This is a genomic window from Microvirga sp. BSC39, assembly GCF_000739015.1.
Lineage (GTDB): Bacteria > Pseudomonadota > Alphaproteobacteria > Rhizobiales > Beijerinckiaceae > Microvirga.
On record NZ_JPUG01000031.1, the window covers coordinates 1 to 55442 of the forward strand.

The window sequence follows — 55442 nt, forward strand, 5'->3', positions numbered from 1 at the left end:
GTCTAACCGCGATCCGTTATCCGGGTCCGGGACAGCGCATGGTAGGCAGTTTGACTGGGGCGGTCGCCTCCCAAAGAGTAACGGAGGCGCGCGAAGGTGGGCTCAGAGCGGTCGGAAATCGCTCGCTGAGTGCAATGGCATAAGCCCGCTTGACTGCGAGACTGACACGTCGAGCAGAGTCGAAAGACGGCCATAGTGATCCGGTGGTCCCGCGTGGGTGGGCCATCGCTCAACGGATAAAAGGTACGCCGGGGATAACAGGCTGATCTCCCCCAAGAGTCCATATCGACGGGGAGGTTTGGCACCTCGATGTCGGCTCATCACATCCTGGGGCTGGAGAAGGTCCCAAGGGTTCGGCTGTTCGCCGATTAAAGTGGTACGTGAGCTGGGTTCAGAACGTCGTGAGACAGTTCGGTCCCTATCTGCCGTGGGTGTAGGAGTATTGAGAGGATCTGTCCCTAGTACGAGAGGACCGGGATGGACGTACCTCTGGTGGAGCTGTTGTGGCGCCAGCCGCAGTGCAGCATAGCTATGTACGGACGGGATAACCGCTGAAGGCATCTAAGCGGGAAACCCACCTCGAAACGAGTGCTCCCTATCAGAGCCGTGGAAGACGACCACGTTGATAGGCCAGATGTGTAAGCGCGGTGACGCGTTGAGCTGACTGGTACTAATCGCTCGATTGGCTTGATTGCTCTCATGATCCATGTTCGCTGAAAGCGAATGGATCATGATCTTTAAGTTGGCCTCAGACGCCGGCGGGAACGTCCGTTCCCTTGGCTGTTCCATGCACGAGCATGGGCGGCCGGTCGGCCTTGCGGACCCTGACGGGTCCGGGGCGCCAACTTTGACGAGAAAGACTTTGACCTTGGAGCTGCGAAGTTCGAAGGTGGAGCCCTGAGGCTCCCTTGCCTGCTGTTTGTCCTTCGCCGGTCCGGTGATTTGAGCGAGGAGCTAAAGAACCCGATCCCATCTCGAACTCGGCCGTTAAACTCCTCAGCGCCGATGGTACTGTGTCTCAAGACCCGGGAGAGTAGGTCATTGCCGGGCCTGCCAAGGACAAACACAACGCCTCTTTACAGTCTCTGACAACACAAGCGCGGTCGTTCCAGCAGAACGCCGCGCTTTTGCGTATCTCCCCTTCGCCTTCAAAGCCCTGCTTTGAAGGCCATGAGTGGCGCGGGGTGGAGCAGCCCGGTAGCTCGTCAGGCTCATAACCTGAAGGTCACAGGTTCAAATCCTGTCCCCGCAACCAACACACAAGCCCTCGTGCGCAAAACGCCACGGGGGCTTTTTGCCGTTCAGAGCACAGAGACAGCATGCCACGACGCAAAACCACCAGCGCAGGGCCCAAGGCCGCCACGAGCGCCCGCCCTCAGCTCCGGCAAAATCGCTGGAGAAGTCCAGGGACGGCCAAACCAGATACCGCCGCAGAATATAAATAGCACCGACCGCACGAAGTAGCTGCCTATGCCGTCAGCTTCACTCGCTCCCGCGTCGCACCCGCCATAGACGAAGACAGAATTCCCGTTAGAGTGGAGCGGAACCGTATTGGAAGCGGTCGATCCTTCACGAGGGGAGTACATGTCCATGACGATGACACGCCGCGACTTGGCCAAACTAGGCCTTGGACTGGGTGCCGCAGCAGCTCTGGGTCGAAGCGCTTTTGCGCAGGCGCCAGCATTCTTCCGCATTGGCACTGGCGGAACCGCCGGTACCTATTACCCGATCGGCGGCTTGATCGCGAATGCCGTGTCAAATCCGCCCCAGCTCGTGCTGACGGCTCAGGCCTCCAATGGATCTGTTGCCAACGTCAACTCCATCGCGTCGGGCGCTCTCGAATCCGGCTTCAGCCAGGCAGACGTTGCCTATTGGGCCCACACTGGAACGGGCCTCTTCGAGGGCAAGGGCAAGATTGAGGATCTGCGTCTTCTGGCCAATCTCTATCCTGAGAGCATTCACCTCGTTGCGGCGAAGTCCGCCAACATCAAATCCGTGGCCGATCTCAAGGGCAAGCGCGTATCCCTCGATGAGCCCGGCTCCGGCACACTGGTCGACGCCAGGATCATCCTCACCGGGTGGGGGCTTAAGGAAGCGGACGTGAAAGCCGACTTCCTGAAGCCAAACCAGGCGGCCGAGCGCATGCGCGACGGCGGTCTGGATGCCTTCTTCTTCGTCGGGGGCTATCCCACAAGCGCCATTACGGAGCTTGCCGCCACGGGCGGCGGCATCGATATCGTTCCGCTGGCCGGACCAGAGGCCGACGCGATCCGCAAGCAGTACAGCTTCTTCGCCGCCGACGAGATCCCGGCCGGCACCTACAAGGATGTGGCTGCCGTGAAGACGCTCGCGGTCGGCGCCCAATGGGTGACCTCGGCCAAGGTGCCGGAGGCGGTCGTCTACGAGGTCGTGAAGGGCCTCTGGAGCGACAAGACCCGCGCGGCGCTGGATGCCGGCCATGCCAAGGGCAAGCTGATCCGCAAGGACACGGCGCTCGCCGGTGCGGGCATCCCGGTCCATCCGGGTGCTGAGCGCTTCTACAAGGAGGCCGGCCTCCTCAAGGGCTGATCCTCGTCTACCTCCTGATTCAGCCTCCCGCGACAAGCGTCGCGGGAGGCGCTTTTCTTCCAGCCCGAGAACACGCCATGACCGCCACTGCTGATGCCCAGACGTTGATTGAAGACCGCAGCCTCGAGGAGAAGTTCGATCCCGAGCTGCGCTTCCGGCCCCTGCCGACAGGGACCGCATGGCTGGTGGCGGGCCTCCTGCTGGCGCTCTCGTTCTTCCACTACTACACGGCGGGCTTCGGATTGCTGCGGGAGGCGACCCACCGCGGCATTCACATGGCCTTCGTTCTCGGCCTGATCTTCCTCGTCTTCTCGGCGTCCAAAAGAGGCTACGACCGGATCGCCCCGTCGAACTGGTGGCGCCCGGGCAGCATCTCGCTTGTCGACTGGGCCCTGGCCATCGCGGCTGCGGCCGCCAGCCTTTACGTGCCGTGGATCTTCAACGAACTGGCCTTCCGCGTCGGCAATCCTTCCACGACCGACGTGGTCATGGGAACCATCCTGATCCTCGTCCTGCTGGAGGCAACCCGCCGCTCGGTGGGATGGCCGCTGCCGGTGATCTCGATCTTCGTGATGCTCTATGCCTATTTCGGCCCCTCCATGCCGGGCATTCTCCAGCATCCCGGCGCGTCGTGGTCCAACATCGTCAATCATCTCTATCTCACCAGCCAGGGCATTTATGGCATCGCCCTGGGAGTTGTTGCCACTTACGTCTTCCACTACGTGCTCTTCGGTGTGCTGGCGACGCGGGTGGGGCTCGGCAAGCTCTTTATCGATCTGGCCACTTGCCTGGCCGGTCGCTTCGCAGGTGGACCGGCAAAGGTCTCGATCTTCGGCTCCGCCCTGTTCGGCATGATCTCCGGCTCCTCCATCGCCAACACGGTGACGGTCGGGTCCCTGACGATCCCGGCCATGATCCGGGTGGGCTACCAGCGCCACTTCGCGGCGGCGGTTGAGTCAGCGGCTTCCACCGGCGGTCAGATCACCCCGCCGATCATGGGCGCCGCCGCCTTCCTGATGGTCGAATTCCTGAACATGTCCTACCAGACGATCATCCTGGCGGCGCTCGTGCCGGCGTGCATGCACTTCTTCGGCGTGTTCATGCAGGTCCATCTCGAGGCCAAGCGATCGGGCCTGAAGGGGCTGCCCGCGGAGGAGCTGCCGAGAGCCGCCAAGGTCATTCGCGAGGGATGGCAGACCATCATGCCGCTCGCAGTGCTGCTGATCGTGCTGTTCTCCGGCTTCACCCCCTATCTGGCGGCCTTCTGGGGCATCACCGCCTGCCTCGTCGTCGGCGCAACGCGGGTGCCTCTCATCAATATCGGCTTCCTGGTCGCCGTCATCGCAGCCGTCGCTGCGGGCCTGCTCACGCAGCTCGTTTTCGTGGGGCCGGTGCTCGTCTTCGTGCTGGCGCTCCTGATCTATACCTATCTCAGGAGCGATGCCGGCAAGGCGGTGGTGTTCGACCTCATCGATGCCTTCGTGGTGGGGGCGAAATATGCCATCGGCGTTGGCGCGGCCGCTGCCACGGTCGGCATCATCGTGGGCATCGTCACGCTCACGGGCGTGGGCTTCAAGATCTCTTTCATCGTCACGTCCTTCGCGGCCCAGTTGGCGCAGGCCTTCACGGACTTCCTGCCGGTGGCGCTGAGCGACATAAAGGGCATGACGCTGTTCTTCACCCTGCTGATGACCGCCATCGTGTGCATCCTGCTGGGCTGCGGCGTGCCGACCACGGCGAACTACATCATCATGGTCACGGTGGCGGCGCCGGCCCTCGGGCTCCTGGGGGTGCAGCCGCTCGTGGCGCACTTCTTCGTGTTCTATTACGGGGTGCTTGCCGACATCACGCCGCCCGTGGCGCTGGCGGCCTATGCGGGGGCCAGCATGGCGGGTGCCGACCCGTTCAAGACCGGCAACACGGCGTTCCGCCTCGGGCTCGGCAAGGTGCTGGTGCCGTTCGTCTTCGTTTACGGCCCGGCCATGCTCATCGTCACGCCCGAGTTCACGTGGCCCGGTTTCTTCTTCGTGGTCGGCGGTGCCCTCACGGGCATCATGTTCCTGTCTGCGGCCTTCGCGGGCTACGGGCTGACGGCGATGCGGGCCTGGGAGCGCTGGCTTATCGGCTTGGCGGCCCTGCCCATCATCGCCCCCAATCCGCAGACAACCCTGATCGGACTCGCCATGGCAGCTCCGGTCGCCGTGTCCCAGGTTCTCAAGGCCCGGACGGCCATGGTGCCCAAACCCGCCTGAAGGTGAGGGCGTTGCTGCATGGTCGCTCCTTCAGAACCTGAACCATTCGGCGGCGCTCCCGTTGTTCTTGGCTTGGTGCAAAGACGACAGGAGAGCCGAATGGTCGATTACCGGAAGCTGTTGGATGCGTTCATAGGAGCCATCGGACGTCCCGATCAGCAGAGTTCGGGCCAGACGGCTCAAGGAGGCGTGCGGCAGCAGGTCGAGAGGAGCGTGACCCAGGTCACAGGCCAGTCGCCCGATCAGCTCCTGCAGAAGGCCAAGGATTTCGCCACGCAGCACCCCGGCCTGACGCAGACGGCTCTTGTCGGCTTGGCCGGCCTCCTGTTCAGAGGGCGCAAGAAGGGCAAGCTGACCGGCAATCTGGTCAAGCTCGGCGGTCTCGCGGTCATCGGTGGGCTGGCCTACAAGGCCTATCAGAACCAGCAATCGGCCAAAGGCACCGCCGGTGGGGCCAGTGCGACGGGTGTCCCGACCATGGACGGGGTCCAGGCCGCCGCGGCCGGAACTCCCGCTCCTCAGCCGGACGAGGCGGTCGCGCAGTCCGCCCTCAGCGTGCCTGAGACTTCGCGCTTCCATCCGGTCTCTCAGACCGAGGACGATGCGCTCCTCTTCCTGCGCACCATGGTGGCGGCGGCCGCCGCCGACGGGCATATCGACGACGGGGAGCGGTCGCGAATCATCAAGGGCCTGACCGAAGCAGGCATCGACCCGGATGCCACCCGCTGGCTCGACACCGAGATGGCCTCTCCGGCCGATGTGGAGGAGCTTGCCGCCAATGTGAACGATCCGGAGAAGGCCGCTCAGGTCTATTCGGCCGCCCGCATCGCCATCGATCCCGACACGATCCAGGAGCGCGAGTTTCTGAATCAGCTGGCCGAGGCGCTCGATCTCGAACCGGCCGTGCGCTCCCAGATCGACGACACTGCAGGGGCGATGACCTGACGCGCCTCAGAGAGGCGAGGTTTTGCCTAAGAGCCTGATGCTCTGGTACTTCATGGTGGTCTGCGCCCCGCCTCTTTCCTCGTAGCGCTTGGCCAGGATGAAGCCGAGTTCGGGCGAGTACAGATCCGTGTGCTCGAACGTGGCCTTGCCTGTCGCGTTCAGAAAGCGATTGCGAACGATCAGGACGTCGTAGGAGCAGGTGCCGAGCTGCATCTGCTCCTGACCCGTCACCGTCAGTTCGAGCGAAATCAGGGCTCCCACCTTGTCGGGCTGGGCCGGCGCATAGGTGAGGGCGCGGCGGGCTTTCGGCTCCAGCGGGAAGACGGTGCGCAGGTCTGACACGGGAATGTTGATGCTGCGGGCCGTATCGTCGAAGCGGCTGATGGGGAAGAATCCCCGATAATAGATCACATTCTGCGTCTTCCCGCCGGGATAGGAATTCACCACGTGAACGAAGTTGTCCGAGGAGGGCCGAACCTCCGCCTTCGTTCCCTGCCGCTCCAGGATGAAACCGAGCTTCGCCGTCTGGGCATTGGGGCAGTCGTCGGCATAAGCCGGAACAGCGAGCGTGGCTGAGATGGCAAGGAGAAGCGCAGATCGAAGCATCGTCGTTTCGCAGAGCGAGAGGGAGACTTCATCGGCGAAGTCATTTTACTGAAATAACATAACGAACAAGCGTCCGCCAGCAGGGGCGAGGCCCCTCCTTGGAAGCTTTGCAGGATATTTCTCCTCAGGTGACGACGACTTTCGTCAAACGGATGGTTGATCTCGGCTGCCGCTCCAGATCAAATACCCGCCAGTTCGGTCACCGATGTCTAATAAGGAAATGAAGAATGGCTGAGAGGCCTCACCGTCGCACTCCCGATCAGCTTCGCTCACGGCTCTGGTTCGACAACCCGGATAATCCGGGCATGACGGCGCTCTATCTCGAGCGCTATCTGAACTTCGGCCTCACGGGCAAGGAGCTGCAGGGCAAGAAGCCGATCATCGGCATCGCGCAGACCGGGTCCGATCTGTCTCCCTGCAACCGGCACCATCTGGAGCTTGCCAAGCGCGTGCGCGACGGCATCACGGCGGCCGGCGGCGTGGCCTTCGAGTTTCCCTGCCACCCGATCCAGGAGACCGGCAAGCGCCCCACTGCCTGCCTCGACCGCAACCTCGCCTATCTCTCCCTCGTGGAGGTTCTCTACGGCTATCCGCTCGACGGCGTCGTGCTGCTTACCGGCTGCGACAAGACCATGCCGGCCTGCCTGATGGCGGCGGCAACCGTGAACATCCCGGCGATCTCGCTCAATGTCGGCCCCATGCTGAACGGCTGGCACCAGGGCGAGCGCACGGGTTCCGGCACCATCGTGTGGAAGGCGCGCGAGCGCCATGCGGCCGGCGATATCGACTACCAGCAGTTCATCGACATTGTCGGCTCGTCGGCTCCGTCCGTCGGCCATTGCAACACCATGGGCACGGCCTCGACGATGAACGCTCTCGCCGAGGCTCTCGGCATGGCGCTGCCGGGTTCGGCGGCGGTGCCCGCGCCTTACCGCGAGCGCGGGCAGATGGCCTACGAGACGGGCCGTCGCATCGTCGACATGGTGTGGGAAGACCTGAAGCCCTCCGACATCATGACCCGCGAGGCGTTCGAGAACGTGATCGTGGCCAATGCGGCCATCGGCGGCTCCACCAATGCCCCGATCCACATCAACGCGATCGCCAAGCACATCGGCGTTCCGCTCGATTGCGACGACTGGGAGCGGATCGGTTTCGAGATCCCGCTGCTCGTGAACGTGCAGCCCGCGGGCGAATACCTCGGCGAGGAGTATTTCCGCGCCGGCGGCTTGCCGGCTGTGCTGGCGGAACTGATCGGCGCCGGCAAGATCCACGAGGATGCGATCACCTGCACGGGCACCACCATCGGCGAGAACTGCCGCGGCAAGCATACCTGGGACCACGACGTCATCCGCTCCTACGACAATCCGTTGAAGGAGAAGGCAGGCTTCCTCAATCTGAAGGGTACGCTGTTCGACTCGGCGATCATGAAGACGAGCGTGATCAGCCCCGAATTCCAGGAGCGCTATCTCAACAACCCGGATGATCCGAATGCCTTCGAAGGACGCGTGGTCGTGTTCGACGGGCCGGAGGATTACCATCACCGCATCGACGATCCGTCGCTCAACATCGATGAGCACACGATCCTCATCATGCGCGGCGCCGGACCGGTCGGTTACCCCGGTGCGGCGGAGGTGGTGAACATGCAGCCGCCCGGCTCGCTGATCAAACGCGGCGTTCTCTCGCTGCCGTGCATCGGCGACGGCCGTCAGTCCGGCACGTCCGGCACGCCGTCGATCCTCAATGCATCGCCGGAGGCGGCCGTCGGCGGCGGGCTGGCGCTTCTGCAGTCGGGCGACCGCATCCGCATCGACCTCAACAAGCGCAGTGCCGACATTCTCCTCTCGCCAGAGGAGTTGGAGAAGCGCCGGGCCGATCTCGAGGCGCGGGGTGGCTATGCCTATCCGGCGAGCCAGACGCCCTGGCAGGAGATCCAGCGCTCCATGGTCGATCAGCTCTCGGAGGGCATGACCTTGAAGCCCGCCGTGAAGTACCAGAAGGTCGCGCAGACCTTCGGCGTGCCGCGCGACAATCACTAGCCAGCAGCGAGGGCAGTCATGAACAGGCTTCAAGGAAAGACCGCCCTCGTGACGGCGGCAGGGCAGGGGATCGGACGCGCCATTGCGGAGGCTTTCCTCCGCGAGGGCGCGACGGTCTGGGCGACGGATCTCGACGTGGCGAAGCTGGAAGGCCTGGAGGGCGCGCAGAAGCGCAGGCTCGATGTGCTCTCCAATGGAGGTGTCGAGCAACTCGTCGCTGAGGCAGGAGGCTTCGACATCCTCGTCAATGCGGCGGGATACGTGCATCACGGCACGATCCTCGAATGCTCGGACAAGGACTGGGATTTCTCCTTCGACCTGAACGTGAGGTCCATGCACCGCACGATCAGGGCGGTGCTGCCGGGCATGCTGGAGAAGGGCCGCGGATCGATCGTCAACATCGCGTCCGGCGCCTCCTCCGTGCGCGGCATTCCCAACCGCTATGTCTACGGCACGACCAAGGCGGCGGTGATCGGCCTCACCAAGGCAGTCGCGGCCGATTTCATCAAGCGCGGCGTCCGGGCCAATGCCATCTGCCCCGGCACGATCCAGTCGCCGTCCCTCGATGAGCGGATCGCTGCCCAGGCCGAGAGCTCCGGCCAGAGCCTGGAGACGGTGCGCCAAGCCTTCGTCGACCGCCAGCCCATGGGCCGGCTCGGCACGGCCGAAGAGGTGGCGGCGCTTGCCGTGTATCTCGCGTCCGACGAGGCGAGCTACACGACCGGGCACATTCACTTAGTCGATGGTGGGTTTGCGCTGTAATTTTGCTTAGTGTCGCTCTTAAGGCGATCACCTCCATTGTCATTCCGGGGCGCACCTTTGGTGCGAGCCCGGAATCCATAAACGCGACCTCTCCAGAAGAGGCGAGCATCGTTCCACTTCATTCTGAACTGCTAGCGGTTATGGATTCCGGGCTCCGCTGCGCGGCCCCGGAATGACAGCGGGATCCATTGGGGCAAGCCGTGCATTTGCGCAGCGGGCTTAAACCTGCCGCCCCTTGTAAGGCGTCTCAGGCACCGGCGTCAGCGGTCCCTTGCCTTCGAACCATGCAATCAGGTTATCCGCCACGAGCTTGCCCATGGCGTTGCGGGTGTGGACTGAGGCGGAGGCGATGTGGGGCAGGAGCACCACGTGCTCCATGTCGATCAGTTCCTGCGGCACGTGCGGCTCGTCCTCGTAGACATCGAGGCCGGCGCTGAGAATGGTCCCTGTCTTCAGAGCCTCGATCAGCGCCTGCTCGTCCACCACGGTGCCGCGCGCCACGTTGATCAGCACGCCGTTGGGGCCCAAGGCCTTCAGCACATCCGCATTGATCAGATGGCGGGTCGCAGAGCCCCCCGGCGTGATGACGATCAGCACGTCGCAGGCTTCCGCGAGGCCGGTGACCGTCGGATGATAGGGATAGGCGACATCGTCCTGCTGCGTGCGCCCATGATAGGCGATGCTCACATCGAAGCCCGCGAGGCGTCGTGCGATGGTCTTGCCGATGCGCCCGAGCCCGACGATGCCGACCTTACGCTCGCGCAGGGTGGTCGAGAGCGGGAAGGAGGCTTTCAGCCATTGCCCCTCGCGTAAGTAACGATCGGCCTGCGGGATCTTGCGCAGGGTCGCCAGCAGCAGGCCGATGGTCAGGTCGGCGACCTCATCGTCGAGCACGCCGGGCGTGTTGGTGACGACGATGCCGCGCCGGGCTCCTTCCGCCGCATCCACGTTGTCGTAGCCGACGCCGAAGCTCGAGATGATCTCGGCGTTCGGCAGCCGGTCGAGGAGCGAGGCCTCCAGACGGCCGTAGAGGGTGCTGGTGGCGACGCCGCGGATGCGCGGCCCGACTTCCTTCAGGAAGGCTTCCTGGTCCGTCTGCTCCCACAGGCGGTGCAGCGTGCAGGCTTTCTCCAGCGTTTCGATGACGATCGGCATCATCGGCGCGGTCATCAGGATGTCGGTCTGGCTCATGGGATTTCCTGTTGCTGTCTGAAATCAGGGGATGGCGCAGCGTGCGGCGGTACCGCGGCGCAGGGCCTCGTCGATGGTTTTGGCCTGTTGCTGGAGCGCGGCCTTCACATCCTGGGGCAGGTCGAGCCAATGGCAACCGCGCAGGGCCGCCTCCAGGGCGTAGAGGGCATTGAGGTTGACCTGGCGGGGCACCATGAACTTGAGGCGGCGATAGGCTTCGACGCCCCCGATGGTGCGAAGCTCGCCCTCTGTCCGGATGCCGGCCTCCTTCAGCCAGCCCTGCGTGACGGGCCCGATCCCGGGCAGGGTCTCGACGGGGGCATCGCTCATGAGGACGTCTCCGGTTGTGTCTGTTTCGCGCGTTCGCGGGAGAGCAAGTAGAGCCCCGATGCGATCACGATGCCAGCCCCGACGAAGGTCCAAGAATCGGGCCAGTCGCCGAACAGGATATAGCCCAGCGCGAGCATCCAGACGATCTGGCTGTAGATGAAGGGCGCCAGGATCGCCGCCGGAGCCCGGGCATGGGCGAGAACGAGCAGCCAATGGCCGAAGGCCCCATAGAAGCCGGTCGTGGCGAGGAGAAACCAGACGAGCGGCGAGGACGGAGTGGACCAGATCCAGGGCAGCACCGGCGTCACGAGAACGATGCCGGCAACGCTCGAATACAGGGTCGTGGTCGCAATCGAATCGCTCGAGGCGAGCATCCGGGTCACGATGTTGTAGAAGGCATAAGCCACGGAGCCGGCCAGGGAGAGCAGGGCCGCGGGGTGCATGGTGCCGAGACCCGGCCGGGTGATGACGAGAATGCCGATGAAGCCCACGGCGATGGCGGTCAGTCGCTGCCAGCCGATGCGCTCCCCCAGGATGGGAGCGGCCAGCAGCGCCACCAGCAGGGGCGTCGCGAAGATGATCGACTGCGTCTCGACCAGCTGCAGGTATTTCAGGGCGAGGAAATTGCACAGGGTGGAGGCGAGGAGCAGGAAGGAGCGGAGGAGCTGGAGGGGAAGGCGGCGCGTCCTGAGCGCTCCCGGCTGGGTGCGCGGGTTGATCACCATGAATGTGAGCAGGGCTGCCGACATGTAGCGGGCCCAGACCGTCACCATGGGGTCGACGGAAAGGTTCACCCATTTGGCCGTCGCATCGAGGCAGGAGAAGCAGAACAGGGCCGCGCACATGAGGGCAATGCCGATCAGGCGGTTCTGCTGCTGCGACACTGGCTTGGAGCGGGACGTGGAGACGGTATCGGCCATCACGGAATGCTAGCCGCAGAACGATCCCGACGCGAATACCTGCAGCGCACGTCCCTCGTGCGCCGCAGACAGGGGTGGTGGGCGAATCTCTCACTTATGAGAGAGCATCGGATGGATCCCAAAAATGCAGATCCACTTTTGGGCCCGATGCTTCAGGCCGTTGCGGCGAGCTCCGGTTCGCCGGCTTCCAGCACGTCGACCTCGTCGTCGGTCTCAAATCCGGTTTGATCGGCGCCGGTGAAGCCGGCGAGGTTCTTGGCGGCGCGACGGAGGAGCTTGCGCAGGCGCTTGCGGTCTTTGTTGTCGAAGCCCTGGAGCAACTCGCCTTCGACCTCTTCCCAGAGGCTCTCGATGGCGGCAGCCTTGCGTTTGCCTTCCTTGGTGAGCTTCACGCGCACGACCCGGGCATCACCGGGCTCCGTGTGACGCTCCACCAGCTTGAGGGCGGACAGGCGCGAGACGGTCTTTGAGGCGGTCGGCGGGCGCACTCGCAGGATGGTGGCCAGTTCACCCATGGTCATGGGACCGGAATTGCCCAGCGCCTGGAGCACCTGCTCCTGGCCGGCGAAGAGGCCGAGTTCGGAGAGCTTGTCGCCGGTACGGCTACGATGCAGGCGCGATGCTTGAACCAGAGCCCATCCGACGCTCTTGATGCCCGGATGCTTGTTGTCGGTATCCATGGTTCCTCGCTGCTCGAAGCGTTGCCTTCTGTACCATGGACCGGACTCATGACGGTACGATGACAAGCCGGCTCATTATTCACAGGCTAAGCAAGGGAGGCCTCATCTCTCCTGCGTGAGAGCACTTTCATGCCAGCGGCGGAGCAGCCGATGGCTGATGCCGGCGAGAAGGAGATAAAGTGCGATTCCGGTCAGGGCCAGGAGGACAAGGGCCGCGAAGAGGCGGGGGATGTTGAGGCGGTACTGGCTCTCGATGATGCGATAGGCGAGCCCCGAGCCTGCGCCGGCGGAACCGGCCGCCATTTCGGCCACCACGGCGCCGATGAGCGAGAGGCCGCCGGCGATCCGCAGGCCCGCCAGAAAGGCCGGCAGGGCGGCCGGGCGGCGCAGATACCAAAGGGCCTTGAGCCGGGACCGGAGACGCGCAAGCGGCTTGCGGGATGCAGGCGCGCCATAGAGCGCGAACAGTTCCATCAGGTTGCGGTCGACCGATTGCAGCCCGAGCATCGTGTTCGAGAGAACCGGAAAGAAGGCGACGAGCCAGGCGCAGGTGAGAACCGCCGCATCCTGCGGCATGTAGATCAGGAGAAGCGGCGCGATGGCGATGACCGGCGTGACCTGCAGCACCACGGCGAAGGGGTAGAGCGAGTATTCGACGATCCGCGACAGGCTCAAGAGGACGGCCAGAGAGACGCCGCCGAGCACGGCCAGGGCGAGGCCGAGAAGCGTCGTCTTCAGGGTCGTCAGCAGCGAAGCCTGAAGGAGCGGCCAGTCGGCCACCATGGTCGTACCGATCAGGCTTGGGGTCGGAAGGATGTAGGGCGGGATGCCGTGCAGGCGCACGATGGCCTCCCACAATCCGATCGCCGCCGCAAAGATCATCACCGGCAGGAGAACCCTCAGGGGATTGGAGGATGCGGGCATCATGCGCGCTCCTCCGCGTTCTGCTCCAGCAGGATCTGCGAGATCTCTCCGCACAGGGCCGCATAGCGGGGGCTGCTGCGAAAGGCCTTCTCCCGCGGCCCCGCGATTTCGCCGGCGACTTCCGCAACGATGCGGCCGGGACGCGGGGACATGACCGCGATGCGGCTCGACAGATAGGCGCTCTCATAGATGGAGTGCGTCACGAACACGATCGTGCAACGCAGATCGTGCTGCAGCTTGAGGAGGTCGTCGTTCAGCTTGAACCGCGTGATCTCGTCGAGGGCCGCAAAGGGCTCGTCCATCAGCAGCAGCCGAGGCTGCAAGGAGAGCGCCCGCGCAATGGAAACGCGCATCTTCATGCCGCCTGAAAGCTCGCGCGGATAAGCCTTGGCAAAATCCTGCAGGCCGACGAGGGCGAGGCTCTCGGCGATGCGCGCTTGCGCGTCGCGCCGCGATAGGCCACGCAGGCGCAGCGGCAGCCAGACATTGCTTGCCACATCGGCCCACGGCATGAGCGTCGGCTCCTGAAACACGAAGCCGATCTCGCTGCGGTGATCCTCGTGAGCCGAGCCCGGCCACGTCAAGCGCCCGGCGGTCGGCTCAGTCAGTCCGGCGATGAGGCGCAGCACCGTCGACTTGCCGCAACCGGACGGGCCGAGGAGCGACACGAACTCGCCCGTGCGAATGTCGAGATCGAATCCGGACAGCGCCGTCACGCTGTTAGTGAAGACCTTGGTGACGCCATGCAGGGAAACGAGCGTGGATGCGGGCGCGTTCATGGGATGCGGCGGCGCCGTGTGAGCCGGCACCGCACTCCTCTACTTTCTCAAGTTCATGCCCACGCCCTTGTTCACGAACTGGAGCGTGTAGGCCTTCCGGTAATCGAGATCCGGCTTGAAGAGACCGGCCTTCACCATCTTGTCGAAGAAGTCCTTCATGCGCGCATCCGTCATGGCGCCGATGCCGAGCGTTTGCGTGTCGCCGGAATCGACGATGCCGTATTCCTTCATCTTGGCATGGGAATAGGCCAGCAGCTCGTCGGTCATCTCCGGGTTGTCGCGCTTGATGAGCTCCTTGGCCTTCGTGTTGTCGCCATGGAGATAATTGTACCATCCGATGGTCGAGGCATCGATGAAGCGCTGCACGAGATCGGGATTTTTCTCAACCACCTCGCGGCGCGTCTCGACCGTGGTGGAATAGGTGCTGAAGCCATGATCGGCGAGTAGGAACACGTTGGGCTTGAAGCCTGCGGCTTTCTCGATGGTGAGAGGCTCCGACGTGACATAGCCCTGCTGCACGGCGCGTTTGTTGGCGATGAAGGGCGCCGGGTTGAAGCCGAAGGGCTTTACCTGCTCGTCCCTGAAGCCGTGCTCGGCCTTCATCCACTGGAAGAAGGTGGCGGCCGCATCCTTGGACAGCAGTATGTCGTTGGATGTTTTCAGATCCGCGAAGGTGTCGAGCCCCTGGCCGGGATGGCTCATGAGCACCTGCGGCTCCTTCTGGAAATGGGCCGCCACCACGATGGTGGGAATGTCCTTCTCCACCGCCGAGAAGGCCTGGATCATGCTGCCGCCCATGTAGAAGTCGAGCTTGCCGACGGTCATGAGCATGCGGTTGCTGGCGCGCGGGCCGCCCGGCACGATGGTGACCTTGAGGCCGTGTTTCTCGTAAGTGCCGTCGGCGAGAGCCTGGTAGTAGCCGCCGTGCTCGCCTTGCGCGAGCCAGTTGGTGCCGAAGGTCACTTCCGTCAGCGGCTGCGCCAGGGCGTTCCCGCCCCAGCAGGCTGCAAGCGCTCCCATGATCCAGGCGTTCAGCTTCATCGGCACTCACCTTCCGCTGGGTTAGGTCAACAGCCAGCTTTCCGAGGCACAGCTTCTGCGCGGTTCAGCTGTGCTTGGCAAGCGTGGTCGTCATCCCCGGCGGCCGGCGGCCGGGAAGGGGATCCACCGGCACGCTCGGCGCTATGGATTCTCTTCCCCTCCGCTACGCTCCGGCCGGGAATGACACCGACGGGATCACTCCACGAACCAGGGATACGTCCAGGTCTCCGTCAGGGCCCGGTTGCCGGCGCGCAGGAAGGCGCGCAGGTCCGTGGACTGGCCCGGCTCCAGCCGCACGTCGATGGCGGCGCGGAATCCGTCGATGTGGGGATTGGGCATGATGAATGTGTTGGTGATCTGGCCCGTGGACGTGGAGGGAACCAGCTGCACCTGCTCGGGAGCGCTGAAGTAATAGGACAGGTCGCCACCGGCGAAATCGACGATGAAGCGGCGATGGCGGGGATCGCTCGGCGCGTTCGAGCCGCTGGCGCGCGGTGGCGTCTGGAAGGTGTTCACCGCCTTGCCGCCCGGATGCATGCCACCGATGGCGGCCGCAGCCCGCAGACGGTAGGCAATGACCACTTCCTGTCCCGGTTCGTAAGGCCGGTTCGGCTGCCAATAGGCGACGATGTTGTCCTGGGTCTCGTCCGCCGTCGGGATCTCGACCAGTTCGACCCAGCCCTCGCCCCACTGTCCGACGGGCTCCACCCAGTAGCCGGGCCGCCGGTGGTAATGCGCCTCCAGGTCCTGGTAGTGCTCGAACACCCGGTCGCGCTGCATGAGGCCGAAGCCACGCGGATTGTTGTCGCTGAAGGACGAGATCGTCTTCTTGGCGGGATTGCGGATGGGGCGCCAGATCCATTCGCCGGCGCCCGAGTGGATGAGCAGGCCGTCGGAATCGTGCAGCTCCATCCGGAAATCGTCGGTAGGCTTCCGGTCGTTCTCGCCTTCGAAATACATGGAGGTGAGGGGCGCCAGGCCGACATTGTTCAGGGTCTGGCGCGGGAACAGCGTGGCCGTGACGTCGATGGTCGTTTCCTTCGACGGATAGATGTCGAACCGGTATGCGCCCGAGACGGAGGGGCTGTCGAGAAGGGCATAGATCACTGCACGGTCGTCGTTGGGCTTCGGCAGATCGACCCAGAACTCGCGGAAATGCGGAAACTCCTCCGCCTCGCCGCCTTCCACGTTGATCGCAAGCCCCCGGGCCGAGAGGCCGTATTTCTGGCCGGCACCGAGGAAGCGGAAATAGCTCGCGCCGAGAAACGCGATGAGCTCGTCCATCACCTTCGGGTCGTTCAGGGGGTAATGGAGCCGGAAGCCGGCAAATCCGAGATTGACGGGGAGCGGCCGCTCGATCTTGTTGCGGCCATAGTCGAACAGCTCCCGCTGGTAGGGCACCGGGGTCGGCACGCCGTCGCGGATGATGTTCACCGTCACCGGGCGCGGGTACAGGAAGCCCAGATGGAAGAGCTGCATCCGGAACGGTCCATTGCCCGACGCGAGCAGGGCCTTGTCGGGCCTGAATCGGATGTCGCGGTAATCGTCGAAGCTGAGCCGGTTCAGGGGCTCCGGCAGCTGGGAGGGCGGGGCCTCGAAGGGAGCCGTCGCCAGTTCGCGGGCCCGGCGCACCACGTCCTCGTAGCGGAAGGGATTGGGCTGCGGCACCCCGTTCTGCTGGGCCGAAGCCTGATAGCTTGACGCCGACAGCGCGGTGGCTGCGAGCAGGCTTTGCAGAAGGGTGCGGCGGGACAGGTTCATCATGGCGGTGGAGCGGTTCTCGTCTCGGGAAAAGGCGGGGCTCTGGAGCCCGGAATATGGGGCTTTACCTCTTATCCGTGTAGCTCGGCCGCTTAATGGAGGCTGAATGGTGATGCGGGCAAGACACAGCTCCCAGCAGGGTTAAAAAAATTCCCCGGGAGGGCTCAAAAAGTCTTGTGGTCCGGGCCGAATATGCTTATCTCCCGCTTGCCCAATTTCGCACGTGCCTGTGGTCGTGTGTCGGTTGGTGGGCATCCGGACAAGAGGCCGGACAGCCGCCCGAGAGCGCTCTAGCTCTCGATACCCCTAACCGGCAGCCGGAGGCGAAAACCGGCGTACCTCGTTCTCAACGGGGGACGCGACTTAAAGCAACGACGAACGGGCTTTTTTGGTCTCGTTGGCCCTCCAAAGGTCGACACCGAAGAGGCTTGTTTATCATTGCCAGGCGTGCGGATGGAGTATCCCCATCCAATCCAAGGCAGCATCGTCGGGTGAAGAGCCCATCGCGCTTGTCGTGTCTCCATCGCACGAAGCGGGATGCCATCTTCCCTCGCTGACGCCGGACGGCAGGAAGTCCTGATCGTCTGATCTTCAATCCGGAGGCTCCACAAGACCTCCATTGAACCTTTGGTGGGGAGAGCGCCATGACTCAGCGCATCCGTGAATTTCTGCGCAACCGACGTGAGGACGGCCCGTGCGTGGTCGTCGACCTCGATGTCGTGCGTGACAACTACTCGAAGTTTGCCCGTGCGCTCCCCGACACGCGCGTGTTCTACGCCGTGAAGGCGAACCCGGAACCGCAGGTGCTCAAGCTCCTGGCCGAGCTCGGCTCGTGCTTCGACACGGCCTCCGTGGTCGAGATCCAGCTTGCGCTCGACGCCGGCGCCACGCCCGACCGCATCTCGTTCGGCAACACGATCAAGAAGGAGCGCGACATCGTTCGTGCGCTCGAGCTTGGCGTGCGCCTCTATGCGGTCGACTGCGAGGTCGAGGTCGAGAAGATCGCTCGCGCGGCCGAGACGGCCGGCATTGAGGCCTCCGACGTGAAGGTGTTCTGCCGCATCCTGTGCGACGGCGCCGGCGCCGAGTGGCCGCTCTCCCGCAAGTTCGGCTGCGTGCCCGAGATGGCCGTGGACGTGCTGGAGCATGCCTATCGTCAGGGCCTCGAGGCTTACGGCGTGTCGTTCCACGTGGGCTCGCAGCAGCGCAACACCGAAGCCTGGGACCAGGCTTTGGGTTCGGCTTCCGCGATCTTCCGTGAATGCGCGCACCGCGGCATCAACCTGTCGATGGTCAACCTCGGCGGCGGCTTCCCGACCAAGTACCTGAAGACGGTCCCGATGGTCGAAGCCTATGGCGAGTCGATCTTCCGGGCGCTGTCGAAGCACTTCGGCAACCGCATCCCGGAGACGATCATCGAGCCGGGCCGCGGCATGGTGGGCAACGCCGGCATGATCGAAGCCGAAGTCGTCCTGATCTCGAAGAAGAGCCAGGACGAGGACGAGGTGCGGTGGGTCTATCTCGACATCGGCAAGTTCGGCGGTCTCGCCGAGACGATGGACGAGTCGATCCGCTACCCGATCCGCACGGAGCACGATCACGACCGCAAGGTGCCGTGCGTGCTTGCAGGACCCACCTGCGACTCGGCCGACGTTCTCTACGAGAAGGAGCCTTACCCGCTCCCCATCTCGCTGGAGATCGGCGACAAGGTACTGATCGAAGGCACGGGCGCCTACACGACCACCTACTCGGCGGTCGCGTTCAACGGCTTCCCGCCGCTGAAGTCCTACGTGATCTAACTCACGTCCTGCCTGTCCCGCGAAATGGGGCAGGCACCAACCCCAAAGAAGTTGTCCCGGACGGCCGGCTTGAGTTCAAGCCGGTGCGAGGGCTGTCGCTCACCCCACGTATTGGGAGGCCACGGCCATGATCACGATTCGCGAAGAAACCTTCCACGATGTCGACGCGCGCGAGGCGTTGCTCGATGCCTGCTTCGGACCCGCCCGGTTCCAGAAGACCTGCGAGCGCCTGCGCGAGGGCAGGCTTCCGGCCGACGGCCTGTCGCTCGTCATCGACCGCGACGGTGAGATCATCGGCACCGTGCGTCTGTGGCACGTCTCGGCCGGTCCGAATCGTCCGGCGCTGATGCTCGGCCCCATCGCTATCGATCCATCCGTCCAGAGCCTCGGTCTCGGCGGAAAGCTGATGCGCGAGGCGCTCAAGCGCGCGGGCCAACTCGGCCACAAGGCAGTGCTGCTGGTGGGCGATGCGCCCTATTACGAGCGCTTCGGCTTCTCCACGGAGAAGACCGGCTCGCTCTGGCTGCCGGGTCCCTACGAGCGCGGCCGCTTCCTCGCGCTGGAGCTTGAAGAGGGCTCTCTCGACGGCGCGCGCGGGCTCGTGTCCGCGACGGGTACGTTGGAGCAGAAGCCGGATCTCGGCGCTCTCGTGGCCGCTGCCGCGCAGGGTGCCTGGACCGGCCTGCGCTCAGCCCACTAACCGCTACCCTTCCGAGGGCCGCAACCGTGCGGCCCTCGGATTCGGCAGCACGAATGTGATGGCTGCCGCCGCCAGCATGTAGACAACGAAGCCGAGGCAGATCGCCTCCAGGCTGATTCCGGCATCGAACAGCAACCCGATGGCGCCGGGAGTCGCGGCCGATGCCACCACCATGATCGCACCTGCCAGCGCGCGGATCTTGCCGAGATGCGTGGTGCCGAACAGTTCCGCCAGCACGGCCGCGATCACCACGTTGGTGCAGCCCGAGGTGAGACCAATCAGCCCGAAGAAAACGAGCGGCAGAAACGGGGCGTCGAACAGGGCAAGCGTGAGGGATGCCGCCGTCATGCCGGCCAGATAGAAGTGGCTGAGCCGCACGGCCCCGAATCGGTCGACGAAACTGCCGGCCGACATGGCAACCACGACGGAGACCAGCGCGAAGAGCGTGATGCTGCTTGCCAGAAGCTCCAAGGGCCAGCCCTTCACCTCGGCGATGAAGCGCTGGTGGAAGAAGTAGGCCGTCATGATGGCCGGGTAGCCGATCATGGTGGGGACCAGCGCGAGAAAGCGCCAGTCGCGCAAGGTGTCGCTCCAGCGCGGCCCTGCCTCAGGTGCGATCTTTCTGCGCGCGGCCGCGCCGAGATCCGGATCCTTGCGTCCGATGAGAAGCCCGGCGAGCCAGCCGAGGCCAAGGGCCGCGATGATCGCAAAGGCAGCGATGCGCCACATGCCGGTCCAGCCGATAGCCGCGATCAGTGTGATGGCAAGAGCGGGGAAGAGTGCCTCGCCGGTCGGAAAACCGAGGGCCGCCACGCCGAGAGCCCTGCCGCGCACGCCCTCGTCGAGACGGGCAGTGCTCATCACGCCCGCATGGCTCAGCATACCCTGGCCGAAGAGGCGCAGGGCGAAGAGGCTCAGGCCCAGCATGATCACATTGGGTGCGAGCGACAGGCTGAGCGCCGCTGCCGCCAACCCGAGCATGGCCGTGGTGGCGTAGAGCCTAATATCGACCCGGTCGATGACGCTGCCGACCCAGATCATCAGCAGGCCCGAGGAAAGCGTCGCCAGGGAGTAGATGGAGCCGAAGGCGCCATGAGTCAGCCCGAAGGCATTGCGGATGTCGGGCCCCGACAGGGAGATGAAGAAGGTCTGTCCGAAGGAGGACAGGAAGGTCAGGGCGAAGCCCAGCCCGATCACGCGCCCATGGCGCATGAGAAGGTGGTGAAATTTCATCGGTCGCGGTCAGCCTGAAGATGCCAAGGCTGGCCATCATGAAGCCTTGTTGCACGATGTCGAGGGTCAAATCCGCATGGCAGGAATGACGTCCGTCACACGGCCTTCGCGGTCCTCAGGGAAATTGCCCTTTGATCCGCATCCGGGTTCCCAGGCATTGACCCCGGGGGCTCCTCAATCCTAGATGCGGCCGAATCCGCCATCCGGCGTTACCCTCTTTCCATCTCTGCTTTCGCAAGGAGACAGACCCGATGACCACTTGGCCCGTTCACGGTCGCATCAGCGGCCCCATCGTCATGATCGGCTTCGGCTCGATCGGCCAGGGCACCCTGCCGCTCATCGAACGCCACTTCGAGTATGACAAGAGCCGCTTCGTGGTCATCGATCCGCAGGAGAAGCACAAGGAACTGCTCGACGAACGCGGCATCCGCTTCATCCAGCAGGCCGTGACCAAGGACAACTACCGCGAGCTGCTGACCCCGCTGCTGACCGCAGGCGGCGGGCAGGGCTTCTGCGTCAACCTCTCGGTGGACACGTCCTCGGTCGACATCATGGAGCTTTGCCGCTCGCTGGACTGCTTCTACATCGACACCGTCAACGAGCCCTGGGCCGGCTTCTATTTCGACAAGAGCAAGGGGCCGGAAACGCGCACGAACTTTGCCCTGCGCGAAGTGACCATGGAGGCGCGCCGCCGCAATCCGGGCGGCACCACGGCGGTGTCCTGCTGCGGCGCCAACCCGGGCATGGTGTCCTGGTTCGTCAAGCAGGCGCTGGTCAACGTCGCGGGCGATCTCGGGATTGCCTATGACGAGCCCAAGAGCCGCGAAGACTGGGCGCGCCTTGCTCACCAGGTTGGCGTGAAGGGCATCCACATCGCCGAGCGCGACACGCAGCGCGCCAAATCAGAGAAGCCCATGGGGGTCTTCGTGAACACCTGGTCGGTGGACGGCTTCGTGTCGGAAGGCCTGCAGCCGGCCGAACTCGGCTGGGGCACGCACGAACAATGGATGCCGGAGAATGCCGGCACGCTCGGGCCGGACGCGCAGGCGATCTACCTGCTTCAGCCCGGCGCCAACACCCGGGTGCGCACCTGGTGCCCGACGCCCGGCGCGCAATACGGCTTCCTGGTCACGCACAACGAGTCGATCTCGATCTCGGATTATTACACCGTGCGCGAGAACGGTAAGGCCGTGTACCGTCCGACCTGCCACTACGCCTACCATCCCTGCAACGAGGCGGTGCTCTCGCTGCACGAGATGTTCGGCAGCGCCGGCAAGTTCCAGGAGGAGCAGCACATCCTCGACGAGAACGAGATCGTGGACGGCGTCGACGAACTCGGCGTGCTGCTCTACGGCCACGGCAAGAACGCCTATTGGTACGGCTCGCAGCTTTCCATCGAAGAGACGCGTCGCGTGGCTCCCTACCAGAACGCCACCGGCCTCCAGGTGACCTCCGCGGTGCTCGCCGGCATGGTCTGGGCGCTGGAGAACCCGAATGCCGGCATCGTCGAGGCCGACGAGATGGATTTCCGCCGCTGCCTCGAGGTCCAGATGCCCTATCTCGGACCTGTCAACGGCTACTACACGGACTGGACCCCGCTGACAGACCGCCCCGGCTTCTTCCCGGAGGACATCGATTCGTCCGATCCGTGGCAGTTCCGGAACGTTCTGGTGCGGTAAAACCCTTCATTGTCATCCCCGGCGCACGAAGTGCGGGAAGGGGATCCACTGACACGTGCTGTCGCCATGGATCCCCTTCCTCTCCGCTGCGCTCCGGCCGGGAATGATACCTGAGGAACGAGCATGCCCCATTTCGACGAATTCTACGCCAATAAGCTCCGCGGCGGACTTGGCGTCACGGATGCCGACACAGTGCTCGATCTGCGCGGCGCCTCACGGGAAAAGGCTGCTGCCTCGATCCAGGACATGCTGGAGCGCAGCCGCTTCGCTCAGGCCAAATCGGTCGCCATCCGCCTCGACCCTCCGCCGGAGGGCGGAGGCGAGACCCTGTTCCAGCCGGTCGGCAAGGCGCTGCTGGAGGCCAAGAAGCGTGGCTGGATCGACCGGCTGCAGACCCTGCCGGGGCAGGATGGTCTGGGCTTCTATGTGGTGCTCGCCGGCAAGCCGGAGCGCGAAGCCTGAGGACCCTCAGGCCTGAACCGCCTTCTGCGGCCGGCGCGGCCGCCGGAAGAGACTGCGCAGGAAGCCTGAGAGCAGAAGCAACCCGCCCCAGACCGCGATGAAGCCGGCGGCTGCCGAGATGACGCCCTCCTCTGTCACCGGCAGGGCCGGCTCGAAGTCACGAGATACGGCCTCCAGAATATCCGTGTCCCCGTCGCGGACCATCAGGGCGATCCGGGAAAAGGAGCCGGCTTCCATCATCGCCGTACGGTGCGCATCGAGGCGGCCCAGGCGCTCCACATTGGCCTGCATGGCCGCGCCCTGGCGGCTGACGAAATCGTCCGTGTTGGAGCGCAGGCGCGCGATGGCGCTCTCCCGCGTCTCGCCGCTGACTTGAGCATCCGCGTCGAAGCGCCGAACGATCTGGCGCAGCTCGTCGACCGCGCCGCCAACGCGCTGACGGTATTGCTGGGCAAATTCAGGCCCCTGGGAGGCGGTGGCGCCGCCGAGGAGCCCAAGGCCGAAGGCAACGATGCGGGCGATCCGGGGCAAGCTCGATCTCCTCAACCGTCAAGAGCGGCGAGGATATCCTGTTCCGCGACTTCGTCGATGGGCTTGGCGACCTTGAGCGCCCGGGTCTTTTGTCCCGGCTCCATCACCAGAATGACCGTCTCGAGCCCTGGGCAGCCGGGATCGTTGCAGGCAATCTCGTTGACCGCGAAGGCCGTGTCGGGCGCGGCCTGGAGAGCCGAGCGGGCGAGCTCCTTCACGCGGTCGACCGCCTGCTTGTCGGGTTTGGGCAGACCGAAGGTCCCCCGCATGAAGGCGCCGAAGAGAGCCACGGGCGACCTCATGCGGGCAGGGTCAGGACGCCGGCCTGACCGTCCTCGCATCCGAACGCAAGGCGCCGGCCACCCTTGTCCCAGGCCATGGCCGTGATCCCGCTGCCCTTGACGGCCGGGCGTACGAGAAGCTCGGAGGCATCGTTGAGGCGGATCAGCAGGATGCAGCCGTCCTCGTAGCCCACGGCAAGAACATAGGTGTTCGGGTGGAAGGCCACCCGGCTGACCTTGGCCGGACGTACGCCGCATTCCCGGGGCGCCTTGCCCATGGGGCCTTCCTTGGACTCGAAGGGCCAGATGATGGCGGCTTCCGCCCCGGAGGTGGCGAGCCATTTCCCGTCGCCGGACCAGGAGAAGGAGCGCGTCTTCGACGGATAGCCGCTCATGCGCATGTGCCCCTTGTCGGGGATGAGCCGCCAGCCATGGAGCGCGTTCTCCTGCATGGAGGTCACCACGAAGCGGGCATCCGGCGACCAGGTGACGTCGATGTGCGAGCCCTTCCATTCCAGGCCCTCGGGCTTCGCCTCCACGTTGGGAAACCACAGGGTGGCGCCATTGTAGTGGGAGATCGCCAGCCGGTAGCCCTTGGGCGCGAAGGCAAGGCCACGGGCCGTGGAGGGAGCCTCGAGAACCTTCTCGCGCCCCTTGTCGTCGCGGGCCATGACTTTCTTGCCGGCCGCATAGGCGAAGGCCCCGCCCGCATTGACGGCAAGCGCATCGATCCAGGCGCCTTTGCTTTCCGCCAGGGTTTTGGTGGAGCCGTCAGCACCCGTGACGGCGACACGGCCATCGTCGCCACCGGTGACGAAGCGCTCGCCGTCGCAGGCTCCGACCAGAATCCCCGCATCCGGGTGCGCCTCGACGCGATGGGTCTCGCCCTCTTTCGCCAGCACGACGCCGCCATCGCCGAGGCCGAGGGCCACTGTGCCCTTCAGCCAGCCGATGGCCGTCACATGCGCGCCTGCGTTCAAGGGCAGCACGCTTTGGGTCAGGGATGGAGCGGTTCCTGCGGTCATCGAGCAATTCCTTCAGATGGCTGCCCATAGCACACATCAGCAAAACAGGAGCAAGATCGTCGTAACGCCGGGGCCGATCCAAGCGGATCTCCGGAAGAGCTAAAACCTTTGCACCTTAGGCCGAGGGGGACGTTAGACCCATGATGCGCGTTCTCGAATCATGAGCGACATTATGCGGATTTTGCCTCTGATCACCCTTGCCATCGCGATCGCCATGCCGGCGGGCCTTGCCGCCCAGGAGCAGCGCGGCGCCACATCGACGAGGGAGGTTGTGAAGGCCGCCTGCCAGAGGGATGCCCGCCTGATCTACAGGACCGGCGACAAGACGCTCCCCGAGGTCCGCGAGCAGATGATGGCTGCTCGCAGAACCTATGTCAGGGACTGCCTGGCGAAAGGCAGTGAGGCTGCCAGTTGAGCCGCAGGCCTTCTTCAATTCTTCCCGGTTCCCTTACGCCACGCAGGCCAGGAAGCCTTCGCGGATCGCTTTTTCGTTCAGGTCGCGGCCGATGAACACAACCTTGGAGGTGTGCTTCTCGCCCGGCTTCCACTCGCCCTGCACGTCGCCGTCCAGGATCATGTGAACGCCCTGGAACACGAAGCGCTTCGGCTCGTCCGGGAACGCCACGATCCCCTTGCAACGCAGGATGTTCGGACCCTCGACCTGGGTCAGGTTCGAGATCCACGGCATGAACTTCTCCGGATCGACCTCACCATCGTGGTGCACGGAAACGGACTGCATCTCCTCGTCGTGATGATGGTGGTGGCCTTCCTCCAGGAAGTCAGGCTCGATCTCGATGATCCGGTCGAGGTCGAAGGCCTTGCGGTCGAGCACCTCGGAGATGGGAATCGCCGCGTTCTGCGTGCGGTGGACCTTGGCGTAGGGATTGATGGCGCGGATGCGGGCCTCGACCTCGTTCAGCTCCTGCTCGTTCACGAGATCGATCTTGTTGAGGATGATCACGTCCGCGAACGCGATCTGGTTCTTGGCCTCGGGCGCGTCCTTGAGGCGATCCGAGAGCCACTTGGCATCGGCCACCGTCACCACCGCGTCGAGGCGGGCGGCGTCGGAGACGTCCTGGTCCATGAAGAAGGTCTGGGCGACGGGGGCCGGGTCGGCGAGGCCCGTGGTTTCGACGATGATGGCGTCGAACTTGCCTTTGCGCTTCATCAGCCCGTCGAGGATGCGGATCAGGTCGCCGCGCACGGTGCAGCAGATGCAGCCGTTGTTCATCTCGAACACTTCCTCGTCGGCGCCGACGACGAGCTCGTTGTCGATGCCGATTTCGCCGAACTCGTTGACGATGACGGCATATTTCTTGCCGTGCTGCTCGGTGAGGATGCGGTTGAGAAGGGTGGTCTTGCCGGCGCCGAGATAGCCTGTGAGGACGGTGACGGGGATCTTGTCGGTCATCGCGTTCATCCGCAACGTTCATCCTCCCCTTGAAGGGGAGGATCGGCCGAACAGGCCGAGGTGGGGTGGAAACACCAAACTGGATGAGGTCGCGCAGCCACCCCACCCCGGAGCGCTTGCGCGCTCCGACCCTCCCCCCTCAAGGGGAGGGTGGATTGATCAGCTCGACAGTGCCGCGCTGAAGGCTCTTATATTGTGTCTCATCATGTCAATGTAAGTGCCGGCGGGACCGCCTGCCTCGGACAAGGCGTCGGAATAGACCTGGGACCCGACTTTGGCTCCGGTCTCCTTGGCAATCCGCTCCATGAGGCGGGCGTCCGACACGTTTTCCACGAAGACGGCGGCGATCTTCTCCCGCTTGATCTGCTGGATGATCCGGGCCACGTCCTTGGCGGAGGCCTCGGACTCGGTGGAGACGCCCTGGGGCGACACGAAATCGATGCCGTAGGCATCCTCGAAGTAGCGGAAAGCGTCGTGGGACGTGATGATCCTGCGGCGGTCGGCGGGAATGCTGGCCACGAGGCCCTTCACTTCCGCCTCGAGCTCATCGAGCTGCTTGAGATAGGCGCTCGCATTGGCCTCGTAGGTGTCCTTGCCCGGCGCATCGGCGGCGATCAGCGCATCCCGGATGTTCGCCACGTAGATCTTGGCATTGCCGATGCTCTGCCACGCGTGAGGGTCGGATCCGCCATGGCCGTGGTCGTGTCCGTGACCATGGCCGCTATCCTCGCTCTTCAGCGGCTTCACGCCCTTGGCGGCCTCGATCCTGGCAGCCTTGGTGCCGGAGGATTTGACGAGCCGGTCGATCCAGCCCTCGAACTTCAGGCCGTTGGTGAAAACCACCTTCGCTTCCGTCAGGCGGCGTCCGTCCGCCGGTGTCGGCGAATAAACATGGGCGTCGCCGTTGGGGCCGACGAGAGTCACCAGTTCGATGCGCTCGCCGCCTACATTGCGCACCATGTCGCCGAGGATCGAGAAAGTGGCCACGACCTTCAGCTTCTCGGCCGTCTGAGCGGCTGCCGGAAGCGAGAACGCGGCAAGGGTGAGGCATCCTGCCAGCCAGGATACGGCAGATCTTCTCGTCAGCATGGGTCAGTCCTTTTGAGAGGTCAGGCTTCCAGATGCCGGCCGGGCCAGGCGAGCCACAGCAGGCCGCCCTCGCGCCCCAGCACGAGGGAAATGACGTAGATGGCGCCGGCCGAGAGGATGATCGCCGGTCCCGCGGGCAGTTCCGCATGGAAGGAGAGCAGCAGGCCGCTAAACCCTGAGACGATGCCGACCGCGATGGAGACGATCATCATTGTGGTGATGTCGCTGGTCCAGAACCGGGAGGCGGCCGCCGGCAGCATCATCATGCCTACCGCCAGCAGGGTGCCGAGGGCATGGAAGCCGCCGACGAGGTTCATGACGACCAAGCCTAGGAAGATCAGGTGCGTCGGCGTGCCAGAGCGGCTCACGGAGCGCAGGAAGATCGGGTCGACGCACTCGAGCACGAGCGGACGGTAGAGCACCGCCAGCGCCAGCACGGTGGCGGTCGAGATGGAGGCGAGCAGCAGGAGCGTGCTGTCGTCGAGCGCCAGGACCGTGCCGAAGAGCACGTGCAGGAGATCCACGTTCGAGCCGCGCAGCGACACGATGGTGACGCCGAGCGCCAGGGACAGGAGATAGAAGGCGGCGAGCGACGCGTCCTCCTTGAGCGACGTGAAGCGTGAGACCAGACCCGCCGCGACCGCCACGATCACGCCGGCGAACAAGCCGCCCACCGTCATGGCCGGCAGGGAGAGACCGGCCAGAAGATAGCCGACGGCGGCGCCCGGCAGGATGGCGTGGGCCATGGCGTCGCCCGTGAGGCTCATGCGCCGCAGCATCAGGAAGACGCCGACCGGGCCGCCGCCGAGGGCAATGGCGATCACGCCCACAAGGGCGCGCTGCATGAATTCGAATTCGGCGAAAGGCGCGTAGAACAGGTCGAGCATGGGAACGGCCGGCCTTATGCGGCGCTGCGGTGGCACACATCCGCATGGGGATCGTATGCCTCGACCATGCGCCGGGCCTTCAGGAGGTTCTCCGGGCTCAGCACTTCGCCGGTTTCGCCCCAGGCCACCGGCTCGCGGGCGATGAGCAGGGTCTGCGGAAAGGTGCGCCGGACCATGTCGAGATCGTGCAGCACGGCCAGGACCGTGCGGGATTCGTCATGCCAGCGGCGGACAAGGTCGAGCAGGTCGGCGGTCGTCTTGGCGTCGATGGCGGTAAAGGGCTCGTCCAGCAGGATCACTGGGGCATCCTGCAGGAGGAGGCGTGCGAACAGCGCACGCTGCATCTGGCCGCCCGACAGGGTGGAGATGGGACGGCGCTCGAAGCCGATCAGGCCCACGGCCGCCAGCGCTTCCTCGATCCTGGTGCGGTCGCGGCGCGCGATGCCGCCGAACAGGCCGGAGCGGGACCAGAGGCCCATGGCCACGAGGTCGTAGACCGAGAGCGGGAAGGAGCGGTCGATCTCGGCCGCCTGCGGCAGGTAGGCAATGCCCGAGGCCGGGCCTTTCAGGCGGATATGGCCGTCCAGGGGTTTGAGCGTGCCGACGATCCCCTTGAGCAGGGTGGACTTGCCGGCCCCGTTGGGCCCGACCACGGCCATGAGGCTGCCGGCCGGGATCTCCCCATCGAGGTGATGCACGGCGGGCCTGCGGCCATAGCCGAGCGTGACTTCATCGAAACGGATGACGGTCGATGCTGCGGACATGCGCTACCCGATCACTCCGAGAACCATCAGCCATAACCCCGCCAGCACGATGGCCGTTCCGGCCAGGCGCTGCCCGACCGAGAGGCGCAGGAGCGAAAAGGTCGGCGCAGCGGCGACCGCCCGATGCTTGTGGGCATGCGTGTGGCTGTGATGGTGATGGCCATGTGACATGGCCTCCAACATAACCCCATCCGCATCCGATTTCCAGGGGCGTATAGTATTTTATACGCCCCCTTCAACAATATGGTTTCGCAGGGTTAATGTCAGAAAGCGGGATGATATTGGTAGAGCCAGGTCTCGCTCAGGACCTCGTTCTCGTTGCGCAGGTAGCAGCGCATCTCCACCGGCTCGGTTCCGGTCACGGTCAGGTCGAACTGGGTGCGCCAGTGTCCGGGCACGTTGTTGGGCACGGCCTCGGTGAGGATGTTCGAGAACTCGCCGCGGGAGGCGGAGAGCACGGGCCTGGGGATCACGCCGCTCGGCAGCCGGGTCAGGGGCTGGCCGATGAACTCCACCATGAACTTTCGCACGCCCTTCGGCCTGTTGGTGCCGGCTTGGCCGCCGTTGCCGAAGCGGGTGGCGATGACCCGGGCGAGCGGTGTCGGATAGGGCTCCTCCGCCGACCAATGCATGCGGTAGCGCAGCTCGAGCGCCTGACCGGCCCGGACGGGCTCCGCCGGCACCCACATGGCCACGATGTTGTCGTGGATCTCGTCGTCGGTCGGAATCTCGACGAGCTGGATGGAGCCCCGGCCCCAGGTGCCCTGCGGCTCGATCCAGAGGGAGGGGCGCCGGTCGTAATAGACCCCGTCCAGGTAATGGTCGAAGTTCCGGTCGCGCTGGAGCAGGCCGAAGCCCTTCGGGTTCTCGTCGGCAAAAGCCGAGGTGATGATGCGGGGCGGATTGTTGAGGGGGCGCCAGATGCGCTCGCCGGTGCCGGTCCACATGGCCAGACCATCCGAGTCGTGGATCTCCGGACGCCAGTCGACCGCGGTGGCCTTGGCCTTCTCGGAGTACCAGTACATGGAGGTGAGGGGCGCAAGGCCTAGGCGGCTCACGTCCTGGCGCATGTACACGGCGCTGTCGATGTCCATGATGATCGCGGCGGCCCGCTGCATGACGAAGCGATAGGCGCCGGCGACGCTCGGTCCGTCGAGGAGCGCATAGACCGTGACCGTGTTCGAACCGGGCTGCGGCGTCTCGAAATAGACATGGGTGAAGTCCGGGAACTCCTCGTTCCTGCCGAACACGGCCACGTCCACGGCAAGGCCGCGGGCGGACAGGCCGTACTGGTAGAGCTCGCCGATGGCGCGGAAATAGGAGGCGCCGAGGAAGGCCACCCAGTCGTTCTTCTTCCAGTCGAGCTTTCCGGTGCGGGCCTCCTGGAAGCGGAAGCCGGCAAAGCCGGAATTGTCGGGGAGCTTGTGAGCCGGCGAGTCCGCCGGCATGTCGAAATAATCGCTGTCGTAGATGATCTCGCGGGCCTGACCGCCCTCGATCACATGCATGCGCACCGGCTTCTGGAAGAAGCGGCCCATATGGAAGAAGGTGACCGGGAACTCGCTGGGGCCATTGGCCCAGAGCGCCAGGTCCGTCTTGAACCGGATCTTGCCGTGGGCATCGTAATCGATCTGGTAGAGCACCTCCGGGGAGGGGCTCGGCGGCGCCACATAGGCCGAGCGGGCCATGTCCTGCGCGCGCTTCTTCAGCTCCTCGAACGAGAAGGGCGCGGGAGCTCCCATCTTCAGGCCCTGCTGCGCCAGAGCGGAGGCGGAAAAGCCCTGAGCAGCCAGGGCGGCCGTGGCGGTTGCGGTCTGGAGGAACTGACGGCGATTGATCATGGATGAGCGCATGTATCTGTGGAGGGACGCACCCCTACCGACCAAGGTGGCAGGATTAAGTCCCTCTTAGCCTCTTGAGAAATCTTCGTCAGCGGTCAATCTAGCCCCACACACAGGCACAGCGATGACTGCGCCGTAAATTAGGGAGTACGCTATGCATCGAAAAGTCATGCGCCGCCTCATCGGCGCTGCGGCCGCCGTCGCGCTGGCCGGAGCCAGCATCCCGGCCCAGGCCCAGGACTTCATCAATGTCCTGACCGGCGGCACCTCGGGCGTCTACTATCCGCTGGGCGTCGCTCTCTCCAAGGTCTTCACCGACAAGGTTCAGGGGTCCCGTCCGTCGGTCCAGGCCACGAAGGCCTCCGTCGAGAACCTCACCCTCCTGCAGCAGGGCAAGGGCGAGATCGGCTTCACCCTCGGCGACAGCCTCGCCATGGGCTGGGCAGGCGACGAGGAGGCCGGCTTCAAGGGCAAGCTCGACAAGCTGCGCGGCATCACGGCGATTTACCCCAACTACATCCAGATCGTCGCCACGCAGGAATCCGGCATCAAGTCGCTGGCGGACCTTAAGGGCAAGCGCCTCTCCGTCGGCGCGCCGAAATCCGGCACCGAGCTCAACGCCCGGGCGATCCTCCAGGGCGCGGGCCTCTCCTACAAGGATCTCGGCAAGGTCGAGTATCTGCCCTTCGGCGAATCCGTCGAGCTCATGAAGAACCGCCAGCTCGACGCCACCCTGCAATCGGCAGGCCTCGGCGTCTCGTCCATCCGCGACCTCGCCACCTCGGTGCCGATCGTCGTGGTGGAGATTCCGGCAGCCGTCGTGGAGAAGGTCGGCACGCCCTACGTGAAGGCCACGATCCCGGCGAACACCTATGGCGGCCAGACGGCTCCCGTAGAGACGGCCGCCGTTGTGAACTATCTCGTCACCCATTCCGGCGTGAAGGACGAGACCGTCTACCAGATGACCAAGGCGCTTTATGAGAGCCTGCCGGATCTGTCGGCTGCCCACGCGGCCGCCAAGGACATCAAGCTGGAAAGCGCTCTCTCCGGCATGCCCATCCCTGTGCATCCGGGCGCGCAGCGCTACTTTGACGAGAAGGGCGTGAAGAAGCAGGGCTCGTAACCCGCGCCTTCATTGACAATCAAGCCGGGGCAGGTGAACTGCTCCGGCTTTTTCATGACAAGAAGAACGCTCATCAAGGAGACAGCGCGCCATGAGTCAGGGTGTGAACGCATCTGAGGTCGCAACGCTCGAGGCGCCGTCCACGCCGGTGGCGAACCCTGAACACGGTCTCCCGGAGAACTTCGGAGAGGGCCTTCTCGGCAAGCTCCTGTTCTGGATCGCGGTAGCCTTCTCCACGTTCCAGATCGTCACGTCTTTTGGCATCCCCCTCGACAGGCCGCTCTTCGCCAACATCACCCTGATGTATCTCATCGGCGCGGCTTTCGTGGCCTGGGCCGGCTGGCTCGTCTTTCTCCGCATGAAGGGCCGCGACGTCATCAGCGGGGCGCTGGCTCTGGTGGCGCTTGCCGTCGCCTTTGGCCTGATAATCAAGTTTCCCGGCGGCCTGCCGAGTCAGGTGGTCCGCGCCATCCATGTGGGCTTCCTGAGCCTCGTCGCGGGCGCCATGCTGGCCAATCACAAGGCGCGCAGCCCCGTGACCCTGGCTCTCGGCTGGATCATCGGTCTCGCGGGCTTCGCCATCGGCATGTACCATTGGGGGCTCTACGAGGAACTCCTGATCCGCTCCGGTGAGCTGACGCAGCTCGACATGATTGTCGGCATCGCGGCGATCGCGATCCTTTTCTATCTGGTCTGGCGGGTTATGGGGCCGGCCCTGCCCATCGTGGCCGGCATCTTCCTGGCCTACTGCCTCTTCGGCAATTATCTGCCTGCGCCCTTCGATCACCGCGGCTATTCTCTGGAGCAGGTGATCGAGCACATGTCCTTCGGCACGGAAGGGCTCTACGCCACACCGACCCTGGTCTCCGCCACCTATATCTTCCTGTTCATCCTGTTCGGTGCCTTTCTCGAGCGCGCCGGCATGATCCAGCTCTTCACCGACGTGGCCATGGGGCTGTTCGGCAGCGCCAAGGGCGGGCCGGCGAAGGTCGCGGTCTTCTCCTCGGCGCTCATGGGCACGATCTCGGGCTCTGGCGTCGCCAACGTGGTCTCCACGGGGCAGTTCACCATCCCGCTCATGAAGCGCTTCGGCTACCGGTCCGAATTCGCAGGCGGCGTCGAGGCCACCGCGTCCATGGGCGGGCAGATCATGCCGCCGGTGATGGGCGCCGTCGCCTTCATCATGGCCGAGACCATCGACGTGCCTTACGTGGAGATCGTCAAGGCGGCGATCATCCCGGCCATCCTGTACTACATGTCGGCCTTCCTTGCCGTGCATCTCGAGGCCGGAAAGTCCGGCCTGAGAGGTCTTGCCAAATCCGAGCTGCCCAGTGCCGCGCGGGCGCTGAAGGAAAAATGGCACCTCATCCTTCCGCTGGCCGTCCTCGTCTATCTGCTGTTCTCAGGCTACACGCCCCTGTTCGCCGGCTCCATCGGCCTGGCGCTCACCGTGGTGCTCATCCTCGCCGGATCGTTCGCCCTCGGCATCCTCAATCAGACGGTGCGCATCCTGTTCTGGGTCGGCCTCGGCCTGATCGCCGGTGCCTTCCTATGGGTCGGCGTCACCCTCGTGCTCGCCCTGGTGGCGATCCTCATCGTCCTGAGCCTGTTCGTCCGCGGCGGACCCGGGACGCTGGAGGCCTGCCGCGATGCGCTGGCCGATGGCGCCCGTCAGGCGCTGCCCGTGGGCCTCGCCTGCGCCGTGGTGGGCATCGTGATCGGCACGATGACGCTCACCGGCATCGGCACGATCTTCGGCAACTGGGTCGTGTCCATCGGCCGGGACTCGCTGATTGCGTCGCTGGTCTTGACCATGTTCGTCAGCCTCATCCTCGGCATGGGCATCCCGACCATCCCGAACTACATCATCACCTCGTCGCTGGCCGCGCCGGCCCTGCTGACGCTCGATGTGCCGCTCATCGTCTCGCACATGTTCGTCTTCTATTTCGGCATCATGGCGGACCTGACGCCGCCGGTGGCGCTCGCGGCTTTCGCCGCCGCTCCCATCGCCAAGGCGTCGGGCTTCAGGATCGGCTTCGCGGCCCTTCGCATCGCGCTGCCGGGCTTCGTCATCCCCTACATGGCGGTCTACGATCCGGCCCTCATGATGCAGCCGGTCGACGGCCTCTCTGGCGCCGCCTATTGGGCGAACGTTGCCTACATGGTGGTGAAGGCGGGCCTTGCAGTCGTGCTCTGGGGCGCGGCGTCCGTCGGCTACCTGAGCGTGAGGATGCCCTGGTGGGAGCGTATCGCGGCCGCAGTCGCCGCCGCGTTCCTGGTGCTGGCGCTGCCGATCACCGATGAAATCGGCTTTGCCCTGACCGTGCTCGTGCTCGGCGTCCATTTCTGGCGGTCACGCCGGTCCGCCGCGCCTGCCGTCAATCGATGATCTGCCTGATGGCCGGCTCTGCGATTGCGCCCCTGATGGCGGGCGCAATCACCCTGGCTTGGACGCATTCGGTCGAGAAGATCGCATGGGAGGAGGACTGGCGCTCGGGCCCTGCGGGCCTCGAACTCGTCGAGGCGCGGGTGCGCGGCTCAGGTGCCGGGATGGAGCCGCCGCCGGAGGCGAAATTCGCCCATGGCGTCTGGTCGTGGAAGCCGGGCCTGCCGCCTCAAGCCCAGGTGATCATGCGCCGCTCAGGCGCAACGGCGGATTGGCGGATCTGCGTCTCGGATCAATGCCGGCCGATGGAGGCCTATGTGCCGGCCGAAGCCGACCCCATCGTGATGAAGGTCTGCGACAAGCCTTAGGCGCGGCCGGTCAGGGGCTCGACCGCCACGCAGCGGCGCCAGAGGTTCACCAGGATGTAGAGGGCAAACAGGCTGAACAGGGCCATGAGGGCATAGCCCACATAGTCGCCGAGCTCGAACAGGCCCGCGATGGCCCAGCCGGCGGCGATGGCAACGCCGAAGACTTCCGCCCCCACCAGGATCATGATGCTCATGATGGTGATCACGTTGCGCCAGTTGGTGCTTTTCGCCTGAGCCACTGTTGCCTCACTAATATCCGTGCGGATGGGACTACCCTAAACGCCCCCTCCGGTGCAAGCTCTGCCCGAATCTCATTCTGTCGCGTCTCACATTCAAGAGCCCATGCCCGAGACCCCCGTTTTCTCGACAGCCGCCGTGGCGGCGCCCCATAGCCTTGCCGCCGAGACCGGCCAGACCATTCTCGCTGCCGGCGGCAATGCGGTGGAAGCCATGGTGGCCATGGCCGCCACCGTCGCGGTGGTCTATCCGCACATGAACGGCATCGGCGGTGACGGGTTCTGGCTCGTGCGCGAGCCGAAGGGGCGCATCCATGCGCTGGATGCCTCCGGGCCCGCCGGATCTCTCGCTACTATCAAGCGCTACCGGGAAAAGGGCTATGATGCGCTTCCGGCACGTGGACCCGACGCGGCCCTCACGGTCGCCGGTGCGGTCAGCGGATGGGGGCTGGCCCTGGAACTCTCCAAGGCGCTCGGCGGGCAGCTGCCCCTCGATCTCCTGCTGGGCGATGCCATCCGCCATGCCCGCAGCGGATACCCGGTCTCCCGCTCCGAGGAGTGGTTCAAGACCAGCGAGGAGGCCGCCCTCTATGAGGTTCCCGGTTTTGCCGAGGCCTTCCTGGTCGAGGGCAAAAGAGCGCCGGAGGGCACGCAGAGGCTGACGCCGCGCCTCGCCGACACCCTGGAGCAACTCGCCCATGCGGGCTTGGCCGACTTCTACCGCGGCGATGTGGGACGGGAGATCGCCCTCGACCTGGAGCGGATCGGCAGCCCCATCACCCGCAAGGACCTGGAGAATTATCGCGCCCGCGTGGTCGAGCCCCTGGCGGTTCGGCTGAAGCACTCGACGGTCTACAACCTGCCGCCGCCGAGCCAAGGACTGGCCACCCTGCTGATCCTCGGCATGGTCGAGCGCCTCGACGGGCTTCGGGGCGAGACACCCGAACGCCACCACGCGCTCATCGAGGCCGCGAAGCGCGCCTTCTCCCTCCGCGACCGGGTGGTGGCTGACCCGAGGAACCTCGCCCACGACCCGGCCTCCTTCCTGACGCCCCGGGCGCTGGAACGGGAGGCTGCCCTCATCGACATGAAGCGGGCGGCCTCCTTTCCCCTGCCGCGCCCGATCGACGGGGACACGATCTGGATGGGGGCCATCGACCGTGACGGGCTTGCCGTGTCCTATATCCAGTCCGTGTTCTGGGCCTATGGCTCCGGCTGCATGCTCCCGGCGACGGGGGTCCTCTGGCACAATCGCGGCACGGCCTTCTCGCTCGATCCTGAGAGCCGCAACCGGCTGGAGCCCGGCCATCGGCCGCTCCATTCCCTCAATCCGGCCATGGCGGTTTTCGACGATGGACGCGTGCTGTCCTTCGGGGCAATGGGCGGCGAAACCCAGCCCCAGTTCCTCAGCCAGATCTTTTCGCGCTACGCAGAGGCCGGCATGGGACTGGCGGACGCGGTGGAGGCGCCCCGCTGGCTGCTCGATGCGAAGCTGCGCGGGCACGAAGCCGTGCTGAAGGTGGAGAGCCATTTCGACCCCGGCCTGATCCGCGGCCTCTCCCGGCTCGGCCATGCCATCGAGGAGATGGACGAGGCCTATTCCGGCCGCTTCGGCCATGCGGGCATGCTGGTGAAGCACCCGCGCAACGGTCGGGTCGAGGCGGTGCACGATCCGCGCTCCGATGGCGGAGCGCTGGGCCTGTGATCAGCTGACGCCGAGATAGCGTCCCGGCCTGTGATTGGTCGCGATGACGAGGTTGACCACCACCGTCGCAAGCAGCGACAGGGCGAGCTGCTCGATGGTGACCACGAACAGGGAGCCGAGCAGGATCAGGGCATCGATGGCGAGCTGGACATAGCCCGCGCGCAGCCCGTAGCGCTCCTGGGCGTAGAGGGCGAGGATGTTGACGCCACCCAGGCTTGTGCGGTGCCGGAAGAGGATCAGGAGCCCGATGCCGATGAGCGTGCCGCCCGCCACCGCCGCATAGATCGGCTGCAGGTAGTCGATGCCGATCCAGCTCGATGTGAGCTCGGTGAGATACGAGACCAGCAACACGGCAACGAAAGTGCGGATCGTGAGCTTCCAGCCCATCCGCAGGATCGACAGAGCATAAAAGGGCAGGTTTACGACGAGGAAGAGGGGACCGAACTCGAACCCGCTCGCATATTGCAGCAGCAGCGCCAGGCCCGCCGTGCCGCCGGTGAGCAGGGTGGCCTTCGACAGGAAGGCTACTCCCAAGGCCAAGATCAGGGTGCCCGTCAGCCCGGCGACGACGTCCTCATGCAGACGGTGAACATGCGTCGGTGATGTAGCGGATGCGCTCACGGTCCGGCCCCTGGAATGAGCACCTTTTATGACGTCTCTTCGCAGGTGCAGCAACGCATGGGAAAGCAGGGGTGGTGTCTGGGTTATGCTCCCGGCGCATCCCTCCTGATGGGGGCCAGCGCTTACAAGCCGCCCGCGCCCCACAGGCCGTAGAGTAGGCTCACGCCCAGCACCAGCACGAAGGCGGCGGCGAGCAGTTCCAGCCCCGCAATCGCGATGGCACCCGACGCGCCCCGTCCGCCCGCGAGCTTCAGGGTCATGGCCTTGAAGAAAACCGCAAGCGCCGCGATGGCGCTGGTGGTGAGCGCGGTGCCGAGCGCCATGGCGAAGGTCGCAGCAATGCCTGCCGCGAACAGGCCTTGAGACAAGGTAAAGACCAGGACGATGAGGGCGCCCGCGCAGGGGCGGATGCCGGCGGCGATCGCCACGCCCGCCATGTCGCGCCAGCGCGTCAGCCGGTTGAGTTCCTCGGGAGGCGGCAGGTGGGCGTGATCGCAACTCTCCTGCACCAAGGCGAACGGATTGCGTGCGAGTGCCATGACGCCCAGAACCTTACCCGCCTTGCGCCAGGTGATGACCGCGCCGAGCAGGGCTACCGCAATGAAGCTCGCCACTTCCACATTCAGGGCAAGCTTGTTCATGGTGGAGGCGGTGGCGCGCAGCACGAGGCTCACAAGGGACACGATGCCGATGGCGACCAGCGCCTGCACCAGGGCGGCCGCCAGACTCAAGAGAAAGCCCTTGCGGAGCGCCTTCTCGTCGGCCACCAGATAGGCCGAGATCACGCCCTTGCCGTGGCCGGGACCCGCCGCATGGAAGATGCCATAGGCGAAGCCCACAAGCAGAAGAGGAAGAAAAGCGGAGCCGTTTTCCTTCAGCTCCCGCACATTAGCCCTTAGGCTTCCGTAGAAGTCGGATTGAACGGACAGGATCCAGGCACCGATGCTTCCGGAGGGCGTCGCTTCCCGCAGGCCCATGCCGAACGGATTGCGCGGCGGGGGCTTGCCGACAGGTCCAAGCCACAGGCCGATCAGACCCATCACGGCGGCCACGACCGCGATGGCCATGAGCATGATGCCAAGCCGCCGCCACAGCAGTGGCCGATCGGCGCTCGGAAGGGCTGGGGCGTCGGAGGTCAGGGACATGCGATGATGGCCCTGTTGGAATATTCGATGCCGATATCCTGCGGCTGGATGGCGCCCTCATCCTGCAGGATCTGCTGCATGGTCGAGTCGAGCGGCTTGGCCTTGGCGATGCTGGTCACGCAGCCCTGGGGCGCGTTGGCGAGCGAGATGGCCGCCTGGCCCTCCGTCAGGCTGAAGTAGACGAAGAAGGTCGGGTCCTCGATCTCGATGGAGACCGCGCCCGAGGGCGCCACCGGCGCCTTGAGGGGCAAGAGGAAGGACATGGACACTTGCGTCTTCTCCATGGTCATCCGAGCTTCCCGCGGCTGGTCGAAGGTCTGCGGCTTGCCCCGGGCTTTGAGCACCGTGAAATAGTCGAACTCGTTGAGGGAGGCCGCGTTCTCGTCGGCGAGCTCCTGCAGTTCGTCCGGCGTCAGCTTGCCGTCGCGGTTCTTGTCCAGCCCCTGCGTGACATAGGCCGTGTAGGCCTCGTCGAACGTCCAATGGTGCCGAACGCCTGTCACCCGTCCGTCGGAGGCGAAGACGACCTCCGCCTTGGCCGTGACCCACACATGGGGATGCGCCAGGGCCGGCCAGGACAGGCCTAGACCTAAGGCCGTCAGGGCAGATTTCAGACCGAGATGGCGTGTCATGTGGTGACCCTGGAACAGCGACGCTCCCGGCGAAGGCCGGTCATGAGAGGCGATATGATCGTTGTATGGTTAACAGAGGCGAAACAAAGGCGGGAGCAGCGGGGGGGTCGATTGACGGGCAATGGCATATATGTCAGCATTACTGACATATTCCAAACAACGAGACCGGATCACCGGCGGAGGGGCGAGAGCCCCAGGAGGAAAACGGATCATGGCCGAAGGTTCTGTTGCGCTTCGTCAGGTGACGCTCGACGACAAGTACGATCTGTCCAAGGATCACGTGTTCATTACCGGGACGCAAGCCGTCATCCGCATGCTGATGATGCAGCGTGAGCGCGACCGGCTGGCCGGCCTCAACACCGCCGGCCTCGTGTCCGGCTATCGCGGCTCCCCCATCGGCGGTCTCGACCAGAACCTGTGGCGGGCCCGCAAGTGGCTGGATCAGTCGAACATCGTCTTCCAGCCCGGCCTCAACGAGGAACTCGCCGCCACCGCTATCTGGGGGGCGCAGCAGGCCGAGGTTCGTGGCGAAGGCAAGTATGACGGAGTCTTCGGCCTCTGGTACGGCAAAGGCCCGGGCGTCGACCGCTCCGGCGACGTGTTCCGCCATGCCAACATGGCTGGCTCCTCGAAGCATGGCGGCGTGCTGGCCCTCATGGGCGACGACCACACGGCTGAGTCGTCTACGGTCGCGCACCAGTCCGAGTTCCACTTCGTCGACGTGATGATGCCGATCCTGAACCCGGCAGGCGTTCAGGAGATCCTCGATTATGGGCTCTACGGCTACGCCATGAGCCGCTTTTCCGGCACGTGGGTTGCCTTCAAATGCGTGAAGGACAACATCGAATCGACCTCTTCTGTCGATGCATCGCTCGACCGCGTGAAGATCATCATTCCTGACGATTTCACGATGCCTCCGGGCGGCCTCAACATCCGCAACCGGGACGGCGTGCTCGACCAGGAGGCGCGGCTTCAGGACTTCAAGCGCGACGCCATGCTGGCATTCGTGCGCGCCAACAACCTCAACCGCATCGTGCTCTCCGGCGGACGCAATCCGAAGATCGGCATCATCACGGTCGGCAAGTCCTATCTCGACGTGCGCCAGGCTCTCGACGAACTCGGCCTCGACGAGGTGAAGGCCAACGACATGGGCCTGCGCCTCTACAAGGTCGCCTGCCCGTGGCCGCTGTCACAGCGCGAGCTGGTGGATTTCGCCCGCGGCCTCGACAAGGTCATCGTGGTCGAGGAGAAGCGCTCCCTCATCGAGGTGCAGCTGCGCGAGGAGCTCTACGGCACGGCCAACCAGCCGGTCTGCATCGGCAAGAAGGACGAGGAGGGCCGCTGGCTCTTCCCCGTGAAGGGCGCGCTCGATCCCAACGACATTGCGATCGCCATCGGCGAGCGCCTGTTGGCCTATCACAACAACGACGACCTGCGCGGCCGCGTGGCGCGGCTTCGCCATGCGCAGGAGGTGCTGGCGACGACGGGCGATGTGGCAACCCGCACGCCCCATTTCTGCGCCGGCTGTCCGCATAACTCGTCCACGAAGGTTCCGGAGGGCATGCGCGCCTATGCGGGCATCGGCTGCCACTACATGGTGCAGTGGATGGACCGCTCCACCGAAGGCTTCACGCAGATGGGCGGCGAGGGCGCGAACTGGATCGGCGAGTCGCCTTTCTCCAAGCGCGGCCACGTGTTCCAGAATCTGGGCGACGGCACCTACAACCATTCGGGCGTGCTGGCTCTGCGCTGGTCGATCCATACCAAGACCAACGTCACCTACAAGATCCTGTTCAACGACGCGGTCGCCATGACCGGCGGGCAGAAGCATGAGGGCGGGCTCACCGTCGACATGATCGCCCGCCAGGTACGCGAGGAGGGCGTCGAGCGCATCGCCCTCGTGACCGACGAGCCGCATAAATACCCGAAGGAGATCCGCTGGCCGGCCGGCATGACGATCCATCACCGGAGCGAACTCGAAGCCGTGCAGCGCCAGCTCGCGGAAGTGCCAGGCGTGTCGGTGATGATCTACGACCAGACCTGCGCGTCCGAGAAGCGCCGGCGCCGCAAGCGCGGCGAGTTCCCGGATCCGGACAAGCGCGTCATCATCAACGATCTCGTCTGCGAAGCCTGCGGCGACTGCTCGGTGCAGTCCAACTGCGTGGCCGTGCAGCCGGTGGAGACAGAGTTCGGACGCAAGCGCCAGATCGACCAGTCGAACTGCAACAAGGACTTCTCCTGCGTGAACGGCTTCTGCCCGTCCTTCGTGACGGTGCACGGCGCCAAGGTGAAGAAGGCCGTACCGGAGACCGTCTCGACGGAGGGCATGTCGTTCAAGCCGCTGCCTGATCCGGCGATCCCCGCCATCGACCGCACCTTCAACGTCATCGTGACGGGCGTGGGCGGCACGGGCGTCGTGACCATCGGGGCGATCCTCGGCATGGCGGCGCATCTCGAGGGCAAGGGCCTCGGCATGATCGACATGGCCGGCCTCGCCCAGAAGGGCGGCGCGGTCTACAGCCACGTGCGCCTTGCCAACAATCAGGACGACATCCACGCCATCCGCGTGAGCGCGGATTCGGCCCATCTCGTGCTTGGCTGCGACCTCGTGGTGACCGGCACCAAGAAGGTGCTGGCGGCCGTGAAGCAGGGTCAAACGGCGCTGGTGGTGAACACGGCCGAGGTCATGCCCGGCGAGTTCACCCGCAACGCCGATTTCTCCCTGCCGACGGAGCGCCTCAAGCGCGCGATCAGGTCGGCGGCGGGCCAGGAGGGCGTGTCCTTCGTCGATGCGACGGCGATTGCCACCGCGCTCCTCGGCAATGCGATTGCGGCCAACATGTTCATGCTGGGCTATGCCTATCAGACCGGCCGCATTCCGCTCTCGGGCGCTGCCATCGAGAAGGCGATCGAGCTCAACGGGGAAGCGGTGAAGATGAATCTCGCTGCCTTCACCTGGGGCCGCCGCGCGGCCGCCGAGCCCGAGGTAATCGCCACCATGATCGGCGAGCTGAAGGCGCCGACGGAATCGCGCAAGCTGTCCGAAACCCTGGACGAGGTGGTCGAGCGTCGCGTCGCCTTCCTGTCCGGCTACCAGAGCAGGCGCTATGCACGGCGCTACAGCGGTCTCGTCGAGCGGGTGCGCGCAGCGGAGGACAAGGCGGTGCCGGGCTCGACGGCGCTCACCGACGCGATGGCGCGCTCGCTGTTCAAGCTCATGGCCTACAAGGACGAGTACGAGGTGGCCCGTCTCTACACGAACGGCCATTTCGAGAAACAGGTTGCGTCAGCCTTCGAGGGCGAGAACCTGCGTTACGAGTTCCACATGGCGCCGCCTGTGTTGGCCAAGAAGGACCCGGTCACCGGCCTTCCGCGCAAGATGAGCTTCGGGCCCTGGATGCTGAAAGCCATGGGCGTTCTGGCGAAGTTCAAGGCTCTGCGCGGCACGCCGCTCGACGTGTTCGGCTACACCCACGAGCGCCGCACCGAGCGTCAGCTCATCCGCGAGTTCGAGGGACGGATCGAGGAGATCGTGGCGAAGCTCGATGCAGGCAACCACGCGACCGCCATCGGGCTCGCCAGCATCCCGCAGAAGATCCGCGGCTTCGGCCACATCAAGGAACGGAACTTGAAAGCCGCGAAGGCGGAAGAGGCCGATCTGCTGGCCAAGCTCCGCGCCGACCCGCAGCCGATAGCCGTTGCGGCGGAGTAAATGGCCCAACCATCGTCATCCCGGACGGCGTCTAGCCGATCCGGGATCGTTTTCAGGCTGGAGCGCCGGAACCTCCGCACTGTCATCCCCGCGCAGGCGGGGATCCATAAACGCTGACGCCTCAAGGAGGGCGAGGAGCGTCGCGTACTCTTCTGCACTGTTAGCGTTTATGGATCCCGGGCTCTGCTGCGCAGCCCCGGGATGACACTACTTTACTCGTCTAGCGATCCCGGATCGGCTCCGCCGTCCGGGATGACCACTTACCTTGCCTGTCTCACCTCGACGAAGCTCTTTGCGACCGTCTGTACGTTCGCCTCGTTCAGTCCCGCGACGCACATGCGGCCGGAGCCTACGAGATAGATGCCGTCGCGCTCGCGCATGAGGTCGACCTGCTGTGCGCTGAGCCCGGTGTAGCTGAACATGCCGCGCTGGTTCGTGAGAAAGTCCACATCGACCTCGTTCGACAGGGAGCGGATCTCATCGGCAAGGCGCTTGCGCACGGAATCCATGCGGGTGCGCATGGTCTCGACCTCCTGGGTCCATTGAGCGCGCAGGTCATCATTGCCGAGCACCGTTGCCACGAGAAGGCCTGCGGTCATCGGCGGGCTCGAATAGCTGCGGCGCACGGCGAGCTTGAGCTGCCCGAGCACGCGCTCGGCCTCGTCAGCATCGCGGCACACGACGCTCAAGCCGCCGCAGCGCTCGCCGTAGAGCGAAAAGTTCTTCGAGAAAGAATTGGCCACGAGGCAACTGGCGCGCCCGGCATAGCGGCGCACGAAAGCGGCGTCCTCGTCGAGGCCGGTGCCGAAGCCCTGATAGGCCATGTCGAACACTACGATGTGGCCCTTGGCGACCAGCACGTCGGTGACGGCTGATTGCTGCCGCTCGTCGAGATCGACGCCGGTCGGATTGTGGCAGACGGGCTGGATCACCACGATGGAGCCGGCCTCGGCAGCCTCGAGTGCCTTCACCATGCCGTTGAAGTCCACGGAGCGGCTGGTGCTGTTCCAATAGGGATAGGTCGTGGTCTTGAAGCCCGCCCGCTGGAACAGGCCATGATGGTTGTCCCAGGTCGGATCGCTGACGAGAACGGTGCGGCCGGGGCAGTGCTTGGCCAGGAAATCGGCCGCGATGCCTACGGCCCCCGTGCCGCCGATGGTCTGGATCGTCGCGACGCGCTTTTCGGCAAGGGCGGGATACTTGTCGCCGAAAATGAGCCTCTGCACGCCCTCCCGGTAGGCCGCATGGCCTTCCATCGGGAGGTAGGGGCGTTCCGCGAACCCGCTGCGCTCATAGGCGGCCCGGACTGAGCCCAACACAGGAAGGCGGCCGTGCTCGTCGGTGTAGACGCCGATGCTGAGATTGACCTTCTCGGGGCGCTGGTCGGTCTTGAAGCTGTCGTTGAGGGAGAGGATCGGGTCGCCCGCGAAGGCTTCCACCTGGCCGAACAGGGATTCCGTCATGCTGATCTCCAAGCCTGTCGCGGCAGCCTGCCTGCGACGCATCGTCGGTGCCGCGAGACCTAGCCCTTGTGAGGCCTCCTCGGCAAGGTTCTTTGTGGAATCAGGTGTCCAGACGCCAGTCCACCGGCTCCAGCCCTTTCTCGACGAGCCATGCATTGGCCCGGCCGAAGGGCTTCGTACCGCGAAAATCGTTGAGCCGGTTCAACGGAGAGGGGTGTCCGGCCTCGATCACGAGGTGCTTCGTCCGGTCCACGAGCGCCGCGCGCTTGCGGGCCGGGCCACCCCAGAGAAGAAACACGACGGCGGGCTGCTGCTGCGAGATGGCGGTGATCGCCTGATCGACCAAGTCCGACCAGCCGAACTTCATGTGGGCCCCCGATTTGCCGGCCTCCACCGTGAGCGCCGTATTGATCAGCAACACGCCCTGCCGGGCCCATTTCGAGAGGTCTCCCGATGTGGGCATCGGCACGTCCAGATCCTCGGACATCTCGCGCAGGATCGTCCGCAGGGAGGCGGGAAGCCGCCGCGACCCGCGATAGGAGAAGGCAAGGCCGTGGGAATCGCCCGGGGTAGGGTAGGGGTCCTGACCCAGGACCACCACCTTGACCGTCTCCAAGGGAGTCAGGGAGATACTGGTGAACACGGCGTCAGGCGGCGGCAGCACCTGGGCGCCCGCGGACATGGTCGCATCGACCTTGGCTGCTACGGCTTCTGCACTTCCATCCCGGAAGAACGGCAGCCTGAGCCACCCGTCGGTCTGAGGCTTCGTGCGGAATGCCGCGAGAGCTTGGCTGATGGGGCCGGTCATGGAGAGGTCGTGCCTTTCTCTGAGGTCGGGGCGCCGACGCAGTGCCGGCTAAAGGATTCGGTGGATCTGAGCGAACAGCCATCGGGGATGCCGCCGATTGGGGCGTTGAAAACGTCGACAGGATGTTACTTCTGTGACACGTTTCCGGTCTAGGCTCCGCGCCTCCATCCGTGGATCCACCTGCTACGAGGACTTTGTATAATGCTTCAGAGCCGCCCCTCCGCCGCCTTGCGCGCCGGCTTTCTTGGACTATCCCTGCTGCTGTCGGGCACGGCCCTGGCGCAGGAAGCCGTGACGATCCGTTTCGTCCAGACCAACGACATCGATCGCATGAGCCCGGAGAAGGGCCGCGGCGGGTTTGCCAAGCTTGCAACCGTCATCAAGGAAGAGAAGGCGAAGGGCAATGCCTTCTTCATCCATGCGGGCGACACGATCTCGCCCTCGCTGCTTTCTGGCTTCGACAAGGGCGCCCATATCATCGATATCCTGAACCGGATGGGCGTCGATGCCATGGCGCCGGGCAACCATGAATTCGATCTCGGCGATGCAGCCTTCCGGGCCCGCATGGCCGAGGCCAAGTTCGACGTGCTCGCCACCAACATCGTCGATGGCAACGGCCTGCCGGCCAACACCAAAGCCGACAAGATGATCGAGGTGCAGGGCGTGAAGATCGGTCTCTTCGGCCTCACCACCGAGGACACCCCGATCGCGTCGAGCCCCGGCACCATCAAGTTCTCCTCCACCATCGACACCGCCCGCGCGAAGTCCAAGGAACTGCGCGAAAAGGGCGCCGACATCGTCGTCGCCGTGGCCCATACGCCCCTCGAGGTGGACATGATCATCGCGCGCTCCGCCGGCGTGGACGTGATCATCGGCGGCCACGACGAGCACCTGCTCGCTTTCTACGACGGCAAGGTCGTGCTGTCGGAATCCGAGTCCCAGGCCAACTGGGTCAATGTGGTCGAGCTGTCGGTGAACAAGACGACGAAGGACGGCAAGACCACCGTCACCTGGTCGCCCAATTTCCGCATCGTCGACACGGCCAGCGTGAAGCCGGATCCCGAGATCGAGGCTGTGGTGAAGGGCTACGAGGACAAGCTGTCCAAGGAACTCGACATCGAGATCGGCGTGACGGAGACGCCCCTCGACAGCCGCCGCGCGACGGTACGCGGAGGCGAGGCCGCCATGGGCAACCTGATCACCGATGCGCTCAAGGCTGCCGTCGGCGCCGATGTCGCGCTCACCAACGGCGGCGGCATCCGGGCGGACAAGCAGTACCAGGCCGGCCAGAAGCTGACCCGCCGCGACATCCTGTCGGAAATGCCCTTCGGCAACACCACCGTGCTGCTCGAAGTCACTGGCGCGCAGATCAAGGACGCGCTCGAGAACGGCGTCAGCCAGGTGCGGGAGCTCGGCGGCCGCTTCCCGCAGGTCTCCGGCATCGTGGCGGAAGTCGACCTGAAGGAGCCGGTCGGTAGCCGCGTGAAGTCGGTCCAGATCAATGGTCAGCCGCTCGATCCGGCCAAGATCTACAAGCTCGCCACCAATGATTTCGTGTCCCGTGGCGGCGACGGCTATCGCTCGTTCATCGGCGCCAAGTCGCTCATCGACGTCTCGGCCAGCCAGCTGATAGCAAGCCAGGTGATCGACTATGTGGCCAAAGCCGGCAAGGTGGCGCCGAAGGTCGAGGGACGCATCGTCCTGCGCTGATCCAAGGCATTTTTCATCCTGGCGCCGGGCCTCTAGAGGCCCGGCTTTTTTTTATGAGCCGGCGGAGGCAGCGCGACGTCCGGGCGCATCCCGCCCGTGCCCGATGCACGGTAGGTCGCAGGCCCCTGGTCAACGGGACGGCGAGACGTAAATTCCCACTCCATCAATGGCCATTGCTGTGCCATCCTGTACAGGCATCGCCGAATCTTAACCATCAAAGCGGCCTCTCTTTGCAACTCCACACGCCCTCAGAATCGGTCAGCCTGTCGCAGAAGCGCCGCCGGCGCTCCCTTGCGCGCGGTCGTCTGACCCTCGTTATGGGCCTGTTCGGCGTTGCGTTCATCCTTCTGACCTTCGGCTACATCGCCTGGGAGCAGCGCAACCGCCTCATTCAGCGCAACGAGGATGATCTTCGGAACGCGGCCTTCTTCCTGGCCGATCACACCGCAAGGCTCCTGGAGGTCACGGATCTGACCTTGAAGCAGGCCACGGGGCTGATGCAGGGGCAGAGCTGGGATCAAGTGGAAGCATCGCAGCCTCTCTGGCAGCAGATCCATGCTGTCGATGAAGCTCTGCCTTATATCGACGGTGTCTGGCTCAACGATCCGAGCGGGCGCCTCCGGCTGACATCCGCTCAGTTTCCGACCCCGGAGTCGAATGCCTCCGGACGCGACGCTTTCGCCGCGCAGGCGAACAGGGATCAGGGCCTGTTCGTGGGCGAGCCGATCCTCGGGCGGGTCACGAAGGTTCCGACTTTCATGATCAGCCGCCGCCTGCAAGGGGGCGACGGAGCGTTCAGTGGCATCGCGTCGGTGACCGTGACTCTGTCCTACTTCTACGATTACTGGTCCAAGGTGCGATTGCCGCGTGGCAGCCGGGTGGTGCTCATGCGCGGTTCGGACGCGGAGGTCATCGCCCAATATCCACCGCCGCCCGACGGGCTGTCGTTCGCGCCCATCGACAAATCCGCCTTCGACGCGGCATTGCGCGCCACCTCCCAGGCCGGCCTCTATTCCTTCGTCAGCATGGGCAGCGAGCGTGTAGGAGCCTACCGCCAGGTTGGCGCGATGCCGCTCTACATCAATGTCAGCATGCCGCAGGATGCCTATTGGACACCCTGGTTTGTCCAGACGCGGCTCTATGGCGCCTTCGCCCTCGTGGCTCTCCTGGCCCTTCTGGCCCTCACGTCCCTGGCCTCGCAGCAGTTCCACGAGCAGGCGGCGAATGCGGCTCTCCTCGAGAGGCAGGTTGCCTTACGCACCCATGAGCTGCGAACCGAGAGCGCGGCCCTGGAGGTTCTCAACCGGACCGGCAGCGTTCTTGCGGCGGAACTCGATCTGGACCGCATCATCGAAAGCGTGGTCGATGCCGGTGTCGAGCTGACCGAAGCGCAGGCAGGGGCGTTCTTCTGCGGGGCCGCTCAGGGCGGGAAGGCCCATTACAGCAAGTTCGCCTCCGCGGGTTTCGACGACTCCTTCGCGGCCCTGGATATCTGGGCTATCTGTGCGCCAGCCTTCACGGAAGGCAGGACGGTCCGCCTGGACAACATCGCCGTCGAGCAGGGCTCTGATGGCACACCGTTCACGGCAGACGCCACGCCCGGCCACCCGGTGATCCGCAGCCTCATGGCGGTCCCCGTTCGGTTGCGCAATGGCGGGACGCACGGCGTTCTCGTGTTCGGCCATGAAAGGTCGGGGATCTTCAATGCGCGGTCCGAGCGCCTGCTCGCTGGCCTCACGTCACAGGCAGCCATCGCGCTTGAAAACAGCCGCCTCTATCGCGATGCCCAGACCGAGATCGAGGAGCGCAAGCAGGCCCAGACCCAGCAATCCCTGCTGATCCGCGAGCTTCATCACCGGGTCAAGAACACGCTTGCCACCGTTCAGGCCGTGGTGGGCGCGACCGCGCGCTCGGCTCTGAACATCGACGATTTCTACCAGGCCTTCGTCGGACGCATCATCTCGCTTGCCAACACCCACTCCCTGCTGACCGAGGCGGTCTGGCAGACCGCGTCCCTGCGCGAGATCATGGAGAAGGAGCTGCGGCCCTACAACGACGTGAGGGGCCAGCGGATCACCCTGAACGGGCCTGCGGTCGAGCTGCCGTCCGAGGCCGCCGTGCCCATCGGAATGGCTATCCACGAGCTGACCACCAATGCTGCCAAGTACGGTGCCCTGTCGGACTCCCGCGGCAAGGTGTCCGTCTCGTGGGAGACGGAAGCGGCCGAGGAGGGCACGAGGCTCAAGCTCGTCTGGGAGGAGGGTGGGGGACCGCAGGTTTCGGCTCCGACCAGGCAGGGCTTCGGCTCGCGTCTATTGCACCGGGTGCTGACGACGCAGCTCAATGCCAACGTCGATATGGATTTCAGGCCCGAGGGCCTGCGGGTGGCCCTCGACGCCGTGCTCAAGCACGCTCCCAATATGGGCCCGACGCTCTGACGGGAGTTCGTTTCCTGCAAACGCGGCTTGCGGCCGAGCGCGCCAATGTGATGGCGGTTTTAGTTGGCGGATTGGCCTGAAACTCTTATCTAGGCGGCATCGGGAGCGGAGCTCGGCATGAATTCCGCGGCCAAGGGGCTTTTCTTATGAACGAGAACGTGAATCTGACCGATCTGCGCCAGGGCGTCCGCCCGGTGGACCACCCGCCCGTGAGGGCCGGGCGGATCGGCGTGCTTCTGATGAATCTGGGCACTCCCGAGGGCACCAGCTACTGGCCCATGCGCCGCTACCTGAAGGAGTTCCTCTCCGACCGGCGGGTGATCGAGACCCCGCGTCTGCTCTGGTGGCCGATCCTCAACCTGATCATCCTGACGAAGCGCCCCGGGCCCAAGGGCCGCGATTATGCGTCGATCTGGAACAACGAACGCGACGAGGGCCCGCTCAAGACCATTACCCGCAGCCAGGCGGAGAAGGTGACCGAGCATCTGAAGAGCATCGCGGGTGACAGGATCACGGTCGACTGGGCCATGCGCTACGGCAAGCCCGAGGTGCGCGAGCGCATCCAGGCGCTGCTCGACCAGGGCTGCGACCGCATCCTCCTCGTGCCGCTCTACCCGCAATATGCCGCCGCCACGTCGGCTACCGCCTGCGACCAAGCTTTCCGCGCGCTCATGGACATGCGCTGGCAGCCCACCGTGCGCGTCTCGCCGCCCTACCACGACGATCCCGTCTACATCGACTCCGTGGTCTCCCTGATGAAGAAGGAGCTGGCGAAGCTCACCTTCGAGCCGGAGGTGGTTCTCGTCTCCTTCCATGGCGTGCCGAAGGAATACCTGCTGAAAGGGGACCCCTACCACTGCCAATGCGTGAAGACCTGGCGCCTGATGCGCGAGGCCTTCGGCTGGTCGCCGGACAGGTTCCGCATGAGCTTCCAGTCCCGGTTCGGCACGGCGGAATGGCTCCAGCCCTACACCGACAAGACCGTCGAGGCGCTGGCCAAAAGCGGCGTGAAGCGCATGGCCATCGTGGCCCCCGGCTTCTCGGCGGATTGCCTGGAGACCCTGGAGGAGCTCGACGGCGAGAACCGCGAGATCTTCATGCACAACGGCGGCGAGCAATTCGCCTATCTGCCCTGCCTGAACGATAGCGACGACGGCATGCGGGTGATCAACCACGTCGTGGAGCGCGAGCTTCAGGGCTGGATCTGAAGCTACGCGCACTAGGACTCCAGGCCTGTTTGGGATAGCGTGAGCCCTCTGCAACGACGTTGCCCGGGGGCTTCATGCTGGTGAGTGGTTTCGACATCTTCGTCATCGTTCTGGTGCTGGTCGTCGTGGTGACGATCGCCATGGGCATCCGGACGGTCCCGCAGGGCTATGCCTATACGGTGGAGCGGTTCGGTCGCTATTCGCGCACGCTCACCCCGGGCCTTGGCCTGATCGTGCCGTATATCGATCAGATCGGCAAAAAGGTGAACGTCATGGAGCAGGTGCTCGACGTTCCGAGCCAGGAAGCGTTCACCCGGGACAATGCGGGCGTCACCATCGATGCCGCCGCCTTCTATCAGATCCTCGATCCCGCCCGCGCCTCCTACGAGGTCTCGGACATGAACCAGGCCCTGCTGGTTCTGACCATGACCAACATCCGCACGGTGGTCGGCTCCATGGATCTCGACCAGCTGCTGTCCCATCGTGACGAGATCAACGAGCGCCTGCTGCGGGTCATGGATGCGGCCGCCTCGCCCTGGGGCGCCAAGGTCACCCGCGTCGAGATCAAGGACATTCTCCCGCCGCAGGACCTCGCCGGCGCCATGGCGCGCCAGATGAAGGCCGAGCGCGAGAAGCGCGCCGCCGTGCTCGAAGCGGAGGGCTTGCGACAGGCGGAAATCCTGCGTGCCGAGGGCCAGAAGCAGTCTCAGATCCTCGCGGCCGAGGGCCGCAAGGAAGCGGCGTTCCGCGATGCGGAAGCCCGCGAGCGGCAGGCGGAAGCGGAAGCCAAGGCGACCGGCATGGTCAGCGAGGCCATCACCAAGGGCGATCTCGCGGCGGCCAACTTCATCGTGGCCGAAAAGTACATCGATGCGATCCGCGCCCTTGCATCAGCGCCCAACCAGAAGGTGGTGATCGTGCCCATCGAGGCGGCGGGTCTCGCCGGGACCCTGGGCGGCATTGCCGAACTCACGAAATCCGTGTTCGGCGAGGGTGGCGCAGGCCTCAACAGGCCTGCCCGCAGCGTTCCCACGGTAACCGGAGGAAGCGAGCGCTCATGATCCGGGATGTCTTCATCGGCCTCGGGGCCTGGGCCTGGATCATCCTCGGCATCCTGCTGATCGGCGTCGAGCTTCTGGCGCCGGGCGCATTCTTCCTCTGGCTCGGATTGGCGGCCATTGCTACGGGCCTACTGGACGCGGTGCTTGATCTCTCCTGGCAATCTTCGGCGCTGCTCTTCGCCTTGCTCTGCGTGGCGGCGGTGATTTTGGGGCGGGCCGTCACCCGCTCCAAGACCCGGGACGAGCCTCAGGCCGAGATGCTCAACCAGCGTGGACAGTCTCTCGTCGGACGGGTCTTCACCCTCGAAGCGCCCATCAAGGACGGGGAGGGCCGCATCCGGGTCGATGACAGCTCCTGGCGCGTGACGGGAGCCGACCGCTTCGCCGGCGCCAAGGTGCGTGTGGTCCGAATCGAGGGCTCGACCCTCGTGGTGGATGATCCTTGAGGTGACGGAAATCAGGGGCCGGACCGATCACATGCTCGATGGTTCGGTCGTTCTTGCATTTTTGCAAAAGCAGCTTCTTTGAGAGCTTCCAAGTTCTGAGGTTTACGTAACGTACTGTTAAGCTGGTCTGATCCATTCGGTCCCAGAGCGGACGCCTCTTGTCTGCAGCCTTGCTTGTTTAATGGGACATATTCATGCGATCTCTTCGGACGCTTTCAATCCGCGCCAAGCTTCTTGGCGCATTCTCGTTCATGGTTCTGCTTCTTGCAGGTCTTGGTGGCCTCGGCATCTATGGCCTTCAGCGCATGAATGACCGTACGCACGAGATCGCGGACAACTGGCTCGTCGCGGTGCGTGAGATCGGTGGTCTCAATACGGAATTCACCAGGTTTCGTACCCACCTCCTGCGCCACGTCATTTCAACGGGCAATGACGCTCCAGTGATCGAACGGCAGATGGATGCCGCAATCAAGAGCATCGATGAAGCACAGCGTTCCTATGCCGGGACGATCACCCTGGACGAGGACCGCAGACAGTTCGAACAATTTGGTGTGTTGTGGCAATCCTATCAGAAGGAAGCCAAGGCCATCGTTCAGCTCTCGAACAATGGGGAGACGGCGGCTGCCCGGGACTACATTGCCCAGAAGGCTGTTCCTTTAGCCCAGCAGATCGACGAGGTCCTGACCAAGCTGGTCAAGTGGAACAGCAACGGGGCTGATGCCGCCCGGCAGAGCGCAGCCCAGGTCTTCGGGGCAACTCGGGCGTTCACGGCAGGTGTTCTGGTGGCGGGCGTTCTTGCCGCCATTGCTCTGGCGCTTCTGATCACCCGGTCCGTTTCGAACGGCATTGCATCCGTCGTTGCGCCGATGCGGTCTCTAGCTGCGGGCGATCTGGCGGCTCATGTTCCATTCCGCGGTGAGAAAACCGAGCTCGGCGCCATCGCCGATGGGGTTCAGGTCTTCAAGGATGCGATGATTGCCAAGAAGAAGGCCGACGAGGAGGCCGCTCTCGAGGCCGATGCCAAGATGCGCCGTGCCCAGAGGCTGGATGAGCTGACCAGACGCTTCGAGGCGAACGTGTCTGCGCTTACTCAGGGCCTGTCGAGTGCAGCGACTGAAATGGAGTCCACGGCACGATCGATGACGTCGATTGCCGATCAGACCACTCATCAATCCGTCAGCGTGGCGTCCGCTGCCGAGCAGACCTCCGCCAACGTGCAGACGGTGGCTGCCGCCACCGAGGAACTGTCCATCTCCATCCGCGAGATCGCGGCGCAGGTCGGTCAGTCGTCGCAGATCGCCGTGCGGGCCGTGGAAGGGGCGCGGCGCACCGATGCAAGCGTGCAGGCCCTGGCTGCGACCGCTGAGAAGATCGGCAACGTGGTTCAACTCATCAGCACGATCGCCGGCCAGACCAACCTGCTGGCGCTCAACGCCACCATCGAGGCGGCGCGGGCCGGCGAGGCCGGCAAGGGCTTTGCGGTGGTGGCCTCGGAAGTGAAGGATCTCGCAACCCAGACGGCCAAGGCAACCGACGAGATTTCGCAGCAGATCGGCTCGGTTCAGCAGGCGACCCAGCAGACGGTGGCGGCGATCCAGGAGATTGCGCGTACCATCACGGAAATGAGCCAGATCTCCACCTCCATTGCCGCCGCCATGGAGGAGCAGGGGGCTGCTACGGCTGAAATCTCACGCAATGTCCAGGAGGCGGCCCGCGGCACGGAGCAGGTGACCGGCAGCATCGGGGATGTACGGGTCGGCGCCGGGGAAACGGGAACGGCAGCCAGCCAGGTGCTGGGGGCAGCCCAGGAACTGGCCCGCCACTCCAACGATCTCGGCCGGGAAGTGGCTGAATTCCTGTCCGGAGTAAAGGCCGCCTAAGGCTCGATCCACTCCCCAGTAGTCTCGTAGGCCATCGTGGTTTGCCACGATGGCCTATTTTTGCGTCAGGCGGCTCCGGCGCGCAGCAGGTCAAGATAATGCACGAGGCCGACGGGCCGGCTGTTCTCGACCACGATCAGGGCCGTGATCCGGGAGGCCTCCTCCATCTCCAGGGCCGTGGCCACGAGGGCATCGGGTGCGATGGTACGCGGCGTCTTCGTCATGATGGCGGTGACCGGCAGCGTTGCGAGGTCAGGCCTCAGGTTACGGCGCAGGTCGCCGTCGGTGACGATGCCGGCGAGCGTACCGTCCCCGTTGACCACGATGACGGCACCAAAGCCCTTGCGGCCGATTTCCTCGATGGCTTCGCCCATGCGGGCCTCAACGCCGACCACCGGCAGGCGCTCGTCCTTGTGCATGATTTCGCGCACGAGCTTGAGGCGCGCCCCGAGCTTGCCGCCCGGATGGAAGACCCGGAAATTGTCGGCCGTGAATCCGCGCCGCTCCAGCAGGGCGACGGCCAGGGCATCCCCAAGCGCCAGCTGGACGGTGGTGGAGGTGGTGGGGGCAAGCCCGTTGGGACAGGCCTCCTTGGCCTTCGGCAGGGTCAGGCAGATGTCGGCGGCGCGACCCAGGGTGGATTCTGCATTGGACGTCATGGCGATCAGCGGCACCCGGAAGCGCCGGGAATAGCCGATGATGTCGGCAAGCTCCGCCGTCTCCCCCGACCAGGACAGGGCTATGATCACGTCGTCGGTCTGGATCATGCCCAGATCGCCGTGGCTCGCCTCCGCCGGGTGGACGTAATGGGCAGGGGTGCCGGTAGAGGCAAAGGTGGCGGTCATCTTGCGGCCCACATGGCCGGACTTGCCCATGCCGGTGACGATGACCCGGCCCTTGGCCGCCGCAATCGTCTCGATAGCCGCCGTGAAGAAGGGGCCGAGACCGTTGCCGATGGCTTCCATCAGAATGGTCAGCCCGTCCCGCTCGGTCTCAAGCGTGCGCAGGGCCGAGTGGATCGCCGGATCGGGCGAGTGGGGTGCGGGTTTTGCAAGTGCCATGGCCGCCCTTTAGCATAGGCGGACGGCCAAGAGGAACCCTTGGCGGAGCCCTGAAGCCGCTTACTTCTGCCGCAGCAGCGCTTCGAGTTCGCGGCGGAATTCCGCCGAGAGCTCCTCGCGCTCAAGGGCATAGGCCACGTTGGCCATGAGGAAGCCGATCTTCGAGCCGGTATCGTAGGTCCTGCCCTGGTACTTCATGCCGAAGAAGGGCTGCTCCTTCATGAGGCGGATCATGGAATCGGTCAGCTGGATCTCGTTGCCGGCGCCGCGCTCCTGGTTCGAGAGCAGGTCAAAGACCTGGGGCTGCAGGATGTAGCGGCCGGAGATGATGTAGTTCGACGGCGCGGTGCCCTTCGGGGGCTTCTCCACCATGCCGGTGATCTCGAAGGTCTGGCCGAATTCCTGGCCGACCGAGACGATGCCGTACTGGTGGGTCTGGTCCTCGGGCACTTCCTCCACGGCGATGATATTGCCGCCGTGCTTCTCATAGGCTGCGATCATCTGCTCCATGGAGCCGCGGCTGAGCATGTCGGGCAGGATCACCGCGAAGGGCTCGTCGCCCACCAGCTCCCGGGCGCACCACACCGCGTGGCCGAGGCCCAAGGGCTCCTGCTGGCGGGTGAAGCTCGTCTGGCCGGCCTGGGGCTGATCCTTGGCCAGGATCTCCAGCTCCTTGGTCTTGCCGCGGCCCTCGAGGGTGCGGTTGAGCTCGTAGGCAATGTCGAAATGGTCCTCGATCACGGCCTTGTTGCGCCCGGTGACGAAGATGAAATGCTCGATCCCGGCGGCGCGGGCCTCGTCAACCACGTGCTGCACCACGGGACGGTCGACGACGCACAGCATCTCCTTGGGCACAGCCTTGGTGGCGGGCAGGAACCGGGTGCCGAGACCGGCGACGGGCAGGACTGCTTTGCGGATACGCTTCATTGAATGAGCCATAGA

General features: G+C 64.8%; 47 protein-coding genes, 1 tRNA gene, 2 rRNA genes and 1 pseudogene. 24 read left to right on the plus strand and 27 right to left on the minus strand.

What is annotated here, in order from left to right:
- The 6 genes and pseudogenes from MA07_RS03705 to MA07_RS27505 all read left to right on the plus strand — a co-directional run.
- A 23S ribosomal RNA gene (locus MA07_RS03705) occupies positions 1-695 on the plus strand; the annotation flags it as partial.
- A gap of 238 nt (positions 696-933) precedes the next feature.
- Positions 934-1050, plus strand: a 5S ribosomal RNA gene (rrf, locus tag MA07_RS03715).
- Between the two features lie 128 nt (positions 1051-1178).
- A tRNA-Met gene (locus tag MA07_RS03720) sits at positions 1179-1255 on the plus strand.
- Positions 1256-1590: 335 nt separating this feature from the next.
- Positions 1591-2568: a TAXI family TRAP transporter solute-binding subunit gene (locus MA07_RS03725; RefSeq protein WP_052002819.1), complete on the plus strand. Its 978-nt coding sequence runs from the start codon at positions 1591-1593 to the stop codon at positions 2566-2568.
- Positions 2569-2684: 116 nt separating this feature from the next.
- Positions 2685-4820 (plus strand): annotated as a pseudogene (locus tag MA07_RS03730) (TRAP transporter permease); the annotation flags it as partial.
- A gap of 99 nt (positions 4821-4919) precedes the next feature.
- Positions 4920-5765: a tellurite resistance TerB family protein gene (locus MA07_RS27505; protein WP_052002811.1), complete on the plus strand. Its 846-nt coding sequence runs from the start codon at positions 4920-4922 to the stop codon at positions 5763-5765.
- Positions 5766-5771: 6 nt separating this feature from the next.
- Here the strand turns inward: MA07_RS27505 and MA07_RS03740 are convergent, their stop codons facing one another.
- Positions 5772-6371, minus strand: coding sequence for a hypothetical protein (locus MA07_RS03740; RefSeq protein WP_036347172.1), 600 nt, complete (start codon positions 6369-6371; stop codon positions 5772-5774).
- A 227-nt stretch (positions 6372-6598) separates the two neighbouring features.
- Here MA07_RS03740 and MA07_RS03745 point away from each other — a divergent pair, with 227 nt between their 5' ends.
- Positions 6599-8407 (plus strand): IlvD/Edd family dehydratase, encoded by a 1809-nt coding sequence (locus MA07_RS03745; protein WP_036347174.1) that lies wholly within the window; start codon positions 6599-6601, stop codon positions 8405-8407.
- An 18-nt stretch (positions 8408-8425) separates the two neighbouring features.
- Entirely contained in the window at positions 8426-9169 is a 744-nt protein-coding gene (locus MA07_RS03750; RefSeq protein WP_036347176.1) for an SDR family oxidoreductase, read from the plus strand.
- 219 nt (positions 9170-9388) lie between these two features.
- On the opposite strand, the gene MA07_RS03755 is transcribed toward MA07_RS03750, so the two are convergent.
- From MA07_RS03755 to MA07_RS03790, 8 genes are all read right to left on the minus strand, one after another.
- Positions 9389-10360, minus strand: a complete 972-nt coding sequence (locus MA07_RS03755) for a 2-hydroxyacid dehydrogenase (protein WP_036347179.1) — start codon at positions 10358-10360, stop codon at positions 9389-9391.
- A gap of 24 nt (positions 10361-10384) precedes the next feature.
- Positions 10385-10690 carry a TfoX/Sxy family protein gene (locus tag MA07_RS03760; protein ID WP_036347182.1) on the minus strand — a complete coding sequence of 102 codons (306 nt, stop codon included), beginning with the start codon at positions 10688-10690 and terminating at the stop codon, positions 10385-10387.
- Entirely contained in the window at positions 10687-11610 is a 924-nt protein-coding gene (locus MA07_RS03765; RefSeq protein ID WP_036347185.1) for a DMT family transporter, read from the minus strand. The genes MA07_RS03760 and MA07_RS03765 overlap by 4 nt, the downstream gene beginning before the upstream one ends.
- Positions 11611-11762: 152 nt before the next feature.
- Positions 11763-12290 carry a MarR family winged helix-turn-helix transcriptional regulator gene (locus tag MA07_RS03770; protein WP_036347187.1) on the minus strand — a complete coding sequence of 176 codons (528 nt, stop codon included), beginning with the start codon at positions 12288-12290 and terminating at the stop codon, positions 11763-11765.
- A gap of 102 nt (positions 12291-12392) precedes the next feature.
- On the minus strand, positions 12393-13214 hold the full coding sequence (locus MA07_RS03775) for an ABC transporter permease subunit (protein WP_052002820.1): 822 nt from the start codon (positions 13212-13214) through the stop codon (positions 12393-12395).
- Positions 13214-13993 (minus strand): ABC transporter ATP-binding protein, encoded by a 780-nt coding sequence (locus MA07_RS03780; RefSeq protein WP_036347191.1) that lies wholly within the window; start codon positions 13991-13993, stop codon positions 13214-13216. Before MA07_RS03780 ends, MA07_RS03775 begins: the two co-directional genes overlap by 1 nt.
- A 39-nt stretch (positions 13994-14032) precedes the next feature.
- Positions 14033-15034 carry an ABC transporter substrate-binding protein gene (locus MA07_RS03785; protein ID WP_036347193.1) on the minus strand — a complete coding sequence of 334 codons (1002 nt, stop codon included), beginning with the start codon at positions 15032-15034 and terminating at the stop codon, positions 14033-14035.
- A 195-nt stretch (positions 15035-15229) separates the two neighbouring features.
- On the minus strand, positions 15230-16798 hold the full coding sequence (locus MA07_RS03790) for a glucan biosynthesis protein G (RefSeq protein ID WP_152568709.1): 1569 nt from the start codon (positions 16796-16798) through the stop codon (positions 15230-15232).
- A 641-nt stretch (positions 16799-17439) separates the two neighbouring features.
- Here MA07_RS03790 and MA07_RS03795 point away from each other — a divergent pair.
- Both MA07_RS03795 and MA07_RS03800 read left to right on the plus strand, forming a co-directional pair.
- Positions 17440-18594: a type III PLP-dependent enzyme gene (locus MA07_RS03795; RefSeq protein ID WP_036347195.1), complete on the plus strand. Its 1155-nt coding sequence runs from the start codon at positions 17440-17442 to the stop codon at positions 18592-18594.
- Positions 18595-18721: 127 nt separating this feature from the next.
- The gene (locus MA07_RS03800; RefSeq protein WP_036347197.1) at positions 18722-19294 is read left to right on the plus strand and encodes an N-acetyltransferase; all 573 of its coding nucleotides are present in this window, start codon (positions 18722-18724) and stop codon (positions 19292-19294) included.
- 3 nt (positions 19295-19297) lie between these two features.
- On the opposite strand, the gene MA07_RS03805 is transcribed toward MA07_RS03800, so the two are convergent.
- Complete coding sequence (locus MA07_RS03805) at positions 19298-20527, minus strand: MFS transporter (RefSeq protein ID WP_081928763.1); 1230 nt, start codon at positions 20525-20527, stop codon at positions 19298-19300.
- 251 nt (positions 20528-20778) lie between these two features.
- Between MA07_RS03805 and MA07_RS03810 the strand changes: the two genes are divergently transcribed.
- Positions 20779-22206: a homospermidine synthase gene (locus tag MA07_RS03810; protein ID WP_036347199.1), complete on the plus strand. Its 1428-nt coding sequence runs from the start codon at positions 20779-20781 to the stop codon at positions 22204-22206.
- A 123-nt stretch (positions 22207-22329) separates the two neighbouring features.
- Positions 22330-22668 carry a hypothetical protein gene (locus MA07_RS03815; protein ID WP_036347202.1) on the plus strand — a complete coding sequence of 113 codons (339 nt, stop codon included), beginning with the start codon at positions 22330-22332 and terminating at the stop codon, positions 22666-22668.
- 6 nt (positions 22669-22674) lie between these two features.
- Here MA07_RS03815 and MA07_RS03820 read toward each other — a convergent pair whose 3' ends face one another.
- The 3 genes from MA07_RS03820 to MA07_RS03830 are packed head-to-tail and all read right to left on the minus strand — an operon-like array spanning position 22675 to position 24505.
- Complete coding sequence (locus tag MA07_RS03820) at positions 22675-23199, minus strand: DUF2937 family protein (protein ID WP_036347204.1); 525 nt, start codon at positions 23197-23199, stop codon at positions 22675-22677.
- Positions 23200-23210: 11 nt separating this feature from the next.
- Positions 23211-23489 carry a hypothetical protein gene (locus MA07_RS03825; RefSeq protein ID WP_244445148.1) on the minus strand — a complete coding sequence of 93 codons (279 nt, stop codon included), beginning with the start codon at positions 23487-23489 and terminating at the stop codon, positions 23211-23213.
- A gap of 8 nt (positions 23490-23497) precedes the next feature.
- The gene (locus MA07_RS03830; RefSeq protein ID WP_036347206.1) at positions 23498-24505 is read right to left on the minus strand and encodes a WD40 repeat domain-containing protein; all 1008 of its coding nucleotides are present in this window, start codon (positions 24503-24505) and stop codon (positions 23498-23500) included.
- Positions 24506-24677: 172 nt separating this feature from the next.
- Here MA07_RS03830 and MA07_RS03835 point away from each other — a divergent pair, with 172 nt between their 5' ends.
- A complete protein-coding gene (locus tag MA07_RS03835; protein ID WP_036347208.1) occupies positions 24678-24920 on the plus strand; it encodes a hypothetical protein in 243 nt (80 codons plus the stop codon).
- Positions 24921-24953: 33 nt separating this feature from the next.
- Here the strand turns inward: MA07_RS03835 and MA07_RS03840 are convergent, their stop codons facing one another.
- From MA07_RS03840 to MA07_RS03865, 6 genes are all read right to left on the minus strand, one after another.
- Positions 24954-25916, minus strand: coding sequence for a GTP-binding protein (locus MA07_RS03840; protein ID WP_152568710.1), 963 nt, complete (start codon positions 25914-25916; stop codon positions 24954-24956).
- A gap of 159 nt (positions 25917-26075) precedes the next feature.
- Positions 26076-27005: a metal ABC transporter substrate-binding protein gene (locus MA07_RS03845; RefSeq protein ID WP_036347213.1), complete on the minus strand. Its 930-nt coding sequence runs from the start codon at positions 27003-27005 to the stop codon at positions 26076-26078.
- Positions 27006-27025: 20 nt separating this feature from the next.
- A complete protein-coding gene (locus tag MA07_RS03850; RefSeq protein ID WP_036347215.1) occupies positions 27026-27892 on the minus strand; it encodes a metal ABC transporter permease in 867 nt (288 codons plus the stop codon).
- Positions 27893-27906: 14 nt separating this feature from the next.
- Entirely contained in the window at positions 27907-28656 is a 750-nt protein-coding gene (gene aztA / locus MA07_RS03855; RefSeq protein ID WP_036347218.1) for a zinc ABC transporter ATP-binding protein AztA, read from the minus strand.
- Between the two features lie 3 nt (positions 28657-28659).
- Entirely contained in the window at positions 28660-28827 is a 168-nt protein-coding gene (locus tag MA07_RS03860) for a hypothetical protein (protein WP_244445149.1), read from the minus strand.
- A gap of 92 nt (positions 28828-28919) precedes the next feature.
- A complete protein-coding gene (locus MA07_RS03865; RefSeq protein WP_036347263.1) occupies positions 28920-30497 on the minus strand; it encodes a glucan biosynthesis protein D in 1578 nt (525 codons plus the stop codon).
- A gap of 154 nt (positions 30498-30651) precedes the next feature.
- Between MA07_RS03865 and MA07_RS03870 the strand changes: the two genes are divergently transcribed.
- The 3 genes from MA07_RS03870 (at position 30652) to MA07_RS03880 (ending at position 34374) form a co-directional block, all read left to right on the plus strand.
- The gene (locus tag MA07_RS03870; RefSeq protein WP_052002813.1) at positions 30652-31620 is read left to right on the plus strand and encodes a TAXI family TRAP transporter solute-binding subunit; all 969 of its coding nucleotides are present in this window, start codon (positions 30652-30654) and stop codon (positions 31618-31620) included.
- A gap of 91 nt (positions 31621-31711) precedes the next feature.
- Entirely contained in the window at positions 31712-34009 is a 2298-nt protein-coding gene (locus tag MA07_RS03875) for a TRAP transporter permease (protein WP_036347228.1), read from the plus strand.
- Between the two features lie 8 nt (positions 34010-34017).
- Positions 34018-34374: a DUF1850 domain-containing protein gene (locus MA07_RS03880; protein ID WP_244445150.1), complete on the plus strand. Its 357-nt coding sequence runs from the start codon at positions 34018-34020 to the stop codon at positions 34372-34374.
- Here MA07_RS03880 and MA07_RS03885 read toward each other — a convergent pair.
- Entirely contained in the window at positions 34371-34568 is a 198-nt protein-coding gene (locus MA07_RS03885; protein WP_036347269.1) for a hypothetical protein, read from the minus strand. The genes MA07_RS03880 and MA07_RS03885 overlap by 4 nt on opposite strands.
- Before the next feature lie 148 nt (positions 34569-34716).
- On the opposite strand from MA07_RS03885, the gene MA07_RS03890 reads away from it, so the two are divergent.
- Positions 34717-36315, plus strand: coding sequence for a gamma-glutamyltransferase (locus tag MA07_RS03890; RefSeq protein WP_036347231.1), 1599 nt, complete (start codon positions 34717-34719; stop codon positions 36313-36315).
- Here MA07_RS03890 and MA07_RS03895 read toward each other — a convergent pair whose 3' ends face one another.
- From MA07_RS03895 to MA07_RS03905, 3 genes are all read right to left on the minus strand, one after another.
- Positions 36316-36936: a YitT family protein gene (locus MA07_RS03895; RefSeq protein ID WP_036347233.1), complete on the minus strand. Its 621-nt coding sequence runs from the start codon at positions 36934-36936 to the stop codon at positions 36316-36318.
- Between the two features lie 122 nt (positions 36937-37058).
- Positions 37059-38081 (minus strand): nickel/cobalt transporter, encoded by a 1023-nt coding sequence (locus tag MA07_RS03900; RefSeq protein ID WP_036347235.1) that lies wholly within the window; start codon positions 38079-38081, stop codon positions 37059-37061.
- Positions 38072-38713: a DUF1007 family protein gene (locus tag MA07_RS03905; protein ID WP_052002815.1), complete on the minus strand. Its 642-nt coding sequence runs from the start codon at positions 38711-38713 to the stop codon at positions 38072-38074. The genes MA07_RS03900 and MA07_RS03905 overlap by 10 nt, the downstream gene beginning before the upstream one ends.
- 211 nt (positions 38714-38924) lie before the next feature.
- Between MA07_RS03905 and MA07_RS03910 the strand changes: the two genes are divergently transcribed.
- The gene (locus MA07_RS03910) at positions 38925-42425 is read left to right on the plus strand and encodes an indolepyruvate ferredoxin oxidoreductase family protein (protein ID WP_036347237.1); all 3501 of its coding nucleotides are present in this window, start codon (positions 38925-38927) and stop codon (positions 42423-42425) included.
- 260 nt (positions 42426-42685) lie between these two features.
- On the opposite strand, the gene MA07_RS03915 is transcribed toward MA07_RS03910, so the two are convergent.
- Both MA07_RS03915 and ung read right to left on the minus strand, forming a co-directional pair.
- Positions 42686-43888, minus strand: a complete 1203-nt coding sequence (locus tag MA07_RS03915; protein WP_244445151.1) for an amino acid aminotransferase — start codon at positions 43886-43888, stop codon at positions 42686-42688.
- Between the two features lie 100 nt (positions 43889-43988).
- Positions 43989-44696 carry a uracil-DNA glycosylase gene (ung, locus tag MA07_RS03920; RefSeq protein ID WP_036347239.1) on the minus strand — a complete coding sequence of 236 codons (708 nt, stop codon included), beginning with the start codon at positions 44694-44696 and terminating at the stop codon, positions 43989-43991.
- A gap of 201 nt (positions 44697-44897) precedes the next feature.
- On the opposite strand from ung, the gene MA07_RS03925 reads away from it, so the two are divergent.
- From MA07_RS03925 to MA07_RS03950, 6 genes are all read left to right on the plus strand, one after another.
- On the plus strand, positions 44898-46406 hold the full coding sequence (locus tag MA07_RS03925) for a bifunctional UDP-sugar hydrolase/5'-nucleotidase (protein ID WP_052002816.1): 1509 nt from the start codon (positions 44898-44900) through the stop codon (positions 46404-46406).
- Between the two features lie 230 nt (positions 46407-46636).
- Positions 46637-48844, plus strand: a complete 2208-nt coding sequence (locus tag MA07_RS30705) for an HWE histidine kinase domain-containing protein (protein WP_052002817.1) — start codon at positions 46637-46639, stop codon at positions 48842-48844.
- 146 nt (positions 48845-48990) lie between these two features.
- On the plus strand, positions 48991-50052 hold the full coding sequence (gene hemH, locus MA07_RS03935; protein WP_036347242.1) for a ferrochelatase: 1062 nt from the start codon (positions 48991-48993) through the stop codon (positions 50050-50052).
- A gap of 74 nt (positions 50053-50126) precedes the next feature.
- Positions 50127-51113: an SPFH domain-containing protein gene (locus MA07_RS03940; protein WP_152568711.1), complete on the plus strand. Its 987-nt coding sequence runs from the start codon at positions 50127-50129 to the stop codon at positions 51111-51113.
- Positions 51110-51559 carry an NfeD family protein gene (locus tag MA07_RS03945; protein ID WP_052002818.1) on the plus strand — a complete coding sequence of 150 codons (450 nt, stop codon included), beginning with the start codon at positions 51110-51112 and terminating at the stop codon, positions 51557-51559. Before MA07_RS03940 ends, MA07_RS03945 begins: the two co-directional genes overlap by 4 nt.
- Before the next feature lie 194 nt (positions 51560-51753).
- Entirely contained in the window at positions 51754-53439 is a 1686-nt protein-coding gene (locus MA07_RS03950; protein ID WP_036347245.1) for an MCP four helix bundle domain-containing protein, read from the plus strand.
- Positions 53440-53504: 65 nt separating this feature from the next.
- Here MA07_RS03950 and MA07_RS03955 read toward each other — a convergent pair whose 3' ends face one another.
- Entirely contained in the window at positions 53505-54500 is a 996-nt protein-coding gene (locus MA07_RS03955; RefSeq protein WP_036347248.1) for a KpsF/GutQ family sugar-phosphate isomerase, read from the minus strand.
- A gap of 60 nt (positions 54501-54560) precedes the next feature.
- Complete coding sequence (locus tag MA07_RS03960; RefSeq protein WP_036346368.1) at positions 54561-55427, minus strand: UTP--glucose-1-phosphate uridylyltransferase; 867 nt, start codon at positions 55425-55427, stop codon at positions 54561-54563.
- Between the last annotated feature and the right edge of the window lie 15 nt (positions 55428-55442).

Excerpts from the sequence above, each read along its gene's own strand:
- MA07_RS03865 (WP_036347263.1), bottom strand. The coding sequence starts at position 30,497 with ATGATCAATCGCCGTCAGTTCCTCCAGACCGCAACCGCCACGGCCGCC.
- MA07_RS03725 (WP_052002819.1), top strand. The coding sequence starts at position 1,591 with ATGACGATGACACGCCGCGACTTGGCCAAACTAGGCCTTGGACTGGGT.
- MA07_RS27505 (WP_052002811.1), top strand. The coding sequence starts at position 4,920 with ATGGTCGATTACCGGAAGCTGTTGGATGCGTTCATAGGAGCCATCGGA.
- MA07_RS03745 (WP_036347174.1), top strand. The coding sequence starts at position 6,599 with ATGGCTGAGAGGCCTCACCGTCGCACTCCCGATCAGCTTCGCTCACGG.
- MA07_RS03850 (WP_036347215.1), bottom strand. The coding sequence starts at position 27,892 with ATGCTCGACCTGTTCTACGCGCCTTTCGCCGAATTCGAATTCATGCAG.
- MA07_RS03835 (WP_036347208.1), top strand. The coding sequence starts at position 24,678 with ATGCGGATTTTGCCTCTGATCACCCTTGCCATCGCGATCGCCATGCCG.
- MA07_RS03955 (WP_036347248.1), bottom strand. The coding sequence starts at position 54,500 with ATGGCACTTGCAAAACCCGCACCCCACTCGCCCGATCCGGCGATCCAC.
- MA07_RS03945 (WP_052002818.1), top strand. The coding sequence starts at position 51,110 with ATGATCCGGGATGTCTTCATCGGCCTCGGGGCCTGGGCCTGGATCATC.
- MA07_RS03800 (WP_036347197.1), top strand. The coding sequence starts at position 18,722 with ATGATCACGATTCGCGAAGAAACCTTCCACGATGTCGACGCGCGCGAG.
- MA07_RS03860 (WP_244445149.1), bottom strand. The coding sequence starts at position 28,827 with ATGTCACATGGCCATCACCATCACAGCCACACGCATGCCCACAAGCAT.
- MA07_RS03925 (WP_052002816.1), top strand. The coding sequence starts at position 44,898 with ATGCTTCAGAGCCGCCCCTCCGCCGCCTTGCGCGCCGGCTTTCTTGGA.
- aztA (WP_036347218.1), bottom strand. The coding sequence starts at position 28,656 with ATGTCCGCAGCATCGACCGTCATCCGTTTCGATGAAGTCACGCTCGGC.
- hemH (WP_036347242.1), top strand. The coding sequence starts at position 48,991 with ATGAACGAGAACGTGAATCTGACCGATCTGCGCCAGGGCGTCCGCCCG.
- MA07_RS03905 (WP_052002815.1), bottom strand. The coding sequence starts at position 38,713 with ATGACACGCCATCTCGGTCTGAAATCTGCCCTGACGGCCTTAGGTCTA.
- MA07_RS03875 (WP_036347228.1), top strand. The coding sequence starts at position 31,712 with ATGAGTCAGGGTGTGAACGCATCTGAGGTCGCAACGCTCGAGGCGCCG.
- MA07_RS03910 (WP_036347237.1), top strand. The coding sequence starts at position 38,925 with ATGGCCGAAGGTTCTGTTGCGCTTCGTCAGGTGACGCTCGACGACAAG.
- MA07_RS03740 (WP_036347172.1), bottom strand. The coding sequence starts at position 6,371 with ATGCTTCGATCTGCGCTTCTCCTTGCCATCTCAGCCACGCTCGCTGTT.
- MA07_RS03755 (WP_036347179.1), bottom strand. The coding sequence starts at position 10,360 with ATGAGCCAGACCGACATCCTGATGACCGCGCCGATGATGCCGATCGTC.
- MA07_RS03760 (WP_036347182.1), bottom strand. The coding sequence starts at position 10,690 with ATGAGCGATGCCCCCGTCGAGACCCTGCCCGGGATCGGGCCCGTCACG.
- MA07_RS03890 (WP_036347231.1), top strand. The coding sequence starts at position 34,717 with ATGCCCGAGACCCCCGTTTTCTCGACAGCCGCCGTGGCGGCGCCCCAT.
- MA07_RS03880 (WP_244445150.1), top strand. The coding sequence starts at position 34,018 with ATGGCCGGCTCTGCGATTGCGCCCCTGATGGCGGGCGCAATCACCCTG.
- MA07_RS03885 (WP_036347269.1), bottom strand. The coding sequence starts at position 34,568 with ATGAGCATCATGATCCTGGTGGGGGCGGAAGTCTTCGGCGTTGCCATC.
- MA07_RS03840 (WP_152568710.1), bottom strand. The coding sequence starts at position 25,916 with ATGACCGACAAGATCCCCGTCACCGTCCTCACAGGCTATCTCGGCGCC.
- MA07_RS03750 (WP_036347176.1), top strand. The coding sequence starts at position 8,426 with ATGAACAGGCTTCAAGGAAAGACCGCCCTCGTGACGGCGGCAGGGCAG.
- MA07_RS03780 (WP_036347191.1), bottom strand. The coding sequence starts at position 13,993 with ATGAACGCGCCCGCATCCACGCTCGTTTCCCTGCATGGCGTCACCAAG.
- MA07_RS03790 (WP_152568709.1), bottom strand. The coding sequence starts at position 16,798 with ATGATGAACCTGTCCCGCCGCACCCTTCTGCAAAGCCTGCTCGCAGCC.
- MA07_RS03960 (WP_036346368.1), bottom strand. The coding sequence starts at position 55,427 with ATGAAGCGTATCCGCAAAGCAGTCCTGCCCGTCGCCGGTCTCGGCACC.
- MA07_RS03775 (WP_052002820.1), bottom strand. The coding sequence starts at position 13,214 with ATGCCCGCATCCTCCAATCCCCTGAGGGTTCTCCTGCCGGTGATGATC.
- MA07_RS03950 (WP_036347245.1), top strand. The coding sequence starts at position 51,754 with ATGCGATCTCTTCGGACGCTTTCAATCCGCGCCAAGCTTCTTGGCGCA.
- MA07_RS03845 (WP_036347213.1), bottom strand. The coding sequence starts at position 27,005 with ATGCTGACGAGAAGATCTGCCGTATCCTGGCTGGCAGGATGCCTCACC.
- MA07_RS03915 (WP_244445151.1), bottom strand. The coding sequence starts at position 43,888 with ATGACGGAATCCCTGTTCGGCCAGGTGGAAGCCTTCGCGGGCGACCCG.
- MA07_RS03765 (WP_036347185.1), bottom strand. The coding sequence starts at position 11,610 with ATGGCCGATACCGTCTCCACGTCCCGCTCCAAGCCAGTGTCGCAGCAG.
- MA07_RS03870 (WP_052002813.1), top strand. The coding sequence starts at position 30,652 with ATGCATCGAAAAGTCATGCGCCGCCTCATCGGCGCTGCGGCCGCCGTC.
- MA07_RS03830 (WP_036347206.1), bottom strand. The coding sequence starts at position 24,505 with ATGACCGCAGGAACCGCTCCATCCCTGACCCAAAGCGTGCTGCCCTTG.
- ung (WP_036347239.1), bottom strand. The coding sequence starts at position 44,696 with ATGACCGGCCCCATCAGCCAAGCTCTCGCGGCATTCCGCACGAAGCCT.
- MA07_RS03805 (WP_081928763.1), bottom strand. The coding sequence starts at position 20,527 with ATGAAATTTCACCACCTTCTCATGCGCCATGGGCGCGTGATCGGGCTG.
- MA07_RS03770 (WP_036347187.1), bottom strand. The coding sequence starts at position 12,290 with ATGGATACCGACAACAAGCATCCGGGCATCAAGAGCGTCGGATGGGCT.
- MA07_RS03785 (WP_036347193.1), bottom strand. The coding sequence starts at position 15,034 with ATGAAGCTGAACGCCTGGATCATGGGAGCGCTTGCAGCCTGCTGGGGC.
- MA07_RS03815 (WP_036347202.1), top strand. The coding sequence starts at position 22,330 with ATGCCCCATTTCGACGAATTCTACGCCAATAAGCTCCGCGGCGGACTT.
- MA07_RS03795 (WP_036347195.1), top strand. The coding sequence starts at position 17,440 with ATGACTCAGCGCATCCGTGAATTTCTGCGCAACCGACGTGAGGACGGC.
- MA07_RS03810 (WP_036347199.1), top strand. The coding sequence starts at position 20,779 with ATGACCACTTGGCCCGTTCACGGTCGCATCAGCGGCCCCATCGTCATG.
- MA07_RS03940 (WP_152568711.1), top strand. The coding sequence starts at position 50,127 with ATGCTGGTGAGTGGTTTCGACATCTTCGTCATCGTTCTGGTGCTGGTC.
- MA07_RS03900 (WP_036347235.1), bottom strand. The coding sequence starts at position 38,081 with ATGTCCCTGACCTCCGACGCCCCAGCCCTTCCGAGCGCCGATCGGCCA.